The sequence below is a fragment of the Actinomyces radicidentis genome, from assembly GCF_001553565.1.
GTDB classification, from domain to species: Bacteria; Actinomycetota; Actinomycetes; order Actinomycetales; family Actinomycetaceae; genus Actinomyces; species Actinomyces radicidentis.
Map to the genome: position 1 here is coordinate 1665817 of NZ_CP014228.1, position 55970 is coordinate 1721786.

The following is a 55970-nucleotide window of genomic DNA, read 5'->3' on the forward strand; positions in this document are numbered from 1 at the left end:
TGGGTGATGATGCCGATGCGGTCGGCCCCCGAGTTCGCGATGTGTTCGAGCTCGGGGACGACGCGCTCGATAACGTCGGAGATCGACTCACCCCCCGGATAGTGGACGTCCCTGTCGATGCGTAGCTGCGCAGCCTGGAACTCCACGAACCTGGTGTCGATCTCACTTGTGGTTAGCCCCTCCATCTGCCCGAAGTTCAGTTCGCGCAGGGCAGGGACGATGGTGAGGGGGACGTGCAGCGAGGCGTTGATGTGTTCCGCTGTCTGGCGGGCACGGATCATGTCGCTGGCGACGAGAGAGGTGAGACTCCACGTGCTCAGCCGCTTGCCCGTGAGCCGAGCCTGCTGCACGCCCTCCTCGGATAGGCCGACGTCGACATTGCAACGGCTGTCGCTCTGCCGTCCATGACGGATGAGATAGATGCGCATGTCGACATCAGCCTGGTCAGCGCGCGTTCGGGAACTTGATCTCGGACGGGTAGGCCCACTTCTGCAGCTCGTCCTGCTCGAAGTACTCGGGCTCCTGGCCGCCGTTAGCGGTGAGCGCGTGGTGGTAGAGTTCTGCGAGTTCCTCGATGTAGGAGGCCTTCAGGAACGCCTCGTAGATGTTCCGGTCGTCCAGGGCGACTGATCCGTGCTTCTCGAGCAGGATGCAGTCAGCCTCCGCTGCGGCTTCACGAACGAAGTCAGCGAGCTCTGGCGTACCCGGTCGGCCATAAGGCGCGACCGGAATGCGTCCCTTAGTGAGACCGAGGTTGGCGACCTCGTAGACGATTGCCGGGATCGGCTTTCGGAGCACGGCGAAGGACGTCGCATATGGCGAGTGAGTGTGCACGATGGCACGCACCTCGGGCCGGGCCTTGTAGATCTCGATGTGCATGAGCACCTCGGACGTCGGGCGGAGGCCGGACTCGTTCTCAATCACGTTGGCGTCTAGATCCATGACGACGACGTCGCGCGGGCTCATCTGGTCACGGTCGAGGCTCGTCGGTGAGACGACGAACAGGCCCGTCTCGGTGTCCCGGATCGAGAAGTTGCCGGACTTGTGCTTGCAGAGGCCATCGTGTTGCGCGCGCTTGGCGACGGTGACAAGGTCTGCCTTGAGGGACTCGAGCATTGTTCTTGACTCCTTATGTTGTGTGATGCAGCCGATCTGGTTCTCTCACGCCTCGACGTCAGCAGCCTGGGCTGCGCGCGCGGCGTTGCGCTCAGTAATGAGCTCGCGGGAGTAGAGCACGAAGCAGACGAGCCAGATGACGAAGATGATGAGCGGCATGAAGTTGCCGTCCACGATCTGTGCGAGGTGGGAGAGGGCATAGGTGAAGATCGGTGCGTCGATCGACGAGTTCGAGATCATCTGGCCCTTCTCGAGGTCAACGGCGTGCGTCGAATTCGCGAGTTGCGTCATGAAGGGGGCGAATGCCGTTCCGACCCACAGGAACACAGGCGCGAAGATCGTGCACTGGATCAGCATGCGGATGATGTTGCCCTTCGAAGCGAAGTAGGCGGCGACCGCGATGCAGACGTTGATGATTCCCGCGAACGGGAGGATCTCGTTGCCGGGGAGGAAGAAGGAGAACAGAAGGGTGACGGGGATCGTCCAGATCACGGCGAGCCAGATCTCGTTCGCCCCACCAAGGAACGGCCAGTCGAGGCCAACGAAGAGCTGGCGGTCGCTGAATCGCTTCTGCATGTACTCGGAGATTGCGTTTGAAATTGGCTCGAGCGCCTGCATGAAGTACTTTGAGATGACAGGGAAGAGCGTGAGCGCAGTCGCGGCCTGGATTCCCAGGGTGAGCGTCTCCGCGACACCAAAGCGAGCCAGAAGACCGAAGATAATACCCAGGATGAATCCGAGGATGTGGTTCTCGGCGAAGATGCCGACCTTGTCACGAAGGTCCGCAGCATCGAACGAGCGGTTGAGCCCCGGGATCTTGCGCAGGAGCCAGTCGATGGGGTACATCGGCGCTGCAAGGAAGATCATGCGGTGCGTGATCGTGACGCCGGGGATACCAGACATGGTCTCGACACGGTACTGGTGGTAGTCGGCTGCCTTAAGCTCGAAGACAGTCTGGACTGCGGCGAAGATGAAGGCGAGCCAGACGGAGTCGGTGATGTAGTACACGGCGACTGCTGTGAAGATCTTGCCCCACACGTTCCACAGATCCGCGTTGAAAGTCTCCGTCCACTTCAAGAGGATGAGGACCACGTTGATCCCGATCACGATCGGGAACATGAGGAAGGCGTAGGGCCAGGACCATGAGATGGTGGACATCGTGGTCCAGCCGCCGTCCGTGATTGGAAGGGAGACGCCAACGGTCTTCGACATCGCCTGTGCGGCGGGCGTGATCGCGCTTGTCATGTAGTTGATGAGCATCGTCATCCCGGAGAATGCGACGCCCAAGGTGATGCCGGCGGAGATCGCGTCCTTGATCTTCATGCGGACGAGGAGACCCGCGATGATGATAATTATCGGGACGAAGATCGCGGCACCGAGCGAAAGCAGGAAGTTCACTCCATCCTGGAGCACGTGCATAGTTGATCGACCTTTCTATGTGCGGCTTCAGGCGTTCACTTGCCGTCGTAGGCGTGGATCGCGTCGATGAGCTTCTTGAGTTCCGCGTCCTGACCCATGCCAGTGAGGAAGGCGATCCCGTTGATAGTGGGCACGCTGCGTTCCTTCTGCTCGCGCACGATGGTGATGTATGCAGCGGCGCCGGCGAGATGACGGTCGACCGACTTGAGGTCGACTGCCTCGACATCGGCGTTGACCTTCGCCTCCTTGAGAAGGCGGGTGACCTTGCTGGCGACCGTCTGTGATGTGGCGACTCCGCTTCCGCAGGCGACGATGACCTTGGCGCTCATAATGGGTCCTCCTTAAAGGGTGATGAGGCGCAGTGGGGTGGTGTGGTCTGGGTCAGGACTCGAGCCCCGACATGGTGATAAGCGCGTCGAAGTACTCGTTCTCTGTGCGCGCCTGGTCCAGGCGCTCCATGAAGGATGGATCCTGGAAGTTCTCGAGAAGGATCTGGAGGAGCTCTACGTGGCCGTCCTCCTTCTTGAAACCGAGCATGAAGATGAAACGCACGGGGTGGGTCTCGTCATTGTTCGCCATCTCGTGCCAGAGCACGGGCTTGGCGAGACGAGTGGAGGCGATGAATGGCTCGATGACGTGAATTGCGTCCGAGTGCGGGATGGCGATGGCCTCAGGCTGAGTAGGGAGGGCGGTCGGGTAGATCTCCTCGCGGGCCTTGATGGCGTCGAGGAAGGTGTCCTCGACGTAACCCGATGCGCGAAGCTTTTCGACCATGCGGTTGAAGAAGTCTTCCTGGTCCTCAACGTTCCAGTCCAGCTGGATGAGGTCGCGCTTTAGCAGGTCCTTCTGCATGTGTCCTCCTCGACGCAATACGGACCGCGGGTGCGCGTCTTCACGCAGCCGCGTGCCGGTCGGTGCCGGCGACCTCCGAAGAGTAGGTCGAGTTGGGTGGAGTCTCTAACCGTCCGATGTACAGATGTACATCGAGCGGGCGCGTGATGTGTGCCGCAATCCGGTTGTGGCCTGGGAATCGGCGACTGTCGAACCGTGACAACGGATGCAATAGCACAAAGGTACATGTAGGGGAACGGTGTCGGGTGAGTTGGGGGCCTGGCTCACCAGTAGCAGGCCAGCGGTCCGCTCGGTCCCTCGATCACCTGGATCCGCGTCCCGAAGATCTCCGAGAGCACCTCCGTGCGCATGATCTCCTCGCAGGTGCCGAAGCGCGCCACCCGGCCGTCCTTGACCGCGCAGATCCGGTCCGCGTACCGGGCCGCCACGTTGACGTCGTGCACGACGATGAGGACCGTCCGCCCGAGCTCCGCCGCCGCCCGCTCGAGGTGCCCCATCATCTCCACCGAGTGGGCGACGTCGAGGTTGTTGAGCGGCTCGTCCAGGAGCACGTAGTCCGTCTCCTGGCACAGCACCATCGCGACGTAGGCGCGCTGCCGCTGCCCTCCGGAGAGCTCGTCGAGGTAACGGCCCTCGAGCTCGGTGAGCCCCAGGAAGTCGATGTAGCGGGAGACGACCTCCTCGTCCTCCCGGGTCAGTCGCCCACCCGAGTAGGGGAAGCGTCCGAAGCCGACGAGCTGGCGCACCGTGAGCCGCGTGATGAAGTGGTTCTCCTGACGCAGCACCGAGAGCACCCGCGCGAGGTCCTTGGAGCGCGTGCGCGCCACGTCCATCCCGGCGACCTCGATGACGCCCTCGTCGATGTCGAGCAGCCGCCCGATCATGGTGAGCAGCGTCGACTTGCCGGCGCCGTTGGGGCCGATGAAGGCGGTGATGCCGCCGGTCGGGATCTCCAGGTCGACCGGGCCGATGGCGACCTCGGGGGTGTAGACCTTGGTGACCTTCTCGAGGGTGATCACAGGCGTCCCTTCCGCAGGACGACGACGAGGAAGGTCGCGCCGCCGACGAGCTCGATGATGATGGAGACGACGCCCTGGGCGCCGAAGACGTGCTTCATGAGGAAGTACGACCCCGTGAGGACGAGCAGCGCGAGGCTGACGGCCATGGGGAAGAGGTGGCGGTGGTCGTAGGTGTCGCTCGCCTGGTACGCCAGGGTCGCCACGAGGAAGCCCAGGAAGGTCATCGGCCCGACGAGCGCCGTCGAGACCGCCATGAGGACCGAGACGAGCATGAGGACCGCCACCGACCAGCGGCGGTGGTCGACGCCCAGGCCCGTCGCGGCGTCCCGGCCGAGGGCCAGCACGTTGAGGCGCCGCGAGGCCAGCGCGAGCAGCGCCGTCGCGCCGACGACCAGCGGCAGCGCCACCGGGTAGTACTCCGAGTCGGCGTTGTTGACCGAGCCGAACAGCCGCGCGGTGAGCACGTCGAACTCGCTCGGTGTGAGCAGGCGCTGCATGAAGGTCGACACGCTGCCGAGCCCCGTCCCGATGACGACGCCGATGAGCAGCATCGCGTGGACGCTCGCCCTCCGGCTCGTGAGCAGCCAGGAGTACAGGACGAGCGAGAGGCCGACCATCGCGATGACCTGGCCGACGAAGGTCGTGAGCGTGCGCGCCGCGGTGAGCCCCGTGACGCCCAGGAGGTAGACGGTCGTCGTGTGGATCGCCCGGTAGAGCGACTCGAAGCCCATGATCGACGGCGTGAGCAGGCGGTTGGCCGTCACCGTCTGGAAGGCGACGGTCGCCATCGCCTGGCACACGGCCACGACCGTCATGGCGACGACGGAGTCGGCGCGGCGCCGGGCGATGAGCCAGAAGGCGCGTGTGCCCGGCTCCATGGGGTTGTCCCAGGCCAGCAGCCCGGCCGCGCACGCCAGGGCCGCCGCGGTGACCGCGAGGTAGACGAGCCACCAGCGGCGCCGGGCGCGCGCCGTCGGGAAGGCCCCGGAGCGCCGCTCGCGGGCCGGCGCCTGCCGGGCGCCCGAGACGAGGGCGTCCGCGGACCCGGGCGTCGTCGCGGCCGCGGAGGAGGTCGCCGTCGTCGTGCTCATGAGGACCTCCCGGTGCGGCGCAGGATGAGCGCCACGAAGACGACGGCGCCGACGATGCCCAGGACGACGGAGACCGGCACCTCGAAGGGCGAGATGATGGTGCGTGCCAGCAGGTCGCAGGCGGTGACGAGCCCGGTCCCGGCCAGGCACACCCACGGCAGGTTGGAGCGTAGTTCGTCGCCGCGCAGCATCGAGACGAGGTTGGGGACGATGAGCCCGAGGAAGGGCAGGGAGCCGACGACGACGGTGACGACGCCCGTCGCGACGGCCACGAGCGCCGTCGCCGCGAGGACGACCCGCTCGTAGTCGACGCCGACGCTCGTCGCCACGTCCTGCCCCAGGCCCGCCACCGTGAGGCGGTCCGCCATGGCGAAGACCCCGGCGACGACCGCGAGGACGATCCACAGGACCTCGTACTGGCCGCGGTACACGCTCGTGAAGGAGCCCTGGAACCACGTGCCGAGCGACTGCAGCGTGTCCGTCTCCAGGGCGAGGAAGGTCGACACGGCGCTCACCACCGAGCCGAGCATGATGCCGATGAGCGGCACGAGCAGGGAGGAGCGCAGCGAGACCCGGCGCAGCAGCGCGAAGAAGACCATGGTGCCGACGAAGGCGAAGACGACGGCGACGACCATCCGGCCCAGCACGCTCGTGCCCGGCGCGACGATCATGACGGCCAGCAGTCCCAGGCCCGCCCACTCGGTCGTGCCGGTCGTCGTGGGCTCGACGAAGCGGTTCTGAGTGATGAGCTGCATGACGAGGCCGCACATGGCCATCGCGGCGCCGGCCAGGACGAGGGCGATGGTGCGCGGGACGCGCACGGCGAGGAACATCCGCGCGCCGTCGCCGTGGGACAGGATCGAGTACTCGCCGGTGGCGAGGCTCGCTCCGAGCAGCGCGAGGACGACGCCGGTCCCGACCACGAGGGAGGGCGTGAGGAGCCGGCCCCGGGACCGCCGGGCCGGGCCCGGAGCGGGGCGCGCCCCCGCCGCGGGCGCGGCGGGGGCGTCGCTCACGGGCGGAGCGCTGGGGGAGGGCACGCCGCTCAGGCCTTCTCGGAGGCCGTCGCGGGCGCGGAGGCGCCGTCGGTGGAGCCGGAGGCGCCCTCGAAGGCGTCGGCGATGTCGTTGAGGATCTCCGTGTAGGTGATGATCGACTCGTTCGTGTACGTGTCCGCCGGGGCGTAGACGACCTGGCCCTTGCGCAGGGCGGTGACGTCGCTCAGTGCGGTGTTGGACTCGAGGACGTCCTTGGCGGGCTTGTAGTCCGCCTTGTCGGCGGAGATGGCGCCGTCGCGGTCCAGGACGAGGATCCAGGCGGGGTTCGACTCGGCGATGGCCTCGACGGAGACGTCGTCGCCCTCGTGGTTGGAGGAGGCTCCCTCCACCTCGAGCGCGGGCTTGAGGCCGAGGAGGTCGAAGACCGGCCCGTAGGTGCGGCCGACGGTCGGGGCGACGTAGCCGATCTCGCCGCCGGAGACGTTGACGGCCATGACGGTGGAGGTCCCGTCGTAGGCGGCCTTGGCGCGGTCGAGGGCCTTGTTGAAGTCGGCGACGAGGGCGGCGGCCTCGTCCTGCTTGCCGAAGATCTCTCCGAGGGCGGTCGTGTGGCGCTCGAGCTCGGCGTCCAGCGGCTCGCCGTCGCGCGGCTCGAGGTCCACCAGGGGCGTGCCCTCGGTGAGGGCCGCGATGTCCTCGTCGTACTGGCTGAAGCGCTGGCCGGAGACGATGAGGTCCGGCTTGGCGGCGACGAGGGCCTCGAGGTCGGGCTCGCGGTGGTTGCCGACGTCGACGACGTCGTCGACGTCGTAGGCGGTCACGGTGGAGGGGATGAGGCCCTTGGGGACGGCGACGACGGGCACGCCCCAGTCGGCGAGGACCTCGAAGGATCGGTTGTCGAGGACGGCGGCCGCCTTGACCGGCGTCGTGACCTCGACGGTGCCGTTGTTGGCCTTGATCGTGACGGTGCCGGCGGTCTGGGCGGCGCTCGCGGCGGTGGTGGAGCCGGCGGCGCCGGTGGCGTCGGCGCTCGTGCCCGAGCCGGCGGAGCAGGCGGTGAGGGCCAGGGAGGCCGTGAGGGCGAGCGAGAGCATCGCAGGGATCTTGCGGGACATCGTGAACCTTGGTGTTCCGGGGACAGGAGCTACCGCGGGGACGCGGGCCGGGGCCCTCACGACGCAGCGTCGAGTTAGGTAAGGGCAACCTCAGCGAGTAAGAACGTATCCGAGTGGCGATATTCGATGCAAGCCGCGTTCCGCCAGCGCCGACCGCGCCGGGACGGCGGACGGCCCCGCCCTCCCGGTGCGAGAGGGCGGGGCCGTCAGACTGATGCGCGTGTCCCTGCCGGAGCCCAGGGGGACTCGTCGGCGGAGACCCGGCCGACTCAGGCGCGCGCGGCGGCGAGGGCCTGCGAGGCGACCTCGGCGACGTGCTCGCCGGTGAAGCCGAACTCCTCGAAGAGCCGCGCGCCCGGGGCCGAGGCGCCGAAGTGCTCGATGGAGACGCAGGCGCCCGAGTCGCCGACGTACTGGTGCCAGCACATCGCGATACCGGCCTCGACGGAGACCTTGACGACGTCACGGGGCAGCACGGCCTCGCGGTAGGCGGTGTCCTGCTCCGCGAACCACTCGAGGCACGGGGCGGAGACGACCCGGGTCGGCGTGCCCTGGTCCTGGAGGATCTCGCGGGCCCTGACGGCGACGTCGACCTCGGAGCCCGTGGCGATGAGGACGAGCTGGGGTGCGACCTCCGCGCCGTCGGCGCCGGTCGCCTCGGCGAGGACGTAGGCGCCCTTGGCGACGCCCTTCGCGGCCTGCTCGGCGGTCGTGTTGACGGTGAGGTTCTGACGGGACAGAACGAGCCCGGCGGGGGTGTGGTGCCGCTTGAGGATCTCGTGCCACGCGGCGGCGGTCTCGTTGGCGTCGCCGGGGCGCACGACGTCGAGACCGGGGATGGCGCGCAAGGAGGCGAGGTGCTCGATCGGCTGGTGGGTCGGACCGTCCTCGCCGACACCGATGGAGTCGTGCGTCCACACGAAGGTCGAGGGCGCCTCCATGATCGCCGCGAGGCGGACCGCGGCGCGCATATAGTCGGCGAAGACGAGGAAGGTGCCACCGTAGGCGCGCGTGATGGAGTTCAGGCTGATGCCGTTGAGGATGCCCCCCATCGCGTGCTCGCGGATGCCGAAGTGGATGGTGCGGCCGAAGGGGCCGTCACCCTCCTTCTGGGCGAGTGACTCGGGCAGGAAGCTCGGCTCGCCCTTCATCGAGGTGTTGTTGGAGCTGGCGAGGTCCGCCGAGCCGCCCCACAGCTCCGGGACGACCGGAGCCAGGGCGTCCAGGACCTTCCCGGAGGCGGCGCGCGTGGCGATCGACTCGCCGGGCTCCCACGTGGGCAGGGCGTCCGCGAGGCCCTCGGGGAGCCGCTCCTCCTGGACGCGGTCGAGGAGCTCGGCGCCCGCCGGGTTGCCCGCCTTCCAGGCGCCGAAGCGGGCGTCCCAGTCCCCGTGGGCGGCTTCGGCGCGCTCGGCAGCGTGCCGGCGCGTGTAGGCCAGGATCTCCTCGGGGACGTCGAAGCTCTTCTCCGGGTCCAGGCCGAGTGCCTTCTTCAGGCCGGCGACCTCGTCGGCGCCGAGCTTGGCGCCGTGCGAGGACTCGGAACCCTGCTTGGTGGGGGCGGGCCACGCGATGATCGTGTGCAGGCGGATGAGCGAGGGCCGCGTGGTCTCCGCGCGGGCGGCCTCGAGAGCGGCGTGGAGGGCGGCGTAGTCCTCCTCGTACTCGCCTCCGGTGGTCCAGTCGACGTCCTGGACGTGCCAGCCGTAGGCCTCGAAGCGGGCCGAGGGGTCCTCCGTGAAGGAGATGTCCGTGCTGCCCTCGATGGAGATGTCGTTGTCGTCGTAGATGGCGATGAGGTTGCCGAGCTGCTGGGTGCCGGCGAGGGATGCGGCCTCCGCGGCGACGCCCTCCTGCATGCAGCCGTCTCCGAGCACGGTGTAGACGTAGTGGTCGAAGACGGACTCGCCGGGAGCCGCCTTCGGATCGAGGAGGCCGTGCTCGCGGCGCGCCGCCATCGCCATGCCGACCGCGTTGGACACGCCCGCGCCGAGCGGACCGGTCGTCGTCTCGACACCCTTGGTGTGGTGGTACTCCGGGTGGCCGGGGGTCAGTGAGCCCCACTGGCGCAGCTCCGCGAGGTCGCTCACCTCGAGGCCATAGCCGGCGAGCGTCAGCTGGACGTACTGGAGGAGCGAGGCGTGCCCAGCGGAGAGGACGAAGCGGTCGCGTCCCAGCCAGAGCTCGTCGGAGGGGTCGCCCGTCATCTCGTACTGGTAGAGGAGGTAGGCGACTCCGGCCAGGGAGATCGGGGTGCCGGGGTGGCCGTTGCCGGTCTTCTCGACGGCGTCGGCCGCCAGCGCCTTGGAGATGTTGATCGCCTTGAGGTCCTTCTCGGACAGCTCGAAGGTCTCGTTGCTCATGCAGGACTCCTTCATCGGTTGAGGCTTCTGGCCGGGCGGGGCGTCGGGACCGCTCCGGCGGGCACGGCCGCATCCTCTCGCGAGGGTGCGACGCCGGACAACCGGGCCCGAGCACGGATGTGCACGGCTCTGACCGGCGTGCGTCGCATCGCACCCGTGGTACGCGACCGGGTCGTAGGAGGCGTACGAAGCGGCACCCCGATCGGCCGCACGGGCGATGGCTCGTCGGTGCCGGACGGGGCGGTCCCGGGGCCCACTCGGTCGAGTCCCCCGCCACCCGCGCGACGTCCCTCCCACCGGTCCCGACGCTGGCCGTTGGGCTCGCCTGGGAGAGAGGATGACCCCATGATCAACGGAGAGCTCATCGACCTGCGCGCCGGCGACTACGAGGCGCGCGTCGCCACCGCCGGTGCCACCCTCGTCCACCTGCGCCGTGCCGGGCGCGACCTCGTCGTCCCCTTCGACGCCGAGACCTCCCTGCCCTGCGGCTGGCAGGGCCGCGCCCTCGTGCCCTGGCCGAATCGCGTCAAGGACTCCCGCTACACCTACGGGGGCGAGGAGTACCTCCTGCCCTGCAACGAGCCGGAGACCGGCTCCGCGCTCCATGGCCTCGTCGGATGGTCCGACTTCCAGGTCGCCAGCGACACCGCCGCCGAGGACGGCACGGACGAGCCCGAAGGCGACGCACCCGACGACGCGCGCCAGCCTCTGAGCGAGGTCGCCCTCGAACTGAGCCTGCCGGCCTCCTACGGCTACCCGTGGGCGCTCGAGGTCTCCGTCCGCTTCGCGCTCGACGCCGTCACCGGCCTCACCGTGACCACCACGACGACCAACGTCGGGGCCGCCGTCGCCGCGCCGCACGTCCCGGGAGCCCCCGAGGACGACGGAGGGCAGCTGCCGGCCCCGTACGGCGTCTCGGCCCACCCGTACCTCACGCGATCCGTGCCGCTGGACGAGTGCGTCCTCACCGTCCCGGCCGCGACCGTCCTCGACGCCGACCCCGAGTCGATGGCCCCCGCGGGCCGGCGACCGATCGAGGGCACGGAGTGGGACTGGCGCGAGGGCCGCCCGGTGGGGGAGACCTCCACCGACAACGCCTACACGGGCCTGCCCGACGGCCTGTGGGAGGTCCGACTCGCCGGCGGCGAGCCCGGTACCGTCGTCATGACGGCCGAGGCGCCGTGGGTGCAGGTGTACACCGGCGAGCACCTCTTCCGCCGCGGCGTCGCCGTCGAGCCCATGACCTGCCCCCCGAACTCCTTCAACACGGGGGACGACCTCGTCACTCTCGCGGTGGGGGAGTCGCACTCATTCAGCTACTCGCTGCGCGAGGACCGCTGATCCGGCCCCGCCAGGCGGGAGCGCCGCGTCCGCCCCTGCTACAAGTCACGCCCCTGCGAACCGGGCAGGTGGTGGCACCCGCCGCCCCTTCGAGGAGACCGTCATGACCGACCAGCCCGCCTCCGTTCCCGGCACCCCCGGGGCGGTGCCCGCGTCCTGCGCGCTCGCCGACCTCGAGGTGCTCCCCGCCCGGCTCGCGCCCGACGGCGTCCTCGAGGTCCTCGTCGAGGTGACGAGCCTGCTCGCCGAGCCGAGCCGCCCCGTCGTCGCCGTGCGCGCCGCTGCCCGCGACGGTGCGCCCGAGCGCCGCCTCGACGCCGCCGTCATGCGCCTCGACCCCGCCCAGCGCAAGTGGGCCACCTTCCGTGTTCCGGCCGCGGCGCTCGCCGTCGGCGAGGGGGACGACCGCTGGACCGAGCCCGCTGAGGAGGTCCTCGTCGTCGGCGTCGAGGACGGCGACGGCCGCCTCCTACCCGAGCCGCTGCTCACGACGACGATCGCGGTCGTGGGGGAGCGGACGCCCGCACCGGCGTCATGGGAGCGTCTGCCCGAGTCCGTCACCTGCGAGGGCCGACCGGTCCTCGGCGTCGACGAGAACCTCTGCGACCCCGCCGAGCGGGACGGCTGAGCCCGGGCCCGGTCAGCGGGTGCTCAGCCCCGGTTGGCGAAGCGCTCGAGGAGCGCGGCGTCGCCGCCCACGACGAGAACGTCCTCAGCGGACACGAGCGTGTCCGGCGCGGCGTACTCGAAGGGCTCGCCCGGGCTCATGAGGCCGAAGACCGTCACGCCGTAGCGCGAGCGGATCTTCGACTCGCCGATGGTGAAGCCGACGAGCTCGCGCGGCGGGCGCATCTTGACGATGGTGAAGCCGCCCTTCTCCATCTCGATGTAGTCAAGCATGCGGCCGGAGACGAGGTGCGCTGCGCGCTGCCCGGCGTCGAACTCGGGGTAGACGACGTGGTGGCAGCCGATGCGGCGCAGGATGCGGCCGTGGGCGCGGGAGACGGCCTTCGCCCAGATCTGCGGCGTCTCGAGGTCGACGAGGTTGCCGGCGATGAGGACGCTCGCCTCCAGCGAGCTCGCGGCGCCGACGACGGCGGTGCCGAACTCGGTCGCGCCGAGCTGCTCGAGGGCCTCCATGTCCGTGGCGTCGGCCTCGACGAGCGGGATGCGGCCGGTCCACTGGCGCACGATGAGCGGGTCGGACTCGACGGCGAGCACCTCGCGACCGAGGCGGTCGAGGGTCGCGGCGACGGCCGAGCCGAAGCGGCCGAGCCCGATGACGAGGGTCGAGTCGGTGCGGTCGGTGCTGGCGGGCATGGTGCTCCTGGGGTCGTGCGAGGGGAGTCGCCGCGAGGGGTGCTCCCGCTGCCCTCACAGTAGTCGCGGGCGCCCCGGCGGTCGCTCAGCCGATGAGGGGGCGCTCGGCGGGCATGCGGATGACGCGGCGCCGCTCGCGCATCGCCAGGGCGCTCGTGGCGGTCATCGTGCCGACGCGGCCGATGAACATGAGGCCGACGATGACGTACTTCGCGCTGAGCGGCAGGATCGGCGTGATGCCGGTGGACAGCCCCACGGTCGCGAAGGCGCTGATGACCTCGAAGAGGATGCGGTCGAGGGTGAGGTCGGTCAGCTGGAGGAGGAGGAGCGTCGCGACCCCGACGATCGTCGAGCCGATGAAGGCGACGGCCACGGACAGGCGCACGGTGGACAGGGTGATCCGCCGTCCGAAGGCCTCGATGTCCCGGTCGCCTCGGGCCTCGGCCATGATCGCCAGGACGAGGACGGCGAAGGTGGAGACCTTGATGCCGCCGGCCGTCGAGGCCGAGCCGCCGCCGACGAACATGAGGGCGTCCTGGAGGAACCAGGTCGCCTCGTGCATGTGCTCGGGCGCGATGGTCGACAGCCCGGAGGAGCGCGCGTTGACGCCGTTGATGAGCGCCGTGAGGACCTTGCCGCCCAGCGGCAGCCCGCCGTAGGTGTTCGGGTTCGTCCACTCGAAGACGGCGATCGCGAGCGAGGACGCGACGGTTAGCGCCGTGTAGGTCGTCAGCGTCAGCTTCGTGTGCAGCGTCCACAGCCGCGGACGGCGCACGTGGCGCTGGATGTCGAGGATGACGGGGAAGCCGACGGCGCCGACGAAGGTGCCGACGACGATCGGCAGGCCCATCCACCAGTCGCTCGCGTAGGGGGTGAGCCCCTCCGGCATGACGACGAAGCCGGCGTTGTTGAAGATCGACAGCGCCATGAAGACGCCGTACCACAGGGCCGTGGGCAGGTCCTGCCCGTGCGTGAGGAAGCGTGGGACGAGCACGAGGGTGAGGACGCCCTCGCAGCCGAGCGCCGTGTAGATGACGGCTCGGAGCAGGCTGGCGACGTCGCCGAGCCGGGACTGGTTCTCGGAGGCGGCCAGCATGCGCTGGGTGAGGCTGACGTGCCGGGACACGGCGAAGGAGAGCAGGGAGGCGAGCGTCATGATGCCGAGGCCGCCGACGGCGGCGCCCGCGATGATGACCGCCTGCCCGAAGGTCGACCAGTACGTCGCGGTGTCCACGGTGGTGAGCCCGGTGACGCAGACGGCGGAGGTCGCGGTGAAGAAGGCGTCGATGAACGACGCCCGCTCGAGCCCCGCGGCGGTGGCGACGGGCAGGCAGAGCAGTCCGGTGATGGCGGCGATGATGGCGGCGAAGACCGCGACGGCCAGCCGGGCGGGGGCGAAGCGCGCGGCGCGCTCGACGCGGCCACGCAGCCGCAGGACGCTGCGCAGACGCGCCAGGACGCCGGCGTCCGCGTAGGCGACGTCGTCGGCTGCGACGACGGCCTCCCCGGAGGGGGCGTGGGCGCCCGTGGTGCGGCGCCGCGAGACGGCCGGGCGCACGGGGGCGTGCCAGTGGCGTCGGCCGCCACGGGTGCCCGTGGGGCGGTCGGGGGAGCTGCTCGGGGAGGGCACGGGCGTCATTGTGGCCCCCTGTACCCGCCGCTTCCATCCTCCCTGGTCGACACACAGGTGACTGGAGTGTGAGTTGCGACGTGTGTGGCGTCTGAGAGTGAGAACGACCTGTGCGACACGAGGGGTGCGGGATATATTGACCCCAGCACCGGAGCGGTCCGTGGGCGGTCCTCGAGACCCTTGCGAACGCCGTCGGCCCCGCCGCTCCGCGCCTCACTAGCAGACCTGACGACGGGACCTCAGCACCCATGGCACCGGGCATCCCCAGCTCCTCCGGCGCTTCGAGCGCACCCTCCTTCCTCACCGTGGCCGAGGTGGCCGCGATGCTGCGCGTCTCGAAGATGACCGTCTACCGCATGGTCCACTCCGGCGACCTGCCCGCGATGCAGGTCGGACGTTCCTTCCGCGTCCCCCAGCGCGCCGTCGAGGAGTACCTCTCCGTCGGCCTGGGTGACTGGGGCCACGAGGACTCGGAGTCGACCGGCTCCTGAGAGCCGGTAGGATGGGCCGGTCACCCGAGTGGCCGCAGTGACCCGTCCACGAGACCCGTCACCGATCGACCACCCGCTCGCCCGGCCCGCCGACCCCGTCGGCACCGGAGAGAGCGAGCACCCGGCACGCACGACCTAGAGGAGTCCCCATGGGATCTGTCATCAAGAAGCGCCGCAAGCGCATGGCCAAGAAGAAGCACCGCAAGCTGCTGCGCAAGACGCGTCACCAGCGTCGGAACAAGAAGTGACGGTCACCTGTTGACCCGGAGGCCCCGCACCACGGAGTGCGGGGCCTCTTCTTCTACTCTGGCACCGTGCCAGAGCGCGGGCCCGCGCCCGCCGTCCGACCGAGCACCACCAGGAGCGTCCTGAGCATGTCCGAGACCCCAGCCGCGACCCCCACCGCCCAGTACGGGCTGAGCGTCCCCGAGACGCTGGAGCAGGACGAGATGTGCATGATGCCGATCTCCGTCCACGCCGGACGCGAGGACTGGCCCGCAGGCGTCGAGGCCCTCGCCCGCCCCCTGGACCCCGCGGCCCCCGCCCCCACCACCCTCGCCGAGCTCACCACCCTCCGGGTCGGCGGCCCCGTCCGCGACTACGTCGAGACCACCACCGAGGCCGAGCTCATCGACGCCGTCCGCGCCGCCGACGCCGACGGCACCCCTCTCCTCGTCATCGGCGGCGGCTCCAACGTCCTCGCCTCCGACGCCGGATTCGACGGCGTCGTCGTGCGCGACGCCCGCACCGACGTCGACCTCTCCGCCGACGACCGCTGCGGCGGCGTCGAGTTCACCGCCGCCGCCGGCACCGCCCTCGACGACCTCGTCCGCCAGGCCATCGCCTCCGACTGGGGCGGCTTCGCCCCCCTGTCCGGCATCCCCGGCACCGTCGGCGCCGCCCCGTCCAGAACGTCGGCGCCTACGGCACCGAGGTCGCCGAGCTCATCGCCGGTGTGCGCGCCTGGGACCGCCTCGAGAACCGCCCTGTGTGGATGCCGCTGGGCGACCTGCACCTCTCCTACCGCGACTCCGCCCTCAAGCGCTCCCTCACCGACCCCGCCGTCGGCGGTGGCCGCACCTGGGGCCCCACCGGCCGCTGGGTCGTCCTCTCCGTCACCTTCGGCGTGCGCCAGGCCTCCCTGTCCGCCCCCATCGCCTACGGCCAGCTCGCCAAGACGCTCGGCGTCGAGGTCGGGGACCGCGTCGACTCGCGCGCCGTGCGCGACGCCGTCCTTGAGCTGCGCCGCTCCAAGGGAATGGTGCTCGACGCCGCCGACCACGACACGTGGTCGGCCGGCTCCTTCTTCACCAACCCGGTCCTCACCACCGAGCAGGCGGCTGGCCTCCCCGAGGACGCGCCCCGCTACCCGGTCACCGATCACACCAAGGCCATCGTCGGCACCCGCGAGGCCCCCGTCGTCGAGGGACTCGTCAAGACCAGCGCCGCCTGGCTCATCGACCACGCCGGCTTCGGCAAGGGCCACGCCGTCGGCGGCGTCCCGACCGACGAGGCCACGGCCGCCCTGTCGACCAAGCACGTCCTCGCCCTCACCAACCGCGGCACCGCCACCGCCGAGGACCTCGCCGCCCTGCGCGATGAGGTCGTCGACGGAGTCGAGTCCGCCTACGGCGTGCGCCTCGTCCCCGAGCCCGTCCACGTCGGCTGGTGAGCGAGCCCGACGGCGCGGGCGCGCCCCTCGGCGCCGCCGTCGCCCCTGACGCAGGCGCCCACGGCGACTCGGGACGGTCGGCCGCCGCCTCGCTCGTCCCCGGGGCGCTCCTCCTCGTCGTCGCCCTCGTGTGGGGCTCGACCTTCCCCATGACGAAGGACGTCCTCACTCGGATGGGGACCCTGGACCTGCTCGCCCTGCGCTTCGCGCTCGCGGGCCTCGTCTCCGGCGTCGCACTCCTGCCCGCGCTGCGCCGCGCCGACCTCGGCACGTGGTGGCGCGGCGTCGTCCTCGGCCTCGTCTACGCCGCCGCCCAGGTCACCCAGACCCTCGGCATCGACCGCGCCGCCGCCTCCGTCTCCGGCTTCATCACGGCGCTCTACGTCGTCGGCACGCCGCTGCTCGCCTGGGCCCTGTGGCGGGTGCGCCCCGCCCGCTCGACGGCGCTCGGCGTCGTCCTCGCCCTCACCGGTGCCGGGGTCCTCGGACTGTCGGGCCTGCACGCCGGAGCGGGGGAGGCCCTGCTGCTCGCCGGCGCCGTCTTCTACTCCTTCCACGTCGTCCTCCTGGGACGGTGGTCCACCGGGCGCAGCGCCTGGGCCCTCGCCGCGATCCAGATGATGACTCTCGGCGTCGCGCACGTCCTCATCGCCCTGCCCGGCGGCATCGCCGTGCCCGACCGGACCGGTGACTGGACCGCCGTCGTCTACCTGGCGGTCGTCGCCGGTCTCGGCGCCCTCGTCGTCCAGTCCTGGGCGCAGGCCCGCATGGACGCCGCGCGCGCCGTCGTCATCATGGCGCTCGAGCCCGTGTTCTCCGCGGTCTTCTCCGTGACGCTCTACCACGAGCCGCTCACGTGGCGGCTCGTCGTCGGCGGCGGGCTCATCCTCGCCGCGTCGATCGTCGTCGAGCTCGCGCCGGTGCTCGCCCGAGGCCGCCTCATGCGTGCGGCGGGCCCCGACGGGGCGGAGCCCGTGCCCGCGGCGCTCACGACCTCGATGCCCGACCGCTCCGAGGGCGACCCGCTGCCCTGAGGGGCCGGGCTCCCCGCGCGACGCGCCGTACCCGGGCCGGGAGGCGCTGCGCCGTCCACCGGCCGGCGCTCAGGCCGCAGCGGCCTCCTCGCCCGAGGTCGGCGCTGAAGCGGTCTCCGCCGCTGAGCGCTCGCCCGGGTCCGGTGACGCCAGCCACGCGTCCACCTCGGTGAGCCACGCGGCCTTCGACGTCGGCGAGGCGAGCGAGGCCCGGATCGAGCCGCGCGCCAGCTCGGCCAGCTCGGCGTCGTCGAGACCCTGCTCGCGGGCGATCGCGTACTGGTCGACGAGCCGGGACTGGAAGAGGAGCGGGTCGTCCGCGCCGAGCGCCACCTGCGCCCCGTGCTGGAGGAGCGTGCCCAGCGGCACGTCCGCCGGCCCGTGGTAGACGCCGAGGCACACGTTCGACGCCGGGCACACCTCGAGGCTGATCCCCGCGGCCACGACCCTGTCCAGCAGGGCCGGCTCCTCGCCCGTGCGGACCCCGTGACCGAGACGCGTGGGCCCCAGGGCGTCGACGACGTCGCGCACGTGCTCGGGGCCGAGCAGCTCACCCGCGTGGGGCATCGCGGCGAGGCCCCCTCGACGGGCGATCTTGAAGGCCGGCCCCCAGCTCGCCGTGTCACCGGCCCGCTCGTCGTTGGACAGGCCGAGGCCGATGACGGTGCCGGGGGCGTCGCCCGCGTAGCGCACCGCGAGGCGGGCCAGGGTGCGGGCGTCGAGCGGGTGCCGCATCCGGGAGGCGGCCACGATGACGGCAACCTCCACCCCGGTGAGCACCGTGGCCTGACGGGCGGCGTCGAGGATGATCTCGAGGGCCGGCGTGATCCCGCCGACGAAGGGCGCGTAGGAGGTCGGGTCCACCTGGAGCTCCAGGCGGCGGGAGCCCTCCGCGGCGTCGTCGAGCGCCGCCTCGAGGACGATCCGGCGCATGGTCTCCTCGTCCGTCACCAGCTGGCGGGCGGTGTCGTAGGAGCGCTGGAAGCGGAACCATCCGCGGTGGTCCGCGGGGACGCGCAGCGGGTCGCCGTCCATGATCGACGAGGGCAGGCGCGTGCGCGAGGCCTGGGCCAGGTCGACGAGGGTCTCCAGGCGCATCGAGCCCGTGAAGTGGAGGTGCAGGTGCGCCTTGGGGAGCTTCGACAGGTCGCGCATGCCGGGATTCTGCCACGCGTGCGGGCGCGCCCCGCCCGGCCGCCGCGCCTCGAGGGCGTCGTGGGGCAGACTGTGCCCATGAGCAACGCGCAGGCCCGACTCGAGCCCGAGGAGGTCGCTCTCCTCACCGGCCCGCGCGCCGCCTCGGTCCTCTCCGCCGCCCTCGCGCCCACCGGGCAGCAGCTCGTCAGCTGGGAGGTGCACTCCGTCCACCACCGCCCCGGCGCGGGCGTGAGCGTCGGCTACACCGCCGTCGTCGCCGCCCCCGGGCGCCGCCAGGTCACCGAGTACCTCTGCGCCACCACCGCCCGCCTGTCCAACCCGAACGCCCCGGGTCTCACCCGCGTCGCCCCCACGGGCGGGGACGGCCCCGTCGTCCACGTGTGGCGCCACCCCGCGGACCCCGAGCTGCCCGCGCTCGCGGTCGCCTGCACCCCCTCGATGCTCTCGCGCCGCCTCGGCGTCGCCGTCAAGGCCACGATGGTCGCCTACCGGCCCACCCGCCGCGCGGTCGTCCGCGTCACCTACCCCGACTCCTCGACCGCCTACGCCAAGGTCCTCCGCCCGGACCACTCCTCGGCCTTCGCCGAGCGCCACCGGATGCTCCGCGCCGCCGGCGTCCCCGCTCCCGCGGTCCTGCGCGACGACCCCGACGGCCTCGTCCTCCTGTCCACCGGCGCAGGAGTCCCGCTGTCCGGGCTCCTCTCGCGCGGCATGGACCGCGATCAGGCGACCCGCGTCTTCGCCTCGCTCACCGGGCTCCTCGACGCCCTGCCCGCCTCCGCCCTCCAGCTCTCCGCCCACCCGGCCTGGTCCGAGCGCGCCCGCCACTACGCCCACGCCGCCGCGACGGTCCTGCCCGAGCACGCCGCCCGCGCCCGCGCCGTCGCCGACGGCGTCGAGCAGCTCATGGCCGCCACCGACGCCGGGCCCCTCGTCCCGGTCCACGGCGACTTCTACGAGGCCAACGTCCTCATGGAGGGCGAGGGCGTCGCGAGCCTCCTCGACGTCGACTCCCTCGGACCCGGGCGTCGCGTCGACGACCTGGCCTGCCTCCTCGGGCACGTGAGCGTCCTCGACCACCTCGCCCCCGCCTCCTACCCGCACGTCCGCCCCGTCCTGGAGCGATGGACCGAGCTCGCGGAGCGGCAGGTCGACCCCGTGGCGCTGCGGGCCCGCTGCGCGGGCGTCGTCCTCTCCCTCGTCGCCGGCGCCCGCCGCGAGGACGGCGGACCCTGGCGCCCCGACGCCGAGGGGCGCCTCGCCCGGGCGGAGTCCTGGCTCGCGCAGGCCCGCGAGATCCAGGCGCGGCGCGGCGCGCACTGAGCCGGGTCCCGCCCCGGGCGCACCGTGTCCGTCACACGGCCGTGTGACGCGCGACATGAGTCTGACACGTGGCACTGCGACCCTGCCCGCATCCTCCCCATCCCCAGGGACGAAAGGGCAGACCCGTGCTCACGACCCCCACCCTCCTCGTGCCGGCGATCGCTCCGGCCTCCTTCTCCGACGGCCTCAACGCCGTCGACGGCTTCATCTGGAGCAAGTACCTCCTCATCCCGCTCCTGCTCGGCAGCGGCATCATCCTCACCTGGCGCCTGCGCGGCATCCAGCTGCGCAAGCTCGGCCCCGCCCTTCGCTTCGCCTTCCTCCAGCGCGACGGCGGCGGTGAGGCCGCCAGCGCCGAGGGCGACATCTCGCACTACCAGGCGCTCACGACGGCGCTCGCCGCGACCGTCGGCGTCGGCAACATCGTCGGCGTCGCCACCGCCATCCACCTGGGCGGCCCGGGCGCCCTGTTCTGGATGTGGGTCACCGCCATCTTCGGCATGGCCTCGAAGTACTCCGAGGCCTTCCTCGCGGTCCGCTTCCGCACCACCGACGCCAACGGACAGCAGTCGGGCGGCCCCCAGTACTACCTGCGCGAGGCCATCAAGGGCACCCCGGGCAAGGTGCTGTCGATCTTCTTCGCCTGCTCGGCCGTCCTGGCCTCCTTCGGCATCGGCTGCATGACCCAGTCCAACGCGGTCGCCGCGCAGCTCGCCAACTCCTTCGGCTGGAGCGGCTGGGCCGTCGGCCTCGCCCTCGCCCTGTGCGTCGGCGCCGTCCTCCTCGGCGGCATCGAGTCCATCGGCAAGGTGACCGCCGGATTCGTGCCCATGATGATCGTCTTCTACGTCGGCGGCTGCCTCTACATCCTCGCCGTCAACGCCTCCGGCATCCCGCACTCCCTCGGCATGGTCTTCCACGACGCCTTCACCGCCCGCGGCGCCACCGGCGGCTTCGCCGGCTCCACCCTCATGCTCGCCATCCAGTACGGCGTCGCCCGCGGCATCTTCTCCAACGAGTCCGGCATGGGCTCGGCGGCCATCGCCGCGGCCGCCGCGAGGACTAACCACCCGGCCCGCCAGGGCCTGGTCTCCATGACCCAGACCTTCATCGACACGATCATCGTCGTGTCCTGCACCGGCCTCGTCATCCTCACCACCGGCACCTGGACCGGCGACGACCCCGCCACCATGACCGGTGAGGCCTTCAGCCACGGCCTGCCCGGCACGTGGGGCCACGTCATCGTGTCCCTCGCGATCGTCTTCCTCGCCGCCTCGACGATCCTCGGCTGGGCCTACTACGGCGAGCGCTGCGTCGAGCGCCTCCTCGGCGTCCACGCCGTCATCGTCTACCGCATCATCTTCACGATCTTCGTCTTCGTCGGCACGGTCACCGAGCTGACGGACGTGTGGACCTTCGCGGACATCGCCAACGGGCTCATGGCCATCCCGAACCTCATCGGCCTGCTGCTCCTGTCGGGCCTCATCGCCCGTGAGACGAGGGCCTACCTCTTGCAGGACCCGCACCTGCGCCGTGCGGGCGACGACTTCAGCTCCGTGCCCGAGGTCGCCGACACCTCGCTGCGCTGACCGCCGCAGGGCTCCGGTCGAGCGCCCCTGCGGCCGTCCGACCGGGCCCGTCGACGGCGGAGGGGGCCGCACCCGATCGGGTGCGGCCCCCTCCGCCGTCGACGCGGTGGCGTCTCACCGTCCGGCGCTCGCCCGTTCGGGGGAGCGCCCGACGGCCGGGCTCACTGGACCTCGGCGAGCAGCTCCTGCACTCGGGTGACGCCCTCGGTGATGGCGTCGTCGCTCGTCGCGTAGGACAGGCGCAGGAAGCCGGAGGGGCCGAAGGCCTCTCCGGGGACGACGGCGACCTCGGCGTGCTCGAGGATGAGCCCCGCCAGGGTGGCCGACGAGTCGATCGTCGTGCCGCGCAGCGACCGGCCGATGAGGCCCTCGACGCTCGGGTAGACGTAGAAGGCGCCCTGGGGGACGGGGACCTCGAGACCGTCGATCCGCGAGAGCATGTCCACGATGAGGCGGCGACGGCGGTCGAAGGCCGCGCGCATCCCGTCGACCGCCGACAGGTCCCCGGACATGGCCGCGAGGGCCGCGCGCTGGGAGACGTTGGCGACGTTGCTCGTCAGGTGCGACTGGAAGTTGGTGGCCGCCTTGACGACGTCGGAGGGGCCGATCATCCAGCCCACGCGCCAGCCGGTCATGGCGTAGGTCTTGGCGACGCCGTTGAGGACGATCGTCTGCTCCGCGAGCTCGGGGACCAGCTTGACGACGTGGGCGGTCTCGGCACCGTCATAGAGGAGGTGCTCGTAGATCTCGTCGGTGATGACCCAGATCCCGCGCTCAAGGGCCCACTCGCCGATCGCGGTGAGCTCTGCGGGCGTGTAGACGGCGCCGGTGGGGTTCGAGGGGGAGCACAGGAGGAGGACCTTGGTGCGCTCCGTGCGCGCCTCCTCGAGCTGCTCGACCGTGACCTTGTAGCCCTGGTCGGCGCCGGCGAAGACCTCGACCGTGGTGCCGCCGGCGAGCGCGACGACCTCCGGGTAGGTGGTCCAGTACGGGGTGGGCAGGAGGACCTCGTCGCCCGGGTCCACGACGGAGGCGAAGGCCTGGAAGACGGCCTGCTTGCCGCCGTTGGTGACGAGGACGTCGTCGGGGGAGACCTCGTAGCCGGAGTCCCGCAGCGTCTTCGCCGCGATGGCCTCGCGCAGCACGGGCAGGCCCTTGGCGGGGGAGTACTTGTGGTTGGCCGGGTCCTTCGCGGCGGCGACGGCGGCCTCGACGATGTAGTCCGGGGTGGGGAAGTCGGGCTCACCGGCGCCGAAGCCGATGACCGGACGGCCGGCGGCCTTGAGGGCCTTGGCCTTGGCGTCGACGGCGAGCGTCGCTGAGGGGGCGATGGCGGCAAGACGGGCGGAGACTCGGCTCCTGGGTGCGGTACTCACCCCGCCATGGTCCCACGCGGACGCCGGTGCGCGCAGGCGCGTTCAGCACCCGATCGACGGGCGGCCGCGGTTGCCCGGCCTGTCGCCGGCGGGCCGGCCGGAACCTCCCCGGGCGTCCGCTCCGACGCCGCCGGACCGGTCCGTCGGCCGTGGGTGACGTGTCGCAGCCCACCTGGGCGCGATTTCCCCTGGCGGGTAGCGTGTGGCATGATCAGTTCCCGCTGAAGGGCAGTGGCGCAATTGGTAGCGCACCGGTCTCCAAAACCGGCGGTTGTGGGTTCGAGTCCCGCCTGCCCTGCTGAGAACGGCGGATCTGTCGGGAGATCCCGTCGGTTCCGTCTCTCTCGCCCGCGAGGGCGCAGACCGAACCGTCGACCCCGAGGACCGAAGAGCATGAGCGAAGGCGCGACCGTCGCCAAGGGCACGCAGGAGAAGAAGCGCGGCTTCTTCTCGCGGATCGTGCTCTTCTTCAAGCAGGTCGTCGATGAGCTCCGCAAGGTCGTCTGGCCGACGCGCAACGATCTGTGGACCTACTTCGTCGTGGTCGTCGTCTTCATCGTCGCCATCATGGCCTTCACCGGCGTCCTCGACGTCGCCTTCGACCGCCTCGTCATGTGGGCGCTCGGCTGACGCCCACGAGCGCGCCCCGAGCCCGACGACTCACCCGTCACTGAAAGCAGGTACACCGTGTCCGAGGAGACCTTCTCCGCCGAGACCGCCGACGACGAGGCCCCCGTCCTCGACGCCGAGCAGCCCGAGACCGAGGCCCAGGAGGGTCAGGACGAGGCCCTCGAGGCCGCCGAGGTCGAGGCCGAGGACGCCGTCGAGGCCCCCGCCGAGGACGCCGTCGAGGCCCCCGCCGAGGACGCCGCGCCCGCGGTCGACCCCGTCGAGGAGTTCCGCAAGCGCCTCTCCTCCCTCCCCGGCGAGTGGTACGTCCTGCACACCTACTCCGGCTACGAGCGCCGCGTCGCCACCGACATCATGGCGCGCGCCGAGAACTTCGAGCTCGAGGACTACGTCTTCGACGCCACCGTCCCCATGGAGACGGTCATCGAGGTCAAGAACGCGGGCAAGAAGAAGGAGGTGTCCCGCGTCCGGATCCCCGGCTACGTCTTCGTCCGCATGGACCTCGACGACCCGGAGACCTCCGACCGAGTGTGGCGCACCATCAAGGACACCCCCGCCGTCACCGGCTTCGTCGGCGACCGGTACAACCCGGTCCCGCTGACCTTCGAGGAGGCCGTCTCCCAGCTCGGCCCCACCCCGGAGGAGGTCGCCGCCCAGCAGGCCGAGGCCCAGGCCGCTCCGCTGGAGTCCGGCGAGGGCAGCCAGATCTCGGCCGGCGGCCAGGTCTTCGAAGTCGCCTTCGAGGTCGGCGAGTCCGTCATCGTCACCGACGGCCCCTTCGAGTCGCTCCCGGCCACGATCTCCGAGATCCACCCGGACACCCAGAAGCTCCAGGTGCTCATCTCCCTCTTCGGCCGCGACACCCCGGCCGAGCTCTCCTTCAACCAGGTCGCCAAGATCTGAGTCACGAGCCAGCGCGGCGCCGGCGGCCGACCCCACCCGGGGCGGTCGCCGGCGTCGTGTCTCACAGGCCCTGAGCCTGTGATCCCGCGCACCGGGCGCGGTCGGGCCCCGCTCGCGGGGCTAAGATCGGTCCTCGTGCGCGCGCACGTCCACCGGGCGTGCCCCACCGCTGCGCGGCAGGCGTGCAGCGTTCCGGACAAGAAGGACCCATACACATGGCCCCCAAGAAGAAGGTCGCCGGGCTGATCAAGCTCCAGATCCAGGCCGGCGCCGCCAACCCCGCCCCGCCGATCGGCCCCGCGCTCGGTCAGCACGGCGTCAACATCATGGAGTTCTGCAAGGCGTACAACGCCGCGACCGAGTCGCAGCGCGGCAACGTCATCCCCGTGGAGATCACCGTCTACGAGGACCGCAGCTTCACCTTCGTCACCAAGACCCCGCCGGCCGCCGAGCTCATCAAGAAGGCCGCCGGCGTCGCCAAGGGCTCCTCGACCCCGCACACGGACAAGGTCGGTCACCTGACCCAGGCCCAGGTCCGCGAGATCGCCGAGTCGAAGATGGCCGACCTCAACGCCAACGACGTCGAGGCCGCCTCCAAGATCATCGCCGGCACCGCCCGCTCCATGGGCATCACCGTCGACGCCTGAGCCCCGCTCAGCACCGACACCCCCCCACAGACAAGAACCGTGGAAGGGCCTGCGCGGCCCGTTCACCACGACTGCAAGGAGAAGCAGATGACCAAGCGCAGCAAGGCCTACCGCGCCGCCGCTGAGAAGATCCAGTCCGGGATCCTCTTCACCCCGGCCGAGGCCGTGAAGCTGGCCAAGGAGACCTCCGTGACGAAGTTCGACTCCACCGTGGACGTCGTCCTCCGCCTCGGCGTGGACCCCCGCAAGGCCGACCAGATGGTGCGAGGCACCGTGTCCCTGCCGCACGGTACCGGTAAGACCGCCCGAGTGATCGTCTTCGCCCAGGGCGACCGCGCCCAGCAGGCGCTCGACGCCGGGGCCGACGAGGTCGGCGGCGACGAGCTCATCGAGAAGGTCGCCGCGGGCTACACCGACTTCGACGCGGCCGTCGCCACCCCGGACCTCATGGGCAAGGTCGGCCGCCTCGGCCGCGTCCTCGGTCCCCGTGGCCTCATGCCGAACCCGAAGACCGGCACCGTCACCATGGACGTCGCCAAGGCCGTCTCCGACATCAAGGGCGGTCGCATCGAGTTCCGCGTCGACCGCGCCTCCAACCTCAACTTCGTCATCGGCAAGTCCTCCTTCACCGAGGAGCAGCTCGCCGAGAACTTCCGCGCCGCCCTCGACGAGATCCTCCGTCTCAAGCCGGCGTCCTCGAAGGGCCGCTACATCCTCAAGGCCACCATGGCCACGACGATGGGCCCGGGCATCCCGCTGGACGTCACGAAGGCCTGATCGGGCCCGAACGCCTCATCGCGCCCTGCAGGGGCGCGCCGGCGCCGGCCGCCTCCCACCCGGGAGGCGGCCGGCGCCGTTGACGTGGGCGGTGCCCGCTACAGTGGCCGCGTCAGAACCGCCCTCCGGGGAGCCCGAGATGAGACAGCCCCCGCAGCCGACGGACCGACCCGACGGCGAGCCCCCAGGGCCCGCGACCGCGGACGCGCCGGGTGCCACGGCACCGACCGGGCTCCTCGGCGCACCCACCGTGCTGCCCGTGCGGCGCCTTGGCGGCGCCTACGTCCTCGACGAGCCCATCGGCGCCGGCGCCCGCGCCTTCTACGTCGTCGCCGACGGGGCCGTGACCGTCCACGACGCCGCGGGCGAGGCGGTCGGCACCGTCACGGACGCGCCCGAGCGCGGCTCCTGGGTCGTCTCCGGCGACATCTCCCCCGAGGACCTCCTCGCGCTGCTCGGAACCCGGCCGGGCCAGTACGACGTCGCCGTCGCCGGTGAGGGCGCTCCGGTCGAGGTCGCGCTGCGCAGGTCGGAGGGCTGCAGCGCCTCCGACCCGGGCGACGTCCCGCTCGCCCTGCGGCGCCCACCAAGGGTGAGGCCTGCGTCATCACGCCCCGCGGCCTCCTCGACGACGGCGGCCTCCTCGTCTCCGCCGACCAGCCGAGCAGCCGCACCGGCGCGACCGGCGAGCACCTCGTCTCCGTCGACCTCTCGGACGGCAGCGCCGAGTGGAGCGCCGCCGGTCCCCTCCTCGGCGTCGCCGCCCCGGCCGGGAGGGACTCCGGCGACGCCGAGGGCACGGCCCGCGTCGTCGTCGAGGACGCGCACGGCGACGTCGTCGTCCTCGGACTGGCCACGGAGTGAGGTCCAGCGCGGTGCACCGTGGGCCCGGGTCGCCGCCGTCCCGGACGCGGGCCTCGCCCTGGCGGGAGCGCGGACGGAGTCCGACCGGGCCGGGGCTCCCCGCCCTGCGCTCAGCCCGCCAGCGCGCCCGCCCACGCGAGCACGGCGCCCGCCAGCAACGAGGGGCCGAGCGCGATCGCCGTGCGCCGACCCGCGCGCCCCGCCATGAGGAGCGCGAGGGCCACGACGCCCCCGATGACGAGGCCGCCCACGAGCCCCTGCACGGCCGTCCACGGGCCGGAGGTCCCGAGCCAGGTCCCCAGGACCGCCTCGAGCTTGACGTCACCCATCCCGAGGCCGGTCCGGGCGAGCGCCAGGACGAGCAGCGCGAGCCCCAGCCCCGCGCTGACGCCGAGGGCGCTCCACGCCCCGACGAGGACCGCACGGGTGACGACGAGGACGGCGGCGGCACCCAGGAGCCGGTTGGGCAGCCGGTGGACCCGCAGGTCCACCCAGCACGCCGCGGTCATCAGGACGAGGGCGGGGGAGAGCAACAGCGCCGTGCCCAGCAGGCGGGTCCCGGTCTCCCCGGCGAGGGACGCGCCGGCGGCGACGGCGAGGCCGAGGACGGCCCCGAGGAGCGCGTCGCGGAGGGGCATGCGACGACCCGAGGGGCCACGGACCGCCTCCACCGACTGCGGACTCGACGCACCCGGCGCCGCCACCGCCGCGTGCAGCGCGGCCCGGGGCGCCGTCGCGACGGCGGACCGCGTCCGCTCCCGCGCGAGGGAGCCGGCGGGCGGCGCCGCGAGCGCGCCGGCGAGCGCGGCGAGCAGGACTGCGATGAGGTCGGGCACGCGGCGAGTCTGGCACGCGCGACCGCGAGCGCGTGACGGATCGCACCGCCCTGTGGACGGCCGTGGCCTTGCCCGGCGCCCCGCAGGCGTGGTTACGTTGAGTCCTGCCAAAGACCGCAGGTCTCCCGGCCCTCCTCCGAGGATCGGGACCAAGTCCGACGACGTCGGAGCCAGCGCAGGTGAGAACGTGATCCCCGCCGTGATGACGGCGTGCGAGCCCCGTGCCACCGGCGCGGGGCTCCTTCCGTCGAAGGGCCCTGCGGATGACCACGGAAGGAGGGCCCATGGCACGGCCTGAGAAGGAAGCGGCGGTCGCCGAGCTCACGGACAAGTTCCGTCAGTCCGACGCCGTCCTGCTGACTGAGTACCGCGGGCTCAGCGTCGCCCAGCTCAAGGAGCTGCGTCGTTCCCTCGCCGGTAACGCCGAGTACGCCGTGGTGAAGAACACGCTCGCCACCATCGCCGCCCGCCAGGCCGGCTTCGAGGGCATCGCCGACGACCTCAAGGGCCCCACCGCCCTCGCGTTCGTCACCGGCGAGCCGGTGGAGGCCGCCAAGGCCCTGCGTGACTTCGCCAAGGACAACGAGCAGCTCGCCGTCAAGGGCGGTCTCATGGACGGCAACGTCCTGGACGCCGCCGCCGTCGAGAAGCTCGCGTCGCTCGAGTCCCGTGAGGTTCTGCTCGCCAAGGCCGCGGGCGCCGTGAAGGCGTCCCTGTCCAAGGCCGCGTACCTCTTCGCTGCGCCCGCCTCCAAGGCGGTCCGCACTGTCGACGCCCTGCGCGACAAGCAGGAGCAGGCGGCCTGACGGCCACCCGCGTCAACCCCATCCAACACACCCTGTGCTGAGAACAAAGACGGTGCAGGACCCCATTTCCAGGAAGGAACGCCCATCATGGCGAAGCTGACCACCGACGAGCTCATCGAGGCCTTCAAGGAGCTCACCCTCATCGAGCTGTCCGAGTTCGTCAAGGCCTTCGAGGAGACCTTCGACGTCACCGCTGCCGCTCCGGCCGCCGTTGCCGTTGCCGGCGCCCCCGCCGCCGGCGGCGAGGCCGCCGCCGAGGAGAAGGACGAGTTCGACGTCATCCTCGAGGCCGCTGGCGACAAGAAGATCCAGGTCATCAAGGAGGTGCGCGCCCTCACCTCCCTCGGTCTGAAGGAGGCCAAGGACCTCGTCGACGGCGCTCCCAAGGCCGTCCTCGAGGGCGCCAACAAGGAGACCGCCGAGAAGGCCAAGGAGCAGCTCGAGGGCGCCGGCGCTACCGTCACCCTCAAGTGAGTCCCTCCCCGATGCCGTCGGGCACCGGCCGCTGAGGTCGGATCCGCCCGCGGCGGGGAACCTCATCTCGACGAGGCCCCGTCCACCACCTGGTGGACGGGGCCTCGTCCTGCGTGCGGGGGTGTGCGGAGCCTCGCGGGGCGCGGTCGTCGCGCCGCGTGGGCGGGCGGCTCGGAGAGGTCTGCGCGCGAGGACGCCGCCCCCGGCGGGAACGGGGCAGTATGCGCGGCTGTGGCGCGAATCGCAAGAACCAATACCGGCGAGCCATGGATCGTGGTGTAGCAGGCGTGTACGCTAGCGCTTTGCGTCCATTGTGTGTACTGGCATCTCAGACGTTGCCCGACGCTCAGGCCCGCAAGCCGGGAGAGCGTTGGAACGGTGGAGCCGGTACCGGCATTGTACGCAGTGTGATCCCCGAGATGAGGGAAGGATCCCCCTTTGGCTGCCTCGCGCACCTACGCACCTACTGCCGCTGACATCGCCGCGCGTACCGCGTCGCGTCGTATCAATTTTGCGAAGATCCCGGAGCCCATGCAGGCCCCGAACCTCCTCGCCCTGCAGACCGAGAGCTTCGACTGGCTCGTCGGGAACGAGAGGTGGCGCGCCCGCGTGGACGCCGCCAACGCCGCGCACCCGGGCTCCCTGCCCGAGACGAGCGGCCTCGAGGAGATCTTCGACGAGATCTCCCCGATCGAGGACTTCGGCGAGACCATGGCCCTGTCCTTCCACGACCACCGCTTCGAGGAGCCGAAGTACACGGCCGAGGAGTGCCAGGAGAAGGACCTCACCTACTCCGCGCCCCTCTACGTCGTCGCCGACTTCGAGAACTTCCAGACGGGCGAGATCAAGTCCCAGACCGTCTTCATGGGCGACTTCCCGCTCATGACGTCCAAGGGCACCTTCATCGTCAACGGCTCCGAGCGCGTCGTCGTCTCCCAGCTCGTCCGCTCCCCGGGCGTCTACTTCGAGCGCACCACCGAGAAGGCCACGGACAAGTACGTCTACAACGTCAAGTTCATCCCCTCGCGCGGTGCCTGGCTCGAGTTCGAGATCGACAAGAACGACCACGTCGCCGTCCGCGTCGACCGCAAGCGCAAGCAGGACATCACCGTCTTCCTCCTCGCCCTGGGCATGGACGAGGCCGAGATCCGCGAGGAGTTCAAGGACTACCCGGTCCTCACCTCCGCCCTCGACGAGGACCGCAAGGTCACCACGCAGGACGAGGCCCTCCTCGACATCTACAAGAAGATCCGTCCGGGCGAGCCGCCGAGCGTCGAGGCCGGCCGCACCCTGCTGGAGAACTTCTACTTCAACGCCAAGCGCTACGACCTCGCCAAGGTCGGCCGCTACAAGATCAACAAGAAGCTCGGCCTCACCGCCGACCTCACCGAGTCGGTCCTCCGCATCGAGGACATCGTCGCGGCCCTCAAGTACCTCCTCGCGCTGCACGCCGGCGCCGAGACGGTCGAGGGCGTCCGCAACGGCGAGATCACCGACATCGCCGTCGAGTACGACGACATCGACCACCTCGGCAACCGCCGCATCCGCCAGGTCGGCGAGCTCATCCAGTCGCAGGTACGCACCGGCATGAGCCGCATGGAGCGTCAGGTGCGCGAGCGCATGACCACCCAGGACGTCGAGGCCATCACGCCGAACACCCTCATCAACATCCGGCCCGTGACCGCCGCGATCAAGGAGTTCTTCGGAACCTCCCAGCTCTCGCAGTTCATGGACCAGAACAACCCGCTGGCCGGCATGACGCACAAGCGCCGCCTGTCCGCGCTGGGCCCCGGCGGCCTCTCCCGCGAGCGCGCCTCCATGGAGGTCCGCGACGTCCACACCTCGCACTACGGCCGCATGTGCCCCATCGAGTCCCCCGAGGGCCCGAACATCGGCCTCATCGGCTCGCTGGCGACCTACGCCCGCGTCAACCCCTTCGGCTTCATCGAGACGCCGTACCGCGTGGTCAAGGACGGCCTCGTCACCGACGAGACCCACTACCTCACGGCCGACGACGAGGACCGCCACATCATCGCCCAGGCGAACGTCGAGCTGACCGACGACAACCGCTTCGCCGAGGACCACGTGCTCTGCCGCGTCACCGGCGGCGAGCCGGCCCTCGTCGAGGCCTCGCAGGTCGACCTCATGGACGTCTCGCCCCGCCAGATGGTCTCCGTAGGCACCTCGCTCATCCCGTTCCTCGAGCACGACGACGCGAACCGAGCCCTCATGGGTGCGAACATGCAGCGCCAGGCCGTGCCGCTCATCCGTCCCGACGCCCCGCTCGTGGGCACCGGCATGGAGCGCCGCACCGCCGTCGACGCGTGCGACGTCCTCGTCGCCACCAAGGGCGGCGTCGTCACCGAGGTCTGCGCAGACTTCGTCCGCGTGGCCAACGACGACGGCACCGAGACCGTCTACAAGGTCGCGAAGTTCCGCCGCTCCAACCAGGGCAACTGCTACAACCAGCGCGTCGTGGCCACGGAGGGCGAGCGCGTCGAGGAGGGCTCCGTCCTCGCCGACGGCCCCGCCACCGAGGGCGGCGACCTCGCGCTCGGCCAGAACCTCCTCGTCGCCTTCATGTCGTGGGAGGGCCTCAACTACGAGGACGCCATCATCGTGTCCCAGCGGGTCGTCTCCGAGGACCTGCTCACCTCGATCCACATCGAGGAGCACGAGGTCGACGCCCGCGACACCAAGCTCGGTGCCGAGGAGATCACCCGCGACATCCCCAACGTCTCCGAGGAGACGCTGGCCAACCTCGACGAGCGCGGCATCATCCGCATCGGCGCCGAGGTCCGCTCCGGCGACATCCTCGTCGGCAAGGTCACCCCGAAGGGAGAGACCGAGCTGACCAGCGAGGAGCGCCTCCTGCGCGCCATCTTCGGTGAGAAGGCCCGCGAGGTCCGTGACACCTCCCTGCGCGTCCCGCACGGCGAGTACGGCATCGTCACCGGCGTGCGCGAGTTCGACGCCTCCAGCGAGGACGCCGAGCTCCCGGCCGGCGTCAACCGCATGGTCCGCGTCTACATCGCGCAGCGCCGCAAGATCACGGTCGGCGACAAGCTCTCCGGCCGCCACGGCAACAAGGGCGTCATCTCCAAGATCAACCCGATCGAGGACATGCCCTTCCTCGCCGACGGCACCCCGGTCGACGTCATCCTCAACCCGCTCGGCGTGCCGAGCCGCATGAACGTCGGCCAGGTTCTCGAGCTGCACCTCGGCTGGGTCGCCTCCCGCGGCTGGGACGCCACCGCCGCCCGCGAGGCCGGCGAGGAGTGGGCCGTCCGCCTGCCGGAGAACGGCGTCAAGGCCGAGCCGCGCACCCCCGTCGCCACCCCGGTGTTCGACGGCGTCCGCGACGACGAGCTCATGGGTCTGCTCGACTCCACGCTCCCGAACCGCGACGGCATCCAGCTCGTCCAGCCCAACGGCAAGGCCCGTCTCTTCGACGGCAGGTCCGGTGAGCCCTTCCCGTACCCGATCTCGGTCGGCTACATGTACATCCTCAAGCTCCACCACCTGGTGGACGACAAGATCCACGCCCGCTCCACCGGTCCGTACTCGATGATCACCCAGCAGCCGCTCGGCGGCAAGGCGCAGTTCGGCGGTCAGCGCTTCGGCGAGATGGAGGTGTGGGCCATGGAGGCGTACGGCGCCGCCCACGCCCTCCAGGAGATCCTCACCGTCAAGTCCGACGACGTGAACGGCCGCGTCAAGGTCTACGAGGCCATCGTCAAGGGCGAGGACATCCCCGACCCCGGCATCCCCGAGTCCTTCAAGGTGCTCATGAAGGAGATGCAGTCGCTGTGCCTGAACGTCGAGGCGCTCGACCACGAGGGCAACGTCATCGGCCTGGACGACACGGACGACGACGGCCGCCGCGCCTCCGAGGAGCTCGGCTTCGACCTGGGCCGCCGCCCGGGCGGCGCCACCGCCTCGACGGTGGACGAGATCTGACCGAACCCACAGGCCCCGGTCGAGGGGCGGGGGAGCGGCTCACCCGCTGAGCCCCCGCCCGCCCCTCCCGGGAGCCCACGGGCCCCGCCGTCGTCGTGGAACCACGACTGCGGGCAGCCCCCACAGACACCTGAGCTGACATTTCATTCGGAAGTAGGAACTGTGCTCGACGCCAACGTCTTCGACAGGATCCAGCTCGGCCTCGCCACCGCTGAGGACATCAAGTCCTGGTCCCACGGTGAGGTCAAGAAGCCCGAGACCATCAACTACCGCACCCTCAAGCCGGAGAAGGACGGACTCTTCTGCGAGAAGATCTTCGGCCCCACCCGCGACTGGGAGTGCGCCTGCGGCAAGTACAAGCGCGTGCGCTACAAGGGCATCGTCTGCGAGCGCTGCGGCGTCGAGGTGACCCGCTCCAAGGTCCGCCGCGAGCGCATGGCCCACATCAAGCTGGCCGCCCCCGTCACCCACATCTGGTACTTCAAGGGCGTCCCCTCGCGCCTGGGCTACCTGCTCAACCTCGCGCCGAAGGACCTCGAGAAGGTCATCTACTTCGCCGCCTACATGGTCACCGAGGTCGACGAGGAGGGCCGTCACGACGACCTCCCGTCCCTCCGCGCCGAGCTCGAGGTCAAGAAGCAGCACGTCGAGGAGGCCGGCGAGGCCGACGTCGAGGCCCGCCAGAAGCGCCTCGAGGAGGACCTCGCCCAGCTCGAGGCCGAGGGCGCCGAGCAGGTCCAGCGCGACAAGGTCCGCAAGACCGCCGAGCGCGAGATGGGCGCCCTGCGCCGCAAGAACACCCGCACCCTCGAGCACATGGACAAGGTGTGGGACCGCTTCGTGTCCCTCAAGGTCGGAGACCTCGAGGGCGACGAGGTCCTGTACCGCGACATGGTCGCGGACTACGGCATCTACTTCAAGGGCGCCATGGGTGCGGAGGCCATCCAGTCCCGCCTGCGCACCTTCGACCTGGACGCCGAGGCCGAGTCCCTCTCCGAGATCGTCGCCAACGGCACCGGCCAGCGCAAGACCCGCGCCATCAAGCGCCTCAAGGTCATCAACGCCTTCCGCATCACCGGCACCGCCCCCGAGGCGATGGTCCTGGACAACATCCCGGTCATCCCGCCGGACCTGCGCCCCATGGTCCAGCTGGACGGCGGCCGCTTCGCGACCTCCGACCTCAACGACCTCTACCGCCGCGTCATCAACCGCAACAACCGCCTCAAGCGGCTCATGGACCTCGGCGCCCCGACGATCATCGTCAACAACGAGAAGCGCATGCTCCAGGACGCCGTCGACGCCCTGTTCGACAACGGCCGCCGCGGCCGCCCGGTCACGGGCGTCGGCAACCGCCCGCTGAAGTCCCTGTCCGACATGCTCAAGGGCAAGCAGGGCCGCTTCCGCCAGAACCTCCTGGGCAAGCGTGTCGACTACTCGGGCCGCTCGGTCATCGTCGTCGGCCCCCAGCTCAAGCTGCACCAGTGCGGACTGCCGAGCGTCATGGCCCTCGAGCTCTTCAAGCCCTTCGTCATGAAGCGCCTCGTCGAGCTCAAGGAGGCCCAGAACGTCAAGGCCGCCAAGCGCATGGTCGAGCGCCAGAACCCCAAGGTGTGGGACGTCCTGGCCGAGGTCATCCGCGAGCACCCGGTGCTCCTCAACCGCGCCCCCACGCTGCACCGCCTGGGCATCCAGGCCTTCGAGCCGCAGCTCATCGAGGGCAAGGCCATGCAGCTCCACCCGCTCGTGTGCGGCGCCTTCAACGCCGACTTCGACGGCGACCAGATGGCGATCCACCTGCCGCTGGGCGCCGAGGCGCAGGCCGAGGCCCGCGTCCTCATGCTCTCGAGCAACAACATCCTCAAGCCGTCCGACGGCCGCCCGGTCACCATGCCCTCGCAGGACATGATCATCGGCACCTACTACCTCACGAACACGCCGGACCCGGCCGTCGAGGTGGACGAGGACGCCGAGGGCAACGCGGTCGTCCCGGCCTTCTCCTCCTTCGCGGAGGCGATCATGGCCCACGACTTCGGCTTCCTCGACATGAACGCCACGGCGGACATCCGCTTCGAGGAGGGCGTCACGCCCCCCGAGGACTGGGAGGCCCCCGAGGACTACGAGGAGGGCGACCCGATCACCCTGCGCACGAGCCTGGGCCGCGCCATCTTCAACACCGGGCTCCCGGAGTCCTTCCCGTACGTCAACGACGTCGTGGACAAGAAGCGGCTGGGGAACATCATCAACACCCTGGCCGAGTCCTACCCGCGCGTGGACGTCGCCGCCTCGCTGGACGCCCTCAAGTCCAACGGCTTCCACTGGTCCACCTGGTCCGGCATCACCGTCGCCTTCGCGGACGTCGTCTCCCCGGCCTCCAAGCCGGAGATCCTCGCCCGCTACGAGGCCGAGGCCGCCGAGATCGAGGAGCAGTTCGAGCTCGGCGCCCTCACCGAGGAGGACCGCTACTCCTCCCTCATCGACATCTGGACGAAGGCCACCAACGAGGTCGCCGACGCCATGCGCGAGAACTTCCCGGAGCGCAACACCGTCTTCCAGATGGTCTCCTCCGGCGGTCGAGGCAACTGGGACCAGATCCGTCAGCTCGCCGGCATGCGCGGCCTCGTGGCCGACCCTAAGCAGCGCCTCATCGAGCGCCCGATCAAGTCGAACTACCGCGAGGGCCTGTCCGTCCTCGAGTACTTCATCGCGACCCACGGCGCCCGCAAGGGCCTCGCGGACACCGCGCTGCGCACGGCCGACTCCGGCTACCTGACCCGTCGTCTCGTCGACGTCTCCCAGGACGTCATCGTCCGCGAGGACGACTGCGGCACCCGCAAGGGCCTCACCAAGCGGATCTTCTCCTGGAAGGAGATCGACGGCGAGCGTGTCAAGGAGCCCAGCGAGATCCTTGGCACCACCGTCTACGGCACCACGCTCGCGCGCGACGCCGTCGACGCCGAGGGCAACGTCGTCATCGAGGCCGGCACCGACCTCGGCGACGCCGAGATCCAGGCCGCCATCGGGGCCGGGATCGAGGAGGTCACCTGCCGCTCGGTCCTCACCTGCGACTCCCAGGTCGGCACCTGCGCCGCCTGCTACGGCCGCTCGCTGGCCTCCGGCAAGCGCGTCGACATCGGTGAGGCCGTCGGCATCATCGCGGCCCAGTCCATCGGCGAGCCCGGCACGCAGCTCACCATGCGCACCTTCCACACCGGTGGTGCGGCCGGCGCCGCCGACATCACGCAGGGCCTTCCCCGCGTGCAGGAGCTCTTCGAGGCCCGCACCCCGAAGGGCGAGGCCGCCGTGGCCGAGGCCGCCGGCACCGTCAAGATCGAGGACGACGCCGAGGGCAAGCGCCTCGTCGTCACCCGCGACGACGGCGAGGAGGACCTCGTGGTCCCCGTCTCGCGCCGCCAGCGCCTGCTGGTCACCGACGGCGACCACGTGGAGCCGGGCGACGCCCTCACCGAGGGCCCGATCGACCCCAAGAAGGTCCTGCGCCTGCGCAGCGTCGGCGCCACCCAGCGCCACCTCGTCGACGAGGTCCAGGAGGTCTACCGCTCCCAGGGCGTGGACATTCACTCCAAGCACATCGAGGTCATCGTGCGCCAGATGCTGCGCCGCGTGACTATCCTCGAGGCGGGGGACACGAACCTCCTCCAGGGCGACCTGGTGGACGTCATGAACTTTCGCGCCGAGAACCGCCGCGTCATGGCCGAGGGCGGCAAGCCCGCCTCAGCCCGTACGGAGCTCATGGGCATCACGAAGGCCTCGCTGGCCACGGACTCCTGGCTGTCCGCCGCCTCCTTCCAGGAGACGACGCGCGTCCTCACCGAGGCCGCCATGAACGGCAAGTCCGACCCGCTCCTGGGGCTCAAGGAGAACGTCATCCTCGGAAAGCTCATCCCGGCCGGCACGGGCCTGTCGCGCTACTCGGACATCGAGGTCGAGCCCACCGAGGAGGTCAAGCAGGAGGTCTTCTCCCGCACCGGCTACAACGACGACGTCTTCGGCGTCGGCGACTCGGTCGCCCTGGACGACTTCTCCTTCGGCGGCGACTTCCGCGCGGACTTCTCCGACGACTTCCGCACCGGCTTCCACGGCGGCGAGGACTACCAGTTCTGACCCGCTCCCGGCGCGGCCGTCCGCCGCGCTGAACCGGACCCACGGAGGCCCGTCACCCCTCGGGGAGACGGGCCTCCGCCGTCGTACTCGGTCCGGCGGGGGCCGGTCCTCCGGGCGGGGGAGCGCGACCGCCGGCGCGAGCAGCACCGGGGTGTCCAGCACCACGGTCCGCGGTGGCGGCCCGGCCTGGCGGTCGTGGGCGCCGACCAGTAGTCTCGACCCCGGTGCCCCCTTGCGGGTCGCCGTTCTCCATTCCGTTCCCAGCCGGCGCGACCGGCCACGCGGGTCTGCCGCGGCGGGAACCGACGGGCCCCTCCGCGGGGCTCCGGGCGTCCGGACCACGGGTCCGCGAGACGCGCCGGCCCATGACCCGCGGCGACGTGCGCCGTGAGGGGAGCGGGGCCGGTACGAGGGCAGCAGAACTGTCCCACGCACTTCAAGATGGAGAATCAGTAGTGCCTACCATCCAGCAGCTGGTCCGCAAGGGCCGCTCGACGAAGCGCTCGGCGTCCAAGACGCCCGCGCTCAAGGCCAGCCCGCAGCGTCGTGGCGTGTGCACCCGCGTGTACACCACCACTCCGAAGAAGCCGAACTCCGCCCTTCGTAAGGTCGCCCGCGTGCGCCTCTCGTCCGGCATCGAGGTCACCGCGTACATCCCCGGCGAGGGCCACAACCTCCAGGAGCACTCGATCGTGCTCGTCCGCGGCGGTCGTGTGAAGGACCTCCCCGGTGTCCGCTACCACATCGTGCGCGGCGCCCTCGACACCCAGGGCGTCAAGGGCCGTGGGCAGGCGCGCTCCAAGTACGGCGCCAAGAAGGAGAAGAAGTAATGCCTCGTAAGGGTCCCGCCCCCAAGCGCCCGCTCGTCGTCGACCCCGTCTACGGCTCGCCGGTCGTCACCCAGCTCGTCAACCGCGTCCTCCTCGACGGCAAGAAGTCCACCGCCGAGCGCATCGTCTACGGAGCCCTCGAGGGCGTCCGCGCCAAGACGGACCAGGACCCGGTCACCGTCCTCAAGCGCGCCCTGGACAACATCCGCCCGGCCCTCGAGGTCCGCTCCCGCCGCGTCGGCGGCGCGACCTACCAGGTCCCGGTCGAGGTCCGCCCCAACCGCGCCACCACCCTCGCCCTCCGCTGGCTCGTCGACTTCTCCCGCGAGCGTCGCGAGAACACGATGACCGAGCGCCTCATGAACGAGATCCTGGACGCGTCCAACGGTCTCGGCGCCGCCGTCAAGCGTCGCGAGGACATGCACCGAATGGCCGAGTCCAACAAGGCCTTCGCCCACTACCGCTGGTAATCAGCAGAACGTCGGCCGGGGTCCGCCCCCGGCGGCCCCGGCCGACGTCTCTTCTCCCTCACTCGAACTGAACGAAGGACTCAACTCGTGGCACTTGACGTGCTGACCGACCTCACCAAGGTCCGCAACATCGGCATCATGGCCCACATCGATGCCGGCAAGACGACCGTGACGGAGCGCATCCTCTTCTACACGGGCATCAACTACAAGATCGGCGAGACCCACGACGGCGCCTCGACGATGGACTGGATGGAGCAGGAGCAGGAGCGCGGCATCACGATCACGTCCGCCGCGACGACGTGCTTCTGGAAGAAGAACCAGATCAACATCATCGACACCCCCGGGCACGTCGACTTCACGGTGGAGGTCGAGCGCTCCCTGCGCGTGCTCGACGGCGCCGTGGCCGTCTTCGACGGCAAGGAGGGCGTCGAGCCCCAGTCCGAGACGGTGTGGCGGCAGGCCGACAAGTACAACGTCCCCCGCATCTGCTTCATCAACAAGATGGACAAGCTGGGCGCCAACTTCGACTACTCCGTCCAGACGATCAAGGACCGCCTCCACGCGACCCCGATCGTCCTCAACTTCCCGATCGGTGCGGAGAACGACTTCTCCGGCGTCGTCGACGTGCTCGAGATGCGCGCCGTCCGCTTCCCGGAGAAGGACGCCGACGGCGTCGACACCCGCGGCTCCGTCGTCGAGTACGAGGAGGTCCCCACCGAGCTCCAGGCCAAGGCCGAGGAGCTCCGCAGCGAGCTCGTCGAGACGGTCGCCGAGGCCGACGACGAGCTCATGGAGAAGTACCTCGAGGGCGAGGAGCTCACCGTCGCCGAGCTCAAGCGCGGCATCCGCAAGCTCACCATCGCCGGCGAGGCCTTCCCGGTCCTCGCGGGCTCCGCGTTCAAGAACAAGGGCGTCCAGCCCATGCTCGACGCGGTCCTCGACTACCTCCCGTCCCCGCTGGACGTCCCCGCCGTCGAGGGCCACGCCGTCGGCGACGAGGACACCGTCCTCACCCGCGAGGCCGACGAGAACGCCTCGTTCTCCGCCCTCGCCTTCAAGGTCGCCACGCACCCCTTCTACGGCAAGCTCGTCTACGTGCGCGTCTACTCCGGCAAGGTCGCGCAGGGCGACATGGTTCTCAACGCGACCAAGGGCAAGAAGGAGCGCATCGGCAAGCTCTTCCAGATGCACTCCAACAAGGAGAACCCGGTCGAGCAGGCCCACGCGGGTCACATCTACGCCTTCATCGGCCTCAAGGACGTCACCACCGGTGACACGCTCTGCGCGCAGAACGACCCGGTCATCCTCGAGTCGATGAGCTTCCCGGCCCCGGTCATCCACGTGGCCATCGAGCCCAAGACCAAGGGCGACCAGGAGAAGCTGGGCGTCGCCATCCAGAAGCTCTCCGAGGAGGACCCGACCTTCACGGTCGAGCTCGACGAGGAGACCGGCCAGACCGTCATCGGAGGCATGGGCGAGCTCCACCTCGACGTCTTCGTCGACCGCATGCGCCGCGAGTTCAAGGTGGAGGCCAACGTCGGAAACCCGATGGTCGCCTACCGCGAGACCATCCGCAAGAAGGTCGAGAAGGTCGAGTACACGCACAAGAAGCAGACCGGTGGCTCCGGTCAGTTCGCGAAGGTCCAGATGGCCTTCGAGCCCCTCGTGATCACCGACGAGGAGAAGGCCAAGGACGACGAGGACCAGGCGCACTACGAGTTCGTCAACGCCGTCACCGGCGGCCGCGTCCCGCGCGAGTACATTCCTTCCGTCGACGCGGGCGTCCGGGACGCGATGCTCACCGGTGTCCTCGCCGGCTACCCGATGGTCGACATCAAGGCCACGCTGCTCGACGGCGCCTACCACGAGGTCGACTCCTCCGAGATGGCGTTCAAGATCGCCGGCTCGCAGGCGTTCAAGGAGGGTGCGAAGAAGGCCAGCCCGGTCCTCCTCGAGCCCGTCATGGCAGTCGAGGTCCGCACCCCCGAGGAGTACATGGGCGACGTCATCGGCGACCTCAACTCCCGCCGCGGCATGATCCAGTCCATGGAGGACGCCCAGGGCGTCAAGGTCGTCAAGGCCGCCGTGCCGCTCTCCGAGATGTTCGGCTACGTGGGCGACCTGCGCTCCAAGACCCAGGGCCGCGCCGTCTACTCGATGAGCTTCGACTCCTACGCGGAGGTCCCGAAGAACGTCGCCGACGAGATCATCGCCAAGGCCAAGGGCGAGTGACTCTCCTGGCTCTCCCGGGGACCGGACGGTTTGCGACCGGTCCCCGGGAGGCCTCAGGGCGCTCGCACCGGCGACGCCCCGTCCAGTAAGATTTCCAACAATTCACCAGTAGAGACTCTCTGCGTCACCACGGCTAGCATGTGATCCAGTCGTATCCCGACGAAGAGAACTACCCGAGTCCAGGAGGACACCAGTGGCCAAGGCCAAGTACGACAAGACCAAGCCGCACGTCAACATCGGCACCATCGGACACGTCGACCACGGTAAGACGACGCTGACCGCGGCGATCTCCAAGGTCCTGCACGACGAGTACCCGGAGCTCAACCCCTTCACCCCCTTCGACGAGATCGACAAGGCTCCCGAGGAGCGCCAGCGCGGTATCACGATCAACATCGCGCACGTCGAGTACCAGACCGCCGCGCGTCACTACGCCCACGTCGACGCCCCCGGCCACGCCGACTACATCAAGAACATGATCACCGGTGCCGCCCAGATGGATGGCGCCATCCTCGTGGTCGCCGCCACCGACGGCCCGATGGCCCAGACCCGCGAGCACGTCCTGCTCGCCCGTCAGGTCGGCGTCCCGGTCCTCCTCGTCGCGCTCAACAAGGCCGACATGGTGGACGACGAGGAGCTCCTCGACCTCGTCGAGATGGAGGTGCGCGAGCTCCTCTCCTCGCAGGACTACGACGGCGACAACGCCCCCGTGATCCGCGTGTCCGCTCTCAAGGCCCTCGAGGGCGACGCTGAGTGGGCCGGCAAGATCAAGGAGCTCATGGACGCTGTCGACGAGTACATCCCGACCCCGGAGCGCGACCTCGACAAGCCCTTCCTCATGCCCGTCGAGGACGTCTTCACGATCACCGGTCGCGGCACCGTCGTCACCGGCCGTGTCGAGCGCGGCAAGCTCGCCATCAACTCCGAGGTCGAGATCCTCGGTATCCGTGACCCGCAGAAGACCACGGTCACCGGCATCGAGATGTTCCACAAGTCGATGGACGAGGCCTGGGCCGGCGAGAACTGCGGTCTCCTCCTCCGCGGCACCCGTCGTGAGGACGTCGAGCGCGGCCAGGTCGTCTGCAAGCCCGGCTCGATCACCCCGCACACCGAGTTCGAGGGCCACGTCTACATCCTGACCAAGGACGAGGGCGGCCGCCACAACCCCTTCTACTCGAACTACCGTCCGCAGTTCTACTTCCGCACCACGGACGTCACCGGTGTCATCACCCTCCCCGAGGGCACCGAGATGGTCATGCCCGGCGACACCACCGAGATGTCCGTCGAGCTCATCCAGCCCATCGCCATGGAGGAGGGCCTCGGCTTCGCCATCCGCGAGGGTGGCCGCACCGTCGGCTCCGGCCGCGTCACCAAGATCATCAAGTGACGATCTGACGCAGGCTGACTGAGAAGTCATCGGGATCCCCCGGTCTCCGTGAGGAGGCCGGGGGATCCCGGCGTTCGAGCGAGGGAGCGCTCCGCTCTGCGCCGGCGCGGACCCGGCGTCGGCTCACACGGGGGAGTGCGGGATCGCCCGCGGCCCGACCGTGCGACACGCCCGAGCGCGTGGACCAGGTGGGCGGTCTCACAGGGGGCGGGCGCCGTCTCGACTTCCATCGGGGCGGATGGCGCTGATAGCGTTACCGGGCTGGTGCGGACGGTGTCCGCGCGAGCCACCTCCCGGGGTCGACCCGGGAACCAGTCTGACGGACCCGATCCCATCGGGTTTCCGTGTGTCCAGACCGGCCACATCTACTTCACAGCGGAGCTCCTTGCGCGTCGCGATCGCGACACGCCCGAGCGCGTGGACCGGTCACCGAAAGTACGAGAGAGGTTAGGCGCCATGGCGGGACAGAAGATCCGCATCCGGCTCAAGTCCTACGACCACGAGGTCATCGACAGCTCGGCGCGCAAGATCGTCGACGTCGTGACCCGCGCTGGTGCGACGGTCGTGGGCCCCGTGCCGCTGCCGACCGAGAAGAACGTGTTCTGCGTCATCCGGTCGCCGCACAAGTACAAGGACAGCCGCGAGCACTTCGAGATGCGCACGCACAAGCGGCTGATCGACATCATCGACCCGACGCCGAAGGCCGTCGACTCGCTCATGCGTCTCGACCTGCCGGCCGACGTCAACATCGAGATCAAGCTCTGAGGACTGAAGCCATGACTACGCTTAACCAGCCGGCTGCTGCCGCGCCTGCCAAGGCGCTGCTCGGCACCAAGCTCGGCATGACGCAGATCTGGGACGAGAGCGGCATCCTCCGCCCCGTCACCGTCGTCCGCGTCGACACCAACGTCGTGACCCAGGTCCGCACCGTCGAGACCGACGGCTACGAGGCCGTCCAGCTCGCCTTCGGCGAGATCGACGAGCGCAAGGTCACCAAGCCCCTCCAGGGCCACTTCGCCAAGGCCGGGGTCGCTCCCCGCCGCCACGTCGCCGAGGTCCGCACCTCCCTCGCCGGTGAGTTCACCCCCGGCCAGGAGCTCACTGCGGAGACCTTCGAGGTCGGCCAGAAGGTCGACGTCACGGGCACCTCCAAGGGCAAGGGCTTCGCGGGCGTCATGAAGCGCCACGGCTTCCAGGGCGTCTCCGCCTCCCACGGTGCGCACCGCAACCACCGCAAGCCCGGCTCCGTCGGCGCCTGCGCGACCCCCGGTCGCATCTTCAAGGGCCTGCGCATGGCCGGCCACATGGGTCACGAGACCTCCACCGTCCAGAACCTCAAGGTGCGCGGGGTCGACGCCGACAAGGGCGTCCTCCTCGTCAACGGCGCCATCCCGGGCCCCAAGGGCGCGGTCGTCGTCGTCCGCACCGCCGTGAAGGGAGCCTGACACCATGGCACAGGCACTGACCGTCGACATCGTCGACTCCAAGGGCGCCAAGACCGGCACGGCCGAGCTCCCGGCCGCGGTCTTCGACGTCGAGACCAACATCCCGCTCATGCACCAGGTCGTCGTGGCCCAGCTGGCCGCGGCGCGCCAGGGCACGCACGCCACCAAGACCCGCGGCGCCGTCCGCGGCGGTGGCAAGAAGCCGTACCGCCAGAAGGGCACCGGCCGCGCACGCCAGGGCTCGATCCGCGCCCCCCAGTACGTCGGCGGTGGCACCGTCCACGGCCCGCAGCCGCGCGACTACAGCCAGCGGACCCCCAAGAAGATGAAGGCCGCGGCCCTGCGCTCGGCCCTGTCGGACCGCGCTCGCAACGGCCGCGTCCACGTCATCACCGAGTTCGTCACCTCCGAGACGCCCTCCACCAAGTCGGCTCTCACGGCGCTGCGCAACCTCACGGACCGCAAGTCCCTGGTCGTCGCCACCCGCGAGGACGAGCTCACCGCGCTCAGCCTGCGCAACGCCCCCGAGGCGCTCGTGCTCTGGGCCGACCAGCTCAACACCTACGACGTCCTCGTCAACGACGACGTCGTCTTCACTGCCGCCGCCCTGGACGCGTTCCTCGGCAAGGGCGAGGAGGAGTCCAAGTGAGCCTCGAGAAGTCCAAGAACCCCCGCGACGTCATCGTCGCGCCGGTCGTCTCCGAGAAGTCCTACGCCTGCATGGACCGTGGCCAGTACACGTTCATCGTGGCGCCGGGTTCCAACAAGACCGAGATCAAGCAGGCCGTCGAGGCCATCTTCGACGTCAAGGTCGACTCCGTGAACACGGTCAACCGCAAGGGCAAGACCCGTCGCACCCGCACGGGCACCGGCAAGGCCAAGGACACCAAGCGCGCGATCGTCACGCTGCGCGAGGGGACCATCGACATCTTTGGCGAACTGGCTGAGTGAGCCAGGGAAGGTAAAGGATCGACATGGCAATCCGTAAGTACAAGCCGACGACGCCGGGTCGTCGCGGCTCCTCCGTGGCCGACTTCGTCGAGATCACGCGCAGCGAGCCCGAGAAGTCCCTCGTCCGTCCGCTGAGCAAGTCCGGTGGCCGCAACTCCAACGGCCGCGTCACCACCCGCCACAAGGGCGGCGGCCACAAGCGCGCCTACCGCGTCATCGACTTCCGTCGCAACGACAAGGACGGCGTGCCCGCCAAGGTCGCTCACATCGAGTACGACCCGAACCGCACCGCCCGCATCGCCCTGCTGCACTACGCCGACGGCGAGAAGCGCTACATCATCGCGCCGAACCGCCTCTCCCAGGGCGACGTCGTCGAGGCCGGCCCCAACGCCGACATCAAGCCGGGCAACAACCTGCCCCTGCGCAGCATCCCGACCGGTACGGTCGTCCACGCCGTCGAGCTCCGCCCCGGTGGCGGCGCCAAGATCGCCCGCTCCGCGGGCACCTCGGTCCAGCTCGTCGCCAAGGAGGGCAAGTACGCCCAGCTTCGCATGCCCTCCGGCGAGATCCGCAACGTCGAGATCTCCTGCCGCGCCACCATCGGCGAGGTGGGCAACGCCGAGCAGTCCAACATCAACTGGGGCAAGGCCGGCCGCATGCGCTGGAAGGGCGTCCGCCCGACCGTCCGCGGTGTCGTCATGAACCCGGTCGACCACCCGCACGGTGGTGGTGAGGGCCGCACGAGCGGTGGTCGTCACCCCGTCTCCCCGTGGGGCAAGCCCGAGGGCCGTACCCGTCGTCCCAACAAGTCCAGCGACCGCCTCATCGTGCGTCGTCGTCGGACCGGCAAGAAGCGCTGATAGGAGCCTGATATGCCGCGCAGCCTGAAGAAGGGTCCCTTCGTCGACGACCACCTCCTCAAGAAGGTGGACGTCCAGAACGAGAAGGGCACCAAGAACGTCATCAAGACCTGGTCCCGTCGTTCGGTCATCACGCCGGACTTCCTCGGACACACTTTCGCCGTCCACGACGGTCGCAAGCACGTCCCGGTCTTCGTCACCGAGTCCATGGTGGGCCACAAGCTCGGCGAGTTCGCTCCGACCCGTACCTTCCGTGGGCACGTCAAGGACGACCGCAAGGCGCGTCGCTGACGCCGTCGGAAGCAGAGAGGCAGAGAACATGGAAGCCAAGGCGCAGGCCAAGTACGTGCGCTGCACGCCGATGAAGGCCCGCCGCGTCGTGGACGTCGTCCGCGGCAAGCGCGCCGTCGAGGCCGTCAACGTGCTCCGATTCGCCCCGCAGGCCGCTGCGGTGCCGGTGCGCAAGGTGATCGAGTCCGCCATCGCCAACGCCCGGGTCAAGGCCGAGCGTGACGGCGAGCGGTTCGACGAGAACGAGCTCTTCATCACCGAGGTGTTCGCCGACGAGGGTCCGACCCTCAAGCGGTTCCGTCCCCGCGCCCAGGGGCGCGCCAGCCGGATCCTCAAGCGCACCTCGCACATCACCGTCATCGTCGGCGACAGGGCCGACTCCGCGAAGAAGGAAGGAGCCCGGTAATGGGGCAGAAGGTCAACCCGACCGGGTTCCGCCTGGGCATCACCACGGACCACCGCTCGCGCTGGTTCGCCGACTCCACGAAGCCTGGTCAGCGCTACCGCGACTTCGTGGACGAGGACGTCAAGATCCGCCGCCTCATGGAGGACGGCATGGAGCGGGCGGGCATCTCCAAGGTCGACATCGAGCGCACGCGTGACCGCGTCCGCGTCGACCTGCACACCGCCCGTCCCGGCATCGTCATCGGTCGCCGTGGCGCCGAGGCCGAGCGCCTGCGCGGTCAGCTCGAGAAGCTGACCGGCAAGCAGGTCCAGCTCAACATCCTCGAGGTCAAGAACCCCGACCTCGACGCGCAGCTCGTCGCCCAGGGCATCGCGGAGCAGCTCGCCAGCCGAGTCTCCTTCCGCCGTGCCATGCGCAAGGGCATGCAGTCCGCGATGCGCGCCGGCGCCAAGGGCATCCGCGTCCAGTGCGCGGGTCGCCTCGGCGGTGCCGAGATGAGCCGCTCGGAGTTCTACCGCGAGGGGCGCGTGCCGCTGCACACCCTCCGCGCGAACATCGACTACGGCTTCTACGAGGCCAAGACCACCTTCGGACGTCTCGGCGTCAAGGTGTGGATCTACAAGGGCGACATGACCGAGCGCGAGTTCGAGGCGCAGCAGGCCGTGTCCAGCCCCCGCGGCCGTGGTGGCCGTGGCGAGCGCCGCGGCGGCCGCCGCGGTGAGCGCGGTGACCGCGCTCCGCGTCAGAGCAACGAGCAGCAGGCCGAGCAGACGCCGGCCGCCGAGAACGCTGCCGCAGACCAGGGAACGGAGGCCTGAGCCGTGCTCATCCCTCGCCGGACCAAGTTCCGCAAGCAGCACCGCCCGCACCGCTCGGGCCTGTCCAAGGGCGGCAACCAGATCGCCTTCGGTGACTACGGTATCCAGGCCCTCGAGCCCGCCTACATCACCAACCGCCAGATCGAGGCGGCTCGTATCGCGATGACCCGCCACATCAAGCGCGGCGGAAAGGTGTGGATCAACATCTTCCCGGACCGTCCGCTGACCAAGAAGCCCGCCGAGACCCGCATGGGTTCCGGTAAGGGCGCCCCCGAGTGGTGGGTCGCCAACGTCAAGCCCGGACGCATCCTGTTCGAGCTCGGCGGCGTCGACGAGCCGCTCGCCCGCGAGGCCATGCGCCGCGCGCAGCACAAGCTTCCTATGAAGACCCGTTTCGTGACTCGTGAGGGTGGTGACGTCTGATGGCTATCGGTTCCAAGGGTCTGACCCCGTCCGACCTCGACGCCATGGACAACGAGCGCCTCGCTGAGGAGCTCTCCAAGGCCAAGGCTGAGCTGTTCAACCTCCGGTTCGCCTCGGCGACCGGCCAGCTCGAGGACCACGGCCGTCTCAAGGCCGTGCGTCGCGACATCGCCCGCATCTACACGATCGTGCGCGAGCGCGAGCTCGGCATCCGTACCGCTCCGAGCACGGAGGAGTCCAAGTGAGCGAGCAGAACGTCCAGCAGTCCACCGAGCGCGCCCAGCGCAAGGTCCGCACCGGTTACGTCGTCTCGGACAAGATGGACAAGACCGTCGTCGTCGAGATCGAGGAGCGCTACAAGCACTCGCTCTACGGCAAGGTCCTCCGTCGTTCCCAGAAGGCCAAGGTCCACGACGAGAACAACGAGGCGCACGTCGGCGACCTCGTCCGCGTCATGGAGACCCGTCCGCTGAGCGCCACCAAGCACTGGCGCCTCGTGGAGGTCATCGAGAAGGCCAAGTGACCTCTCGCTGAGCTTCACCCAGCAGCACCGCGACGCCGCCACCGCCCCTCGGGGAGGTGGCGGCGTCGGCGTGCGGGGGGGGGGAAGAGAGAGAGGAGGTGCGGCGGCCCCGATCGCCCTGCCGAGGGCGCGGACGACGGCCGCCGGCCGGCTGGCCGGGCCGGTGGGCCCGGTGAGGAAGGGCACAGGAGTGCCCGCGGCTCCCAGGTTCCGCGTCAGGACGGGCGTCAACTAGGCTATGGGAGTTGCGCGCGCCCGCAGTGCGCCCGACAGAGACCTCGCGCACCTGCGCCTGTGTCTGCCGGGACCCACGCACGACGGACTCCACTCGCCCCTGGCGGGGAGAGCAGTGCGCATTCGCAGAAGGAACGTTCGGCTAGGCTCGCGCCCCCTCGGGGGACGTCGAGAACCGGCTCGACGACAGGAGAACACTCAATGATCCAGCAGGAGTCGCGACTGACGGTCGCCGACAACACCGGTGCCAAGGAGATCCTTTGCATCCGTGTTCTCGGTGGCTCGGGTCGGCGCTATGCGGGTATCGGCGACACCATCGTCGCCACCGTGAAGGACGCCATCCCCGGCGGCAACGTCAAGAAGGGCGAGGTCGTCAAGGCGGTCGTCGTGCGCACCCGCAAGGAGCGCCGGCGCCCGGACGGCTCGTACATCCGCTTCGACGAGAACGCGGCCGTCATCCTCAACAACAACGGCGAGCCCCGCGGCACGCGCATCTTCGGCCCGGTGGGCCGCGAGCTTCGTGACAAGAAGTTCATGCGCATCGTGTCGCTCGCCCCGGAGGTGATCTGACAATGGCACGCATCAAGAAGGGTGACCAGGTCCTGGTCATCGCCGGCAAGGACAAGGGCAAGACGGGGCGCGTCCTCGAGGTCCTCCCCGAGGTCGACCGCGTCGTCGTCGAGGGCGTCCAGCGCGTCACCAAGCACACCCGTGTGGGCCAGTCCGCCCAGGGCGCCCGCACCGGCGGCATCGAGACCGTCGAGGCCCCGATCCACGCCTCCAACGTCATGCTCGTCGACCCCAAGACCAAGCAGCGCACCCGCGTCGGCTTCCGCGTCGAGGAGGGCGAGCGCCCCAACGGCGCCAAGCGGACCGTGCGCGTCCGCTACGCCAAGAAGTCCGGGGAGGACCTGTGACCATGGCCGACTACACGCCCCGTCTCAAGACCAAGTACGCCTCCGACGTCGCGCCGGCCCTCCGCGAGGAGTTCCAGCACGCCAACGTCAACGAGGTCGGCCGCGTCGTCAAGGTGGTCGTCAACATGGGTGTGGGCGAGGCCGCTCACGACTCCAAGATGATCGAGGGCGCCGTCCGCGACCTCACCGCCATCACCGGCCAGAAGCCCCAGGTCACGAAGGCCCGCAAGTCCATCGCGCAGTTCAAGCTGCGCGAGGGCCAGCCGATCGGCGCGCACGTCACGCTGCGCGGCGACCGCATGTGGGAGTTCCTCGACCGCCTCATCTCCGTCTCGCTTCCCCGCATCCGCGACTTCCGCGGCCTGTCCCCGAAGCAGTTCGACGGCAACGGCAACTACACCTTCGGTCTCACCGAGCAGTCCGTGTTCCACGAGATCGACGCCGACTCCATCGACCGCGTGCGCGGCATGGACATCACCGTGGTGACCACGGCCAAGACCGACGAGGAGGCCCGCTCGCTGCTCAAGCAGCTCGGCTTCCCCTTCAAGGAGAAGTGACATGGCGAAGACCGCTCTCAAGGAGAAGGCCAACCGCAAGCCGAAGTTCGGCGTCCGGGCCTACACGCGCTGCCAGCGCTGCGGCCGCCCGCACTCCGTCTACCGCAAGTTCGGCCTGTGCCGAGTCTGCCTGCGCGAGATGGCCCTCAACGGTCAGCTCCCCGGTGTGACGAAGTCCAGCTGGTAAGAAACTACGTCGCAGGTCCGCGAGGAAACCGCGACGAGGAAGGGCTGAGGCCCACTCATGACTATGACAGACCCGATCGCAGACATGCTCACCCGTCTGCGCAACGCCAACAACGCCTACCACGACGTCGTCTCGATGCCGTCGAGCAAGCTCAAGGTCAACATCGCCGAGATGCTGAAGGCCGAGGGCTACATCGCCGACTACGAGGTCACCGACGCGGAGGTCGGCAAGACGCTCACGCTGAGCCTCAAGTACGGAGCCAACCGCCAGCGGGCCATCCAGGGCCTCAAGCGCGTCTCCAAGCCCGGCCTGCGCGTCTACGCCAAGTCCACCAACCTGCCCAAGGTCCTCGGCGGCCTCGGGGTGGCCATCCTGTCCACCTCCTCCGGCCTCCTCACGGACAAGCAGGCCGAGTCCAAGGGCGTCGGCGGCGAAGTGCTCGCCTACGTCTGGTGAGATAAGGAACGGAGGAAAACCATGTCTCGTATTGGACGACTTCCCGTTCCGGTTCCCGCCGGAGTGGACGTCACCATCAACGGCAACGAGGTGACCGTGAAGGGCCCCAAGGGCACCCTCTCGCGCGTCATCCCCGCCCCGCTGAGCGTCACCCGCCAGGAGGACGGCACCATCCTGGTGACCCGTCCCGACGACGAGCGCGAGTCCCGCTCGCTGCACGGCCTGTCGCGAACGCTCATCAACAACATGGTCGTCGGCGTCACCGACGGCTACACGAAGAACCTCGAGATCGTCGGCACCGGTTACCGCGCCCAGCAGCGCGGCACCGCCATCGAGCTCTCGCTCGGCTTCTCGCACACCGTGACCGTCGAGGCCCCCGAGGGCATCACCCTCACGGTCGACGGCAACCTCAAGATCGCCGTCTCCGGCATCTCCAAGGAACAGGTCGGCGAGGTCGCGGCGAACATCCGCAAGATCCGCCCGCCGGAGCCCTACAAGGGCAAGGGCGTGCGCTACGCCGGCGAGAACGTCCGCCGCAAGGTCGGAAAGGCTGGTAAGTGACCATGGCTTACACGATCAAGAGGGGCAAGTCGAAGGCTGTCGCCCGCAAGATCCGCCACCAGCGCGTGCGCAAGCACGTCAACGGCACGCCGGAGCGCCCGCGCCTCGTCGTCACCCGCTCGAACCGCCACATGGTCGCGCAGGTCATCGACGACACCATCGGCCACACCCTGTGCTCGGCCTCGACCCTCGAGGACACCGTCAAGGGCGTCGAGGGCCACAAGGTCGGCCAGGCGCACAAGGTCGGCGAGCTCGTCGCCGAGCGCGCCAAGGCCCTGGGCATTGAGAAGGTTGTCTTCGACCGCGGAGGCAACAAGTACCACGGCCGTGTCGCCGCCGTCGCCGACGGCGCCCGCGACGGCGGCCTGGTGCTCTGAGCACGACGACGACGAGAAGGAAGAGGAACATCTGATGGCTGCACCGCAGCGAGACAGGTCCGCGTCGTCCAACGGCTCGGCCCAGAACAACGACGACCGTCGCGGCGAGGGCCGCGGCCGTCGCGACCGCAACAACGACCGTCGCGACCGCAACAACGGTCGCGGCAACGACGACAAGTACATCGAGCGCGTCGTCACCATCAACCGCGTGTCCAAGGTCGTCAAGGGCGGCCGCCGCTTCACCTTCACGGCGCTGGTCGTCGTCGGTGACGGCGAGGGCACCGTCGGCGTCGGTTACGGCAAGGCGAAGGAGGTCCCCGCCGCCATCGCCAAGGCCGTGGAGGTGGCGAAGAAGAACTTCTTCCACGTCCCGATGATCCGTCGCACCATCCCGCACCTGGTCCAGGGCGAGGACTCCGCCGGAGTCGTCCTCCTGCGCCCCGCGTCCCCCGGTACCGGTGTTATCGCCGGTGGCCCGGTCCGCGCCGTGCTGGACTGCGCCGGCATCCACGACATCCTGTCGAAGTCGCTCGGCTCCTCGAACTCGATCAACATCGTCCACGCGACCGTGGACGCGCTCAAGAAGCTCGAGCAGCCGGAGGCCGTGGCCGCCCGCCGTGGTCTGGCCCTGGAGGACGTCGCCCCGCAGTCCATGCTGCGTGCGCGCGCTGAGGGCGAGGCCGACAAGCGTGCAGCGGCCGAGAAGAAGGAGGCCGAGAAGGCCGCCGAAGGAGCTGAGGCGTGATGGCTAGCACCACGACCAAGCAGATCAAGGTCACCCAGGTCCGCTCGGGCATCGGCGGCACGCGCCGTCAGCGCGAGACCCTGAAGTCCCTCGGCCTGCGCAAGATCCGCCAGTCCGTCGTCCGCGAGGACAGCAAGTCCGTCCGCGGCATGATCGCCACGGTGGCGCACCTCGTCACCGTTGAGGAGGCCTGAGATGGCTGACAACGAGAACACCCAGGGGTCGGGGCAGGTCGTCAAGCTGCACCACCTCCGTCCCGCCGAGGGCTCCAAGATGGCCAAGACCCGCGTGGGTCGCGGTGAGGGCTCCAAGGGCAAGACCTCGGGCCGCGGTACCAAGGGCACGAAGGCCCGCTACCAGGTCCGTCCGGGCTTCGAGGGCGGCCAGATGCCCCTGGCCATGCGCCTCCCGAAGCTGCGCGGCTTCAAGAACTTCAACCGCGTTGAGTTCCAGCCGGTCAACGTCGGCCGCATCGCCGAGCTCTTCCCCGAGGGCGGCGCCGTGACGGTCGAGGACCTGGTCGCCAAGGGCGCCGTGCGCGAGGGCCACCTCGTCAAGGCGCTCGGCTCCGGCGACGTCTCCGTCAAGCTCGAGCTGACGGTCGACGCCTGGTCCGGCTCCGCCAAGGAGAAGATCGAGGCCGCCGGCGGTTCCGTCACCGCCCGCTGAGTCGGCTGACGGACGCCGACGCGTCCACGAGGGCCCCGGTCGTGAGGAGAGATCCTTCGACCGGGGCCCTCGTTGTGCGCGGGGACCGGCGCCGACCCCGGGCCACGTCCTCGGGGCCCAGGTGCGGGAGACGCGAGCGCGCCCGCTCGCGGCGCGAGTGACGCACGACCCGCCGCCGTGAGCCCCTCGACGCCGACAGCGCCCCGACCCCGGGGTAGGGTGTCGCCGGGCGTCCCGTGCGCCTGCGCGCGCCGCATCCAGCGGCGCTTCTCTTCCCCGTCCTCAGGAGACCGAGTGCTCAGCGCGTTCATGCAGGCGTTCAGGACGCCCGACCTGCGGCGAAAGCTGCTCTTCACCCTGGGCATCATGGCCCTGTTCCGCCTCGGCTCCGTCGTGCCCACCCCGGGCGTCGACCTCGCCAACGTCCAGCAGTGCGTCGGCGAGAGCGAGGACGCGGGCCTGCTGAGCCTCATCAACGTCTTCTCCGGTGGAGCGCTGCTCCAGCTGAGCGTCTTTGCGCTGGGCATCATGCCCTACATCACCGCGTCGATCATCATCCAGCTGCTCCGCGTCGTCATCCCCCGGTTCGAGGAGCTCCACAAGGAGGGGCAGGCGGGCACCGCCAAGCTCACCGAGTACACGCGCTACCTCACCATCGGGCTCGGCGTCCTGCAGTCCGCGACGATCGTCGCGACCGCCGCCAACGGCAACCTCTTCACCGGGTGCTCCGTCGACGTCATCCCGAACGACGGCCCCGTCACGCTCGCGCTCATGATCATCACGATGACCGCCGGGACGGGCCTGATCATGTGGCTCGGCGAGCTCATCACCGAGCGCGGCATCGGCAACGGCATGTCCCTGCTGATCTTCACGTCCATCGTGGCCCGGATGCCGCAGAACCTGTTCTCCATCATCGGGGGCAACGGCGGCTTCGCGAAGTTCCTCGGCGTCGTCGTCATCATCCTCATCGCCACCCTGGCCGTCGTCTTCGTCGAGCAGGCCACGCGCCGCATCCCGGTCCAGTACGCCAAGCGGATGATCGGTCGGCGGCAGTACGGCGGCTCCACGACCTACATCCCGATCAAGATCAACACCGCGGGCGTCATCCCGGTCATCTTCGCCTCGTCGATCCTGGCCATGCCGCAGCTCGTCGCCCAGTTCGCCAAGCCGACCTCCGGCTGGGTGCAGTGGGTGTCGAACAACCTCCAGCAGACCGACACGATCTACCTCATCGGCTACGGCCTGCTCATCCTCTTCTTCACGTTCTTCTACACGGCGATCACCTTCGACCCGGAGGAGATCGCTGACAACATGAAGAAGTACGGGGGCTTCATCCCCGGCGTCCGCGCCGGCGAGCCCACCGTCCGCTACCTGTCCTACGTCATCGATCGCGTGACGACGGCCGGCAGCGCCTACCTCGTCGTGCTGGCCCTCCTGCCGACCATCGCGGTCACGGTCATGGGCTTGTCGCAGAACCTCCCGTTCGGCGGCACGACGATCCTCATCATGGTGGGAGTCGGGCTCCAGACCGTCAAGGAGATCAACTCCCAGCTCCAGCAGCGCCACTACGAAGGGTTCCTCTCATGAGCGCACGCATGGTCCTCCTCGGCCCTCCCGGGGCCGGCAAGGGCACCCAGGCCGCCCGCATCTCCGAGCGTCTCGGCATCCCCGCCATCTCGACGGGCGACATCTTCCGCGCCAACGTCGCGGGGGAGACCGAGCTCGGCAAGCAGGCCAAGCAGTACATGGACAAGGGCGAGTACGTCCCCGACTCCGTCACGAACGCGATGGTCAAGGACCGCATCGCGCAGGACGACGCAGCCGAGGGCTTCCTCCTCGACGGCTACCCCCGCACCGAGGCCCAGGTGAACGAGCTCGACGCCATGCTCGCCGAGGCCGGCCTCGCCCTCGACGTCGTGCTCGAGATCACCGCCGACAACGAGGTCGTCGTCGAGCGCCTCCTCAAGCGCGCCAGCGAGCAGAACCGCGCCGACGACACCGAGCCCGTCATCCGCCGCCGCCTCGAGGTCTACGCGGGGCAGACCGCGCCCCTCGCCGCGCTCTACGAGGCCAAGGGCCTCCTCGTGCGCGCCGACGGCATCGGCGCGGTCGACGAGGTCACCGAGCGCATCATGACGGCCCTCGAGGCCGCCGGCGTCCGAGCCTGACGCCACGGCCCGACGGCGCCCCGCCGCCAGGCCCGCCGCTGCGGCGGCACCCGCACAGCAGCCCGGCGTCCCGACGCCGACCCCGGCGCCCGACCGGGTCCCCTCCCCACCGCTGCGCACCCAACGCGAGAGAGCACCGAACGAGGAGGAGACCGTGCTGTCACGGGAGCACATCCAGATCAAGACCAGGGACCAGGTCCTGCGCATGCGCGAGGCCGGACTCGTCGTCGCCGACATCCACGCCGCCCTGCGCGAGGCGGTCCGCCCCGGCACGACGACCGCCGAGCTCGACGCCGTCTCCGCCGCGGCCATCGAGCGCGGCGGGGCCCGGTCCAACTTCCTGGGCTACGAGGGCTACCCGGCCACGGTCTGCGTCTCGGTCAACGACGAGGTCGTCCACGGCATCCCGGGCGAGCGCGTCCTCGAGGCCGGTGACCTCGTCACCTTCGACTGCGGCGCCTACGTCACCGACGACGACGGCACCCAGTGGCACGGCGACGCCGCCTTCACCACCGTCGTCGGCGGCCGCTACGCCAGCGAGGCCGACCGCGTCCTCGACACCACGACCCGCGAGGCCCTGTGGGCCGCGATCGCCGCCGTCGCCCGCGCCGCCGCGGGGGAGGCCCGGGGCCGCGACGAGCGCCTCAACGTCGTCGGGGACTCCGTCGAGCGGGTCGTCGCGGAAGCCTCCCTGCGCGAGGGCGTCCCGCTCGGGATCCTCGAGGACTACGTCGGGCACGGCATCGGCACCGCCATGCACATGGACCCCGACGTCCTCAACTACTCGGTCAAGCGCCGCGGACCGCGACTGCGCACCGGCATGGTCATCGCCATCGAGCCGATGCTCACGGCCGGCGGGCCCGAGGTGCGCGAGCTCGACGACGGCTGGACCGTCGTCACCGAGGACGGCTCCCGCGCCGCCCAGTGGGAGCACACCGTCGCCATCGTCCCCGGCGGGGTCTGGGTCCTCACGGCGCCGGACGGCGGTTTCGAGGGGCTGGCGCCCCACGGCATCGAGCCCCGTCCCCTCGTCTGACGCGCCGGCCCGGCCCGGATACGGGCGGCCCGCAGCGGTGCCGGCCGGGGGAGCGCCCTCCCGCCCCGCCGCGTCCCCGCTCCGCGGTGTGTCCAGGAGCACCGGGGGAGTGGCCGTTCTCGCATGGAACGCGGCGGCGCGCCTGCCGTATTGTTGGCAGTCGGTGCGCCCGACGGTCCGGAGCGCCCGGCCCCGTTCGCACGGGCGCCGGACCGGGACCGCACGCGCCGTCCGGCGACGTCGTCGCCGGGACCACTCGAGCGAGAAAGCACCGATGGAGGAACATGGCTAAGAAGGACGGCGTCATCGAGGTCGAGGGATCGGTCGTCGAGGCCCTTCCGAACGCGATGTTCCGGGTGGAGCTGAGCAACGGGCACGTCGTGCTCGCGCACATCTCCGGCAAGATGCGGCAGCACTACATCCGCATCCTCCCCGAGGACCGCGTGGTCGTCGAGCTGAGCCCGTACGACCTCTCCCGCGGCCGCATCGTCTACCGGTACAAGT

Annotated in this window: 60 protein-coding genes, 1 tRNA gene and 1 pseudogene (2 of these 62 only partly in view); 46 read left to right on the top strand and 16 right to left on the bottom strand. The window is 70.1% G+C overall.

Annotation, left to right across the window (positions count from 1 at the left end; all coding sequences use genetic code 11):
- The 10 genes from AXF14_RS06995 to tkt all read right to left on the bottom strand — a co-directional run.
- A protein-coding gene (locus AXF14_RS06995) for a histidine phosphatase family protein (protein WP_067941971.1) crosses the window boundary here: on the bottom strand, positions 1-428 show its 5' portion. It extends 214 nt beyond the left edge of the window; only the first 428 of its 642 coding nucleotides appear in the window; its start codon is at positions 426-428; its stop codon lies off the left edge, out of view.
- A 16-nt stretch (positions 429-444) separates the two neighbouring features.
- Positions 445-1116 (bottom strand): class II aldolase/adducin family protein, encoded by a 672-nt coding sequence (locus AXF14_RS07000; RefSeq protein ID WP_067941973.1) that lies wholly within the window; start codon positions 1114-1116, stop codon positions 445-447.
- Between the two features lie 45 nt (positions 1117-1161).
- On the bottom strand, positions 1162-2514 hold the full coding sequence (locus AXF14_RS07005; RefSeq protein WP_211260066.1) for a PTS galactitol transporter subunit IIC: 1353 nt from the start codon (positions 2512-2514) through the stop codon (positions 1162-1164).
- A gap of 56 nt (positions 2515-2570) precedes the next feature.
- Positions 2571-2864: a PTS sugar transporter subunit IIB gene (locus AXF14_RS07010; protein WP_067941977.1), complete on the bottom strand. Its 294-nt coding sequence runs from the start codon at positions 2862-2864 to the stop codon at positions 2571-2573.
- Between the two features lie 52 nt (positions 2865-2916).
- Positions 2917-3387: a PTS sugar transporter subunit IIA gene (locus AXF14_RS07015; RefSeq protein ID WP_067941979.1), complete on the bottom strand. Its 471-nt coding sequence runs from the start codon at positions 3385-3387 to the stop codon at positions 2917-2919.
- 263 nt (positions 3388-3650) lie between these two features.
- Positions 3651-4406 carry an iron ABC transporter ATP-binding protein gene (locus tag AXF14_RS07020; protein ID WP_067941981.1) on the bottom strand — a complete coding sequence of 252 codons (756 nt, stop codon included), beginning with the start codon at positions 4404-4406 and terminating at the stop codon, positions 3651-3653.
- A complete protein-coding gene (locus AXF14_RS07025) occupies positions 4403-5497 on the bottom strand; it encodes an iron chelate uptake ABC transporter family permease subunit (RefSeq protein ID WP_067941983.1) in 1095 nt (364 codons plus the stop codon). The genes AXF14_RS07020 and AXF14_RS07025 overlap by 4 nt, the downstream gene beginning before the upstream one ends.
- Positions 5494-6420, bottom strand: coding sequence for an ABC transporter permease (locus AXF14_RS07030; RefSeq protein WP_236756261.1), 927 nt, complete (start codon positions 6418-6420; stop codon positions 5494-5496). The genes AXF14_RS07025 and AXF14_RS07030 overlap by 4 nt, the downstream gene beginning before the upstream one ends.
- A gap of 122 nt (positions 6421-6542) precedes the next feature.
- Positions 6543-7610, bottom strand: coding sequence for a siderophore ABC transporter substrate-binding protein (locus tag AXF14_RS07035; RefSeq protein WP_067941987.1), 1068 nt, complete (start codon positions 7608-7610; stop codon positions 6543-6545).
- 269 nt (positions 7611-7879) lie between these two features.
- On the bottom strand, positions 7880-9973 hold the full coding sequence (tkt, locus tag AXF14_RS07040) for a transketolase (RefSeq protein WP_067941989.1): 2094 nt from the start codon (positions 9971-9973) through the stop codon (positions 7880-7882).
- Positions 9974-10318: 345 nt separating this feature from the next.
- On the opposite strand from tkt, the gene AXF14_RS07045 reads away from it, so the two are divergent.
- Positions 10319-11314 (top strand): aldose epimerase family protein, encoded by a 996-nt coding sequence (locus AXF14_RS07045; protein ID WP_067941991.1) that lies wholly within the window; start codon positions 10319-10321, stop codon positions 11312-11314.
- A 103-nt stretch (positions 11315-11417) separates the two neighbouring features.
- Positions 11418-11942, top strand: coding sequence for a hypothetical protein (locus AXF14_RS07050; protein ID WP_067941993.1), 525 nt, complete (start codon positions 11418-11420; stop codon positions 11940-11942).
- 23 nt (positions 11943-11965) lie between these two features.
- Here AXF14_RS07050 and AXF14_RS07055 read toward each other — a convergent pair whose 3' ends face one another.
- Both AXF14_RS07055 and AXF14_RS07060 read right to left on the bottom strand, forming a co-directional pair.
- Positions 11966-12634 carry a potassium channel family protein gene (locus AXF14_RS07055; protein WP_067941995.1) on the bottom strand — a complete coding sequence of 223 codons (669 nt, stop codon included), beginning with the start codon at positions 12632-12634 and terminating at the stop codon, positions 11966-11968.
- Between the two features lie 85 nt (positions 12635-12719).
- A complete protein-coding gene (locus AXF14_RS07060; RefSeq protein WP_084355436.1) occupies positions 12720-14273 on the bottom strand; it encodes a TrkH family potassium uptake protein in 1554 nt (517 codons plus the stop codon).
- A gap of 239 nt (positions 14274-14512) precedes the next feature.
- Here AXF14_RS07060 and AXF14_RS07065 point away from each other — a divergent pair, with 239 nt between their 5' ends.
- From AXF14_RS07065 to AXF14_RS07075, 4 genes and pseudogenes are all read left to right on the top strand, one after another.
- The gene (locus AXF14_RS07065; RefSeq protein ID WP_067941998.1) at positions 14513-14755 is read left to right on the top strand and encodes a helix-turn-helix domain-containing protein; all 243 of its coding nucleotides are present in this window, start codon (positions 14513-14515) and stop codon (positions 14753-14755) included.
- Between the two features lie 149 nt (positions 14756-14904).
- Positions 14905-15003, top strand: a complete 99-nt coding sequence (locus tag AXF14_RS13270; protein WP_003792170.1) for a 30S ribosomal protein bS22 — start codon at positions 14905-14907, stop codon at positions 15001-15003.
- Positions 15004-15204: 201 nt separating this feature from the next.
- A pseudogene (locus AXF14_RS07070) lies at positions 15205-16427 on the top strand (UDP-N-acetylmuramate dehydrogenase).
- A complete protein-coding gene (locus tag AXF14_RS07075) occupies positions 16424-17461 on the top strand; it encodes a DMT family transporter (protein ID WP_067942000.1) in 1038 nt (345 codons plus the stop codon). Before AXF14_RS07070 ends, AXF14_RS07075 begins: the two are co-directional and overlap by 4 nt.
- 69 nt (positions 17462-17530) lie before the next feature.
- Here the strand turns inward: AXF14_RS07075 and AXF14_RS07080 are convergent, their stop codons facing one another.
- Positions 17531-18616, bottom strand: a complete 1086-nt coding sequence (locus AXF14_RS07080) for an adenosine deaminase (protein ID WP_067942003.1) — start codon at positions 18614-18616, stop codon at positions 17531-17533.
- Positions 18617-18694: 78 nt separating this feature from the next.
- On the opposite strand from AXF14_RS07080, the gene AXF14_RS07085 reads away from it, so the two are divergent.
- Both AXF14_RS07085 and AXF14_RS07090 read left to right on the top strand, forming a co-directional pair.
- Positions 18695-19942 carry a phosphotransferase gene (locus tag AXF14_RS07085; RefSeq protein ID WP_067942005.1) on the top strand — a complete coding sequence of 416 codons (1248 nt, stop codon included), beginning with the start codon at positions 18695-18697 and terminating at the stop codon, positions 19940-19942.
- Positions 19943-20067: 125 nt separating this feature from the next.
- Entirely contained in the window at positions 20068-21531 is a 1464-nt protein-coding gene (locus tag AXF14_RS07090) for an alanine/glycine:cation symporter family protein (RefSeq protein ID WP_067942007.1), read from the top strand.
- A gap of 161 nt (positions 21532-21692) precedes the next feature.
- Here AXF14_RS07090 and AXF14_RS07095 read toward each other — a convergent pair whose 3' ends face one another.
- Positions 21693-22907, bottom strand: a complete 1215-nt coding sequence (locus tag AXF14_RS07095) for a pyridoxal phosphate-dependent aminotransferase (RefSeq protein ID WP_067942009.1) — start codon at positions 22905-22907, stop codon at positions 21693-21695.
- A gap of 225 nt (positions 22908-23132) precedes the next feature.
- Here AXF14_RS07095 and AXF14_RS07100 point away from each other — a divergent pair.
- The 5 genes from AXF14_RS07100 (at position 23133) to rplA (ending at position 25864) form a co-directional block, all read left to right on the top strand.
- Positions 23133-23205, top strand: a tRNA-Trp gene (locus AXF14_RS07100).
- A gap of 95 nt (positions 23206-23300) precedes the next feature.
- Positions 23301-23537 (top strand): preprotein translocase subunit SecE, encoded by a 237-nt coding sequence (gene secE, locus AXF14_RS07105; protein WP_067942011.1) that lies wholly within the window; start codon positions 23301-23303, stop codon positions 23535-23537.
- 57 nt (positions 23538-23594) lie between these two features.
- On the top strand, positions 23595-24440 hold the full coding sequence (nusG, locus tag AXF14_RS07110; protein ID WP_067942013.1) for a transcription termination/antitermination protein NusG: 846 nt from the start codon (positions 23595-23597) through the stop codon (positions 24438-24440).
- Between the two features lie 215 nt (positions 24441-24655).
- The gene (gene rplK, locus AXF14_RS07115) at positions 24656-25087 is read left to right on the top strand and encodes a 50S ribosomal protein L11 (protein ID WP_067942015.1); all 432 of its coding nucleotides are present in this window, start codon (positions 24656-24658) and stop codon (positions 25085-25087) included.
- A gap of 87 nt (positions 25088-25174) precedes the next feature.
- The gene (rplA, locus tag AXF14_RS07120; RefSeq protein ID WP_067942017.1) at positions 25175-25864 is read left to right on the top strand and encodes a 50S ribosomal protein L1; all 690 of its coding nucleotides are present in this window, start codon (positions 25175-25177) and stop codon (positions 25862-25864) included.
- A 321-nt stretch (positions 25865-26185) separates the two neighbouring features.
- Here rplA and AXF14_RS13960 read toward each other — a convergent pair whose 3' ends face one another.
- Both AXF14_RS13960 and AXF14_RS07130 read right to left on the bottom strand, forming a co-directional pair.
- On the bottom strand, positions 26186-26692 hold the full coding sequence (locus AXF14_RS13960; RefSeq protein ID WP_067942020.1) for a hypothetical protein: 507 nt from the start codon (positions 26690-26692) through the stop codon (positions 26186-26188).
- A gap of 146 nt (positions 26693-26838) precedes the next feature.
- Positions 26839-27564: a prepilin peptidase gene (locus AXF14_RS07130; RefSeq protein WP_067942022.1), complete on the bottom strand. Its 726-nt coding sequence runs from the start codon at positions 27562-27564 to the stop codon at positions 26839-26841.
- A gap of 284 nt (positions 27565-27848) precedes the next feature.
- Here AXF14_RS07130 and rplJ point away from each other — a divergent pair, with 284 nt between their 5' ends.
- From rplJ to infA, 33 genes are all read left to right on the top strand, one after another.
- The gene (gene rplJ / locus AXF14_RS07135; RefSeq protein ID WP_067942024.1) at positions 27849-28370 is read left to right on the top strand and encodes a 50S ribosomal protein L10; all 522 of its coding nucleotides are present in this window, start codon (positions 27849-27851) and stop codon (positions 28368-28370) included.
- 87 nt (positions 28371-28457) lie between these two features.
- Positions 28458-28844: a 50S ribosomal protein L7/L12 gene (rplL, locus tag AXF14_RS07140; protein WP_067942026.1), complete on the top strand. Its 387-nt coding sequence runs from the start codon at positions 28458-28460 to the stop codon at positions 28842-28844.
- A gap of 438 nt (positions 28845-29282) precedes the next feature.
- Positions 29283-32804: a DNA-directed RNA polymerase subunit beta gene (gene rpoB, locus AXF14_RS07145; protein WP_067942029.1), complete on the top strand. Its 3522-nt coding sequence runs from the start codon at positions 29283-29285 to the stop codon at positions 32802-32804.
- Between the two features lie 162 nt (positions 32805-32966).
- Entirely contained in the window at positions 32967-36926 is a 3960-nt protein-coding gene (locus AXF14_RS07150; protein ID WP_067942031.1) for a DNA-directed RNA polymerase subunit beta', read from the top strand.
- A gap of 455 nt (positions 36927-37381) precedes the next feature.
- A complete protein-coding gene (gene rpsL, locus AXF14_RS07155) occupies positions 37382-37756 on the top strand; it encodes a 30S ribosomal protein S12 (RefSeq protein ID WP_067942034.1) in 375 nt (124 codons plus the stop codon).
- Complete coding sequence (rpsG, locus tag AXF14_RS07160) at positions 37756-38226, top strand: 30S ribosomal protein S7 (RefSeq protein WP_067942036.1); 471 nt, start codon at positions 37756-37758, stop codon at positions 38224-38226. The genes rpsL and rpsG overlap by 1 nt, the downstream gene beginning before the upstream one ends.
- A gap of 87 nt (positions 38227-38313) precedes the next feature.
- Positions 38314-40458 carry an elongation factor G gene (fusA, locus tag AXF14_RS07165; RefSeq protein ID WP_067942038.1) on the top strand — a complete coding sequence of 715 codons (2145 nt, stop codon included), beginning with the start codon at positions 38314-38316 and terminating at the stop codon, positions 40456-40458.
- A gap of 193 nt (positions 40459-40651) precedes the next feature.
- Positions 40652-41842: an elongation factor Tu gene (gene tuf / locus AXF14_RS07170; RefSeq protein ID WP_067942040.1), complete on the top strand. Its 1191-nt coding sequence runs from the start codon at positions 40652-40654 to the stop codon at positions 41840-41842.
- A gap of 456 nt (positions 41843-42298) precedes the next feature.
- Positions 42299-42607 (top strand): 30S ribosomal protein S10, encoded by a 309-nt coding sequence (rpsJ, locus tag AXF14_RS07175; protein WP_005987219.1) that lies wholly within the window; start codon positions 42299-42301, stop codon positions 42605-42607.
- Positions 42608-42618: 11 nt separating this feature from the next.
- Positions 42619-43287 carry a 50S ribosomal protein L3 gene (gene rplC / locus AXF14_RS07180; RefSeq protein ID WP_067942042.1) on the top strand — a complete coding sequence of 223 codons (669 nt, stop codon included), beginning with the start codon at positions 42619-42621 and terminating at the stop codon, positions 43285-43287.
- Between the two features lie 4 nt (positions 43288-43291).
- Positions 43292-43936 (top strand): 50S ribosomal protein L4, encoded by a 645-nt coding sequence (gene rplD / locus AXF14_RS07185; RefSeq protein ID WP_067942045.1) that lies wholly within the window; start codon positions 43292-43294, stop codon positions 43934-43936.
- Complete coding sequence (rplW, locus tag AXF14_RS07190; RefSeq protein WP_067942047.1) at positions 43933-44238, top strand: 50S ribosomal protein L23; 306 nt, start codon at positions 43933-43935, stop codon at positions 44236-44238. The genes rplD and rplW overlap by 4 nt, the downstream gene beginning before the upstream one ends.
- Positions 44239-44261: 23 nt before the next feature.
- Complete coding sequence (gene rplB, locus AXF14_RS07195) at positions 44262-45098, top strand: 50S ribosomal protein L2 (protein ID WP_067942049.1); 837 nt, start codon at positions 44262-44264, stop codon at positions 45096-45098.
- A gap of 12 nt (positions 45099-45110) precedes the next feature.
- On the top strand, positions 45111-45389 hold the full coding sequence (rpsS, locus tag AXF14_RS07200; RefSeq protein ID WP_067942051.1) for a 30S ribosomal protein S19: 279 nt from the start codon (positions 45111-45113) through the stop codon (positions 45387-45389).
- Positions 45390-45417: 28 nt separating this feature from the next.
- On the top strand, positions 45418-45795 hold the full coding sequence (rplV, locus tag AXF14_RS07205; RefSeq protein ID WP_067942053.1) for a 50S ribosomal protein L22: 378 nt from the start codon (positions 45418-45420) through the stop codon (positions 45793-45795).
- Positions 45795-46613 (top strand): 30S ribosomal protein S3, encoded by an 819-nt coding sequence (gene rpsC, locus AXF14_RS07210; RefSeq protein ID WP_067942055.1) that lies wholly within the window; start codon positions 45795-45797, stop codon positions 46611-46613. The genes rplV and rpsC overlap by 1 nt, the downstream gene beginning before the upstream one ends.
- Before the next feature lie 3 nt (positions 46614-46616).
- On the top strand, positions 46617-47036 hold the full coding sequence (gene rplP, locus AXF14_RS07215) for a 50S ribosomal protein L16 (protein ID WP_067942057.1): 420 nt from the start codon (positions 46617-46619) through the stop codon (positions 47034-47036).
- Positions 47036-47281 carry a 50S ribosomal protein L29 gene (gene rpmC / locus AXF14_RS07220; protein WP_067942059.1) on the top strand — a complete coding sequence of 82 codons (246 nt, stop codon included), beginning with the start codon at positions 47036-47038 and terminating at the stop codon, positions 47279-47281. The genes rplP and rpmC overlap by 1 nt, the downstream gene beginning before the upstream one ends.
- Positions 47278-47559, top strand: coding sequence for a 30S ribosomal protein S17 (gene rpsQ / locus AXF14_RS07225; RefSeq protein WP_067942061.1), 282 nt, complete (start codon positions 47278-47280; stop codon positions 47557-47559). The genes rpmC and rpsQ overlap by 4 nt, the downstream gene beginning before the upstream one ends.
- A gap of 435 nt (positions 47560-47994) precedes the next feature.
- On the top strand, positions 47995-48363 hold the full coding sequence (gene rplN, locus AXF14_RS07230; RefSeq protein ID WP_067942063.1) for a 50S ribosomal protein L14: 369 nt from the start codon (positions 47995-47997) through the stop codon (positions 48361-48363).
- A gap of 2 nt (positions 48364-48365) precedes the next feature.
- Positions 48366-48710, top strand: coding sequence for a 50S ribosomal protein L24 (gene rplX / locus AXF14_RS07235; RefSeq protein ID WP_067942065.1), 345 nt, complete (start codon positions 48366-48368; stop codon positions 48708-48710).
- Positions 48711-48712: 2 nt separating this feature from the next.
- Complete coding sequence (gene rplE / locus AXF14_RS07240) at positions 48713-49267, top strand: 50S ribosomal protein L5 (RefSeq protein WP_067942067.1); 555 nt, start codon at positions 48713-48715, stop codon at positions 49265-49267.
- 1 nt (position 49268) lies between these two features.
- Entirely contained in the window at positions 49269-49454 is a 186-nt protein-coding gene (locus AXF14_RS07245; protein ID WP_067942069.1) for a type Z 30S ribosomal protein S14, read from the top strand.
- A 57-nt stretch (positions 49455-49511) separates the two neighbouring features.
- Positions 49512-49910, top strand: coding sequence for a 30S ribosomal protein S8 (rpsH, locus tag AXF14_RS07250; RefSeq protein WP_067942071.1), 399 nt, complete (start codon positions 49512-49514; stop codon positions 49908-49910).
- A gap of 21 nt (positions 49911-49931) precedes the next feature.
- Positions 49932-50471 (top strand): 50S ribosomal protein L6, encoded by a 540-nt coding sequence (gene rplF, locus AXF14_RS07255; protein WP_067942073.1) that lies wholly within the window; start codon positions 49932-49934, stop codon positions 50469-50471.
- 2 nt (positions 50472-50473) lie between these two features.
- A complete protein-coding gene (gene rplR, locus AXF14_RS07260; protein ID WP_067944171.1) occupies positions 50474-50848 on the top strand; it encodes a 50S ribosomal protein L18 in 375 nt (124 codons plus the stop codon).
- Positions 50849-50882: 34 nt separating this feature from the next.
- A complete protein-coding gene (rpsE, locus tag AXF14_RS07265) occupies positions 50883-51593 on the top strand; it encodes a 30S ribosomal protein S5 (protein WP_067942075.1) in 711 nt (236 codons plus the stop codon).
- Complete coding sequence (gene rpmD, locus AXF14_RS07270) at positions 51593-51787, top strand: 50S ribosomal protein L30 (RefSeq protein WP_067944173.1); 195 nt, start codon at positions 51593-51595, stop codon at positions 51785-51787. The genes rpsE and rpmD overlap by 1 nt, the downstream gene beginning before the upstream one ends.
- 1 nt (position 51788) lies before the next feature.
- The gene (gene rplO, locus AXF14_RS07275; protein ID WP_067942077.1) at positions 51789-52262 is read left to right on the top strand and encodes a 50S ribosomal protein L15; all 474 of its coding nucleotides are present in this window, start codon (positions 51789-51791) and stop codon (positions 52260-52262) included.
- A 294-nt stretch (positions 52263-52556) separates the two neighbouring features.
- Positions 52557-53849: a preprotein translocase subunit SecY gene (gene secY, locus AXF14_RS07280; protein ID WP_067942079.1), complete on the top strand. Its 1293-nt coding sequence runs from the start codon at positions 52557-52559 to the stop codon at positions 53847-53849.
- Positions 53846-54430 carry an adenylate kinase gene (locus AXF14_RS07285; RefSeq protein WP_236755338.1) on the top strand — a complete coding sequence of 195 codons (585 nt, stop codon included), beginning with the start codon at positions 53846-53848 and terminating at the stop codon, positions 54428-54430. The genes secY and AXF14_RS07285 overlap by 4 nt, the downstream gene beginning before the upstream one ends.
- A gap of 154 nt (positions 54431-54584) precedes the next feature.
- The gene (gene map / locus AXF14_RS07290; RefSeq protein WP_084355437.1) at positions 54585-55466 is read left to right on the top strand and encodes a type I methionyl aminopeptidase; all 882 of its coding nucleotides are present in this window, start codon (positions 54585-54587) and stop codon (positions 55464-55466) included.
- Between the two features lie 284 nt (positions 55467-55750).
- Positions 55751-55970 carry the 5' portion of a translation initiation factor IF-1 gene (infA, locus tag AXF14_RS07295; protein WP_003781847.1) on the top strand. The gene runs 2 nt beyond the window's last position, so 220 of the gene's 222 nt are visible here — the first part of the coding sequence; it begins with the start codon at positions 55751-55753; only part of the stop codon is in view: it crosses the right edge, with 1 base visible at position 55970.

Excerpts from the sequence above, each read along its gene's own strand:
- AXF14_RS07000 (WP_067941973.1), bottom strand. The coding sequence starts at position 1,116 with ATGCTCGAGTCCCTCAAGGCAGACCTTGTCACCGTCGCCAAGCGCGCG.
- AXF14_RS07010 (WP_067941977.1), bottom strand. The coding sequence starts at position 2,864 with ATGAGCGCCAAGGTCATCGTCGCCTGCGGAAGCGGAGTCGCCACATCA.
- AXF14_RS07015 (WP_067941979.1), bottom strand. The coding sequence starts at position 3,387 with ATGCAGAAGGACCTGCTAAAGCGCGACCTCATCCAGCTGGACTGGAAC.
- AXF14_RS07025 (WP_067941983.1), bottom strand. The coding sequence starts at position 5,497 with ATGAGCACGACGACGGCGACCTCCTCCGCGGCCGCGACGACGCCCGGG.
- AXF14_RS07035 (WP_067941987.1), bottom strand. The coding sequence starts at position 7,610 with ATGTCCCGCAAGATCCCTGCGATGCTCTCGCTCGCCCTCACGGCCTCC.
- tkt (WP_067941989.1), bottom strand. The coding sequence starts at position 9,973 with ATGAGCAACGAGACCTTCGAGCTGTCCGAGAAGGACCTCAAGGCGATC.
- AXF14_RS07045 (WP_067941991.1), top strand. The coding sequence starts at position 10,319 with ATGATCAACGGAGAGCTCATCGACCTGCGCGCCGGCGACTACGAGGCG.
- AXF14_RS07050 (WP_067941993.1), top strand. The coding sequence starts at position 11,418 with ATGACCGACCAGCCCGCCTCCGTTCCCGGCACCCCCGGGGCGGTGCCC.
- AXF14_RS07055 (WP_067941995.1), bottom strand. The coding sequence starts at position 12,634 with ATGCCCGCCAGCACCGACCGCACCGACTCGACCCTCGTCATCGGGCTC.
- AXF14_RS07060 (WP_084355436.1), bottom strand. The coding sequence starts at position 14,273 with ATGACGCCCGTGCCCTCCCCGAGCAGCTCCCCCGACCGCCCCACGGGC.
- AXF14_RS07065 (WP_067941998.1), top strand. The coding sequence starts at position 14,513 with ATGGCACCGGGCATCCCCAGCTCCTCCGGCGCTTCGAGCGCACCCTCC.
- AXF14_RS13270 (WP_003792170.1), top strand. The coding sequence starts at position 14,905 with ATGGGATCTGTCATCAAGAAGCGCCGCAAGCGCATGGCCAAGAAGAAG.
- AXF14_RS07080 (WP_067942003.1), bottom strand. The coding sequence starts at position 18,616 with ATGCGCGACCTGTCGAAGCTCCCCAAGGCGCACCTGCACCTCCACTTC.
- AXF14_RS07085 (WP_067942005.1), top strand. The coding sequence starts at position 18,695 with ATGAGCAACGCGCAGGCCCGACTCGAGCCCGAGGAGGTCGCTCTCCTC.
- secE (WP_067942011.1), top strand. The coding sequence starts at position 23,301 with ATGAGCGAAGGCGCGACCGTCGCCAAGGGCACGCAGGAGAAGAAGCGC.
- rplK (WP_067942015.1), top strand. The coding sequence starts at position 24,656 with ATGGCCCCCAAGAAGAAGGTCGCCGGGCTGATCAAGCTCCAGATCCAG.
- rplA (WP_067942017.1), top strand. The coding sequence starts at position 25,175 with ATGACCAAGCGCAGCAAGGCCTACCGCGCCGCCGCTGAGAAGATCCAG.
- rplJ (WP_067942024.1), top strand. The coding sequence starts at position 27,849 with ATGGCACGGCCTGAGAAGGAAGCGGCGGTCGCCGAGCTCACGGACAAG.
- rplL (WP_067942026.1), top strand. The coding sequence starts at position 28,458 with ATGGCGAAGCTGACCACCGACGAGCTCATCGAGGCCTTCAAGGAGCTC.
- rpsG (WP_067942036.1), top strand. The coding sequence starts at position 37,756 with ATGCCTCGTAAGGGTCCCGCCCCCAAGCGCCCGCTCGTCGTCGACCCC.
- rpsJ (WP_005987219.1), top strand. The coding sequence starts at position 42,299 with ATGGCGGGACAGAAGATCCGCATCCGGCTCAAGTCCTACGACCACGAG.
- rplC (WP_067942042.1), top strand. The coding sequence starts at position 42,619 with ATGACTACGCTTAACCAGCCGGCTGCTGCCGCGCCTGCCAAGGCGCTG.
- rplD (WP_067942045.1), top strand. The coding sequence starts at position 43,292 with ATGGCACAGGCACTGACCGTCGACATCGTCGACTCCAAGGGCGCCAAG.
- rplB (WP_067942049.1), top strand. The coding sequence starts at position 44,262 with ATGGCAATCCGTAAGTACAAGCCGACGACGCCGGGTCGTCGCGGCTCC.
- rpsS (WP_067942051.1), top strand. The coding sequence starts at position 45,111 with ATGCCGCGCAGCCTGAAGAAGGGTCCCTTCGTCGACGACCACCTCCTC.
- rplV (WP_067942053.1), top strand. The coding sequence starts at position 45,418 with ATGGAAGCCAAGGCGCAGGCCAAGTACGTGCGCTGCACGCCGATGAAG.
- rpsC (WP_067942055.1), top strand. The coding sequence starts at position 45,795 with ATGGGGCAGAAGGTCAACCCGACCGGGTTCCGCCTGGGCATCACCACG.
- rpmC (WP_067942059.1), top strand. The coding sequence starts at position 47,036 with ATGGCTATCGGTTCCAAGGGTCTGACCCCGTCCGACCTCGACGCCATG.
- rplN (WP_067942063.1), top strand. The coding sequence starts at position 47,995 with ATGATCCAGCAGGAGTCGCGACTGACGGTCGCCGACAACACCGGTGCC.
- rplX (WP_067942065.1), top strand. The coding sequence starts at position 48,366 with ATGGCACGCATCAAGAAGGGTGACCAGGTCCTGGTCATCGCCGGCAAG.
- rplE (WP_067942067.1), top strand. The coding sequence starts at position 48,713 with ATGGCCGACTACACGCCCCGTCTCAAGACCAAGTACGCCTCCGACGTC.
- AXF14_RS07245 (WP_067942069.1), top strand. The coding sequence starts at position 49,269 with ATGGCGAAGACCGCTCTCAAGGAGAAGGCCAACCGCAAGCCGAAGTTC.
- rpsH (WP_067942071.1), top strand. The coding sequence starts at position 49,512 with ATGACTATGACAGACCCGATCGCAGACATGCTCACCCGTCTGCGCAAC.
- rplF (WP_067942073.1), top strand. The coding sequence starts at position 49,932 with ATGTCTCGTATTGGACGACTTCCCGTTCCGGTTCCCGCCGGAGTGGAC.
- rplR (WP_067944171.1), top strand. The coding sequence starts at position 50,474 with ATGGCTTACACGATCAAGAGGGGCAAGTCGAAGGCTGTCGCCCGCAAG.
- rpsE (WP_067942075.1), top strand. The coding sequence starts at position 50,883 with ATGGCTGCACCGCAGCGAGACAGGTCCGCGTCGTCCAACGGCTCGGCC.
- rpmD (WP_067944173.1), top strand. The coding sequence starts at position 51,593 with ATGGCTAGCACCACGACCAAGCAGATCAAGGTCACCCAGGTCCGCTCG.
- rplO (WP_067942077.1), top strand. The coding sequence starts at position 51,789 with ATGGCTGACAACGAGAACACCCAGGGGTCGGGGCAGGTCGTCAAGCTG.
- AXF14_RS07285 (WP_236755338.1), top strand. The coding sequence starts at position 53,846 with ATGAGCGCACGCATGGTCCTCCTCGGCCCTCCCGGGGCCGGCAAGGGC.